The following is a 57,671-nucleotide window of genomic DNA, read 5'->3' on the forward strand; positions in this document are numbered from 1 at the left end:
TTGGGAGCTAAGAGTTTTGTTCGCGTAGCGTTCCTGTAAGGAATATTTTGAGTTTTGAGTTGGGGGCTAGGAGTTGGGATTTAAGAGTTTTGAGTTTTGAGTTTTGAGTTTTGAGTTGGGAGTTGGGAGCTAAGAGTTTTGTTCGCGTAGCGTTCCTGTAAGGAATATTTTGAGTTTTGAGTTGGGGGCTAGGAGTTGGGGGCTAAAAGATAGTTTTTCTTTTCTGGCTCTGTTTTTTCTGTTTCCTTGTTTTCTGGGGGTTCGCTGTTTTCTTCTGGCTGCCAAGTGAATTGGGGGCTTGCCCAAATGAGATCTAAGATGGCGCTGAGCGGGGCAAGGGCGAACAGTGACCAAAAGACAGCAGTGGGCACAAAGTAGACGTTACGAAGAAGGAAGGCAAGTAGGGCGATCGCGGCTGCCCACACGAGCCGCGCCACACGAGCATTGGGAATTGTGCGGGGATCGGTAATCATAAACAGGGAAAACACCAGCAATGAACCGCTAGTGAGACGATGCAGTAACACATCCCCTGTCCAACCCAGCCACAGGTTACGCCCCAGTTCGAGCAGAGCATAGCTACCCAAAAATGCGCCCGTGGTATCCCAGCGCCCGACCCGCTGCACCACGACCCCACCGGTGCCCAAAAACAGCAGAGTATACCAACTTGATTCGCCCCACTGACCGGGTGAAATCCAGGCATCGTGGGTCAGCAGCACCGCCGCCACAATGCCAATATTGGTTGGGTTAAACAAATGTTTGCCATTTACCTTCAGTAGAAATTTGCTAGAAATTGCAATTACGGCAGCCAGCATCATGGTGCTGATGTGTTCGGTTCGGAGCAACATGCTGAGTCCTAATGCGGTGATTAGGGCGGAGGGGAGGGAGGGGTGGAGGGGTGGAGGGGTGGAGCGCAATGACCAGATCCATTGGGTGATTAGACAGGTGGCGATCGCGGTTGCTACTATTTCCGCGTGCAGTGTCCAATCGCGAGTCCCAATGCCTAACAGCAGGAAAAAGGACAAAAATAAAATTTGATAAAGTCGAGCATCACGAAACATCGGCGGTTGGGCTATCTGCATCGGGGAATCTACATTGGGGATCTGCTTTAGTTGTCCGCCAGTATGCCTCGACTAGAAGTTGAATAGGAGAGTTGTTACAGTTCCAGTAACAGAGTGAATATCAGAAAACCTATTTCCTTTTGCCGTATCTGAAGTCTGCTCTACTTGAAACACATGCGATGTGCGACTTTTTTCAAAAGCCCTCACCCTTGTATCTTGAGAACTGAGCGATAGACCGATCTCACCCCAGTTAAGCAAACCGAGATTTAGTCTAGGTCGCCGCTGAGATTGGTGCAAGATCGCAGATAAAACACAAGGGATTTTTACAGCAGCCTCAACTGAGTTTGCTGAGATTCTACTGGCTCTAGTGCTGGTTCATCTCGCTCCTCTAAGTCTGCCCAGTTGACGACTTCCGCAGAAAGTAGCCCCTGTGCTGCTTCGATAACATCGATCGCGATCGGTTGCAAATCATCGCGGCTTGCCAGGTAGGTTTTTAGGGCATCCATTGGATCAAGCGTGTTGCTAGCCCCTAGTTCGGGTAGGCGAGGGCGCGCTAATTGACTAATGACTTCGGGGTGAATGGTGTAGCTGTGAGCGATCGCCAATGCGTTCTGCAATTCATTCGCGTCAATTTGCTCAAGCTGGTCAGCCCGAAACTGATAGACCAAACGCACTACGGCATCTTGAATGCGATCGGGCGGCAAGGCTTTTAATAGCGTCAACTGGGGATCGTCTGACTTCGACACATCCACGGCGATCGTCCGGAAAGAACGCACTGGCACTGGGCAAAACTCAAACTGGGCGCTGCCTTTTTCCAGATGCACCAGCACATAGCCTTTATCCTCTTTTTCCTCACTAAAATCAACTCGTTCGATGCTGCCGGGATAGACAATTGGCGGTTGCTCACACAGCACTTGATGACGATGGACATGTCCAAGCGCCACATAGTCAAAACAGGGACGGGCAATCAGCGACATGGGAATGGTGAAGCCTTTGCCTACTGCCAAAAAGCGTTCGGCTCCAACCATGGCGGTATCGAGCATGGCATGGGCCAGCAGCACGGTGGGAATGGTGGCATCTAATTGGCGGATCTCCCCTTCTAATGCCACCCGCAGGCGATCTCCCAGCAGTTGATTTACGTCTCCCATAGACAATCCTTCGGCATCGGGGCGAGTGAGCAGAGTCGATCGCGTTAGCCAAGGGAGGGTAATCACCTGAATATTGCCATTTTGGGTCGTGATGCGATGGGTTTCCAGGCGATCGCCCACCACAAAACCGGGTACGCCCAAGGTGCGATAAATGCATAAACTCGCGCCCCCTTGTCCTTGAGAATGCTGATCGTGATTGCCAATCAGTAACACCGTTGGAATATTGGCATCGGCAAGACGGCGAAACTGGCTGGCAAAGGCTTGTTGCACATAGGGCGGTGGTGTGGCATCAGGGAAGGCATCCCCGCCAAACAGCACGAGATCGACGGGTTCGGCAAGGGCGCGATCGATGCAGCGTCCCAAAGTCTGGACAAAATCCTCCAAGCGTGTATTCAAGCCTGTTTCAGGATTAACCCGCCCGTGGACAAAACCACTGCCCATATGAATATCGGAAAGATGCAGAATTTTGATCATGGAGCAGGCGCGATCGCGGTTGCAAACAACTTTCTCAATACTACCCGTGCGGGGACTGCGGCGCACTGCTTAACGGTGTTTTGCTAGAGAAGTCCCCAATTTGATAAGGATTTCAGCGATGTTCGTTTCCTCTTTTGAACTGTTAGTTAAACCGATCGCGCCTCCTCCCTTTGACCCAGCCGTTGCTCGCAGAGTAGTGCAGGCTTACTTTTTGACACTCTCGAACCTGAACCCAGTGGGAGATGCGGATGTAGCGCTATCCGTTCAGTTTACTGCCACTCCCGGATTAAACAACGATGAATTGGTTGCCATTGTTGACGTAGGCGCAGGCAACATTTTTAGCGATCTCGTGCCTGACCCAGTGACGGGTAAGCCCAGCCAACAGCTAACGTTGCCCTCTGGCGTGACGGCTCTAGTGATTCTGCAACCGGATTTGAGCCAAGTAGCCCCGAACACAGCCAGTTTAGAGGTGGCAAACCTGGAAGTGCGGGGTTATGTGGAGTTGAGCCTATCGCCCTTTTCTGCCAATAAGACTGCGGAAATTTTGGTCACCCCTCAAATTCGCGGCACCTTCATTCCGGCGGCTCCTCCGTTTGATGATCTTGACCAACAGTCCTACACGCTGCCAACCGCCAATCCTGGCGCAATCATCAAGTTCTAGCCAGTGACTCAAAAGCTAACCCTCACCCTAGCCCTCTCCCACTGGGAGAGGGAACTGGAACTATTTAAAGGCTCTTCTCCTTGAAAGAAGGCTGGGTGGAGACAAATTGACTGTATATCGCATAGCCTATTACCCCAAAAACCATGTCTACTCACTTTCAGCCGATCGCCCATAGTTGGGTTGCCAACCATCCAGACCCGATTGGGGTTGTTGAATTCATTGGCGGGGCACTGTATGGCACGTTGCCCCATCTTACTTATTCCTACTTTTTAAGCTGCTTGCACAATGCTGGATACACCGTGATTGCAGTGCCGTTTCCCATGGGATTGAATCATGCCGCGATCGCGGAGCGCCTGTTGGCAGAACGGGACTTCATTCGCGCAGAGCTTGCCTATCCACCCGAAATTCCTCACCTGTGGGTGGGGCATAGCCTGGGATGCAAATACATCGCTTTGCTGGAAGCCAAAGGTAAGATTATGAATCAGCCCAGTTTATTGATGGCTCCTGATATTTCAGATACCCGCGATGCGTTGCCCATCCCAATGCTTGCCGATTTGCTCGATCGCTATCATCTGGGTGTCACGCCAACCCGCAATGAGACGCAACGATTGATTTGCGACAGTCGCCTGTTTAACTTGACGGCGCTAATTTCCTTTGATCAGGATGATATTGCGGGGAACAAAGATGATGCAGACGATTACAGCGATGTCGCCTGGTTAATTCAGGAATTGCAAAACCGCCAAGGTACTTATTTTCCCTGGGCTGAAATTCCCGGTGGACATCGAGAACCGATTGGCATTCGGCTAGAAGATGTGGTGCTAAACCCAAATTTACATCAATGGCTAGACCCGATCGCCCTGCGGCAGTTAGAACCACTGGCGATCGACTTTCTCTCTAAATTGAGGTGCAGAATGCATGACTAAGGTTTGGCAGCAGGCACCTGATGTGATGTCATCCCTAACGAGGTTAAAGGGAAGGTTTCCGCAAAAAATCTTGCCATCGGATGCGGTATGCCGCTTTTTCGGTTTCACTCAAAAATGTGGCTTCAAGTGTATTCAGATTCAATTGCCACAGTTCTTCCCAGGAAAAGCCCTGAGCCGCCAATGTTAGGTACTCATTCGTCAGATTAGTGTTGAACATGGGTGGATCATCAGAATTGAGCGTGCAATAAAGACCCGCATCGATCATTTGCCGAATGGGATGAGGATGAGATCGTGGCACCACTCCGAGACAGTAGTTGCTTTGAGGAGAAACTTCAAGTGGGATTTGTAAAACACGGAGTTCCTCAACCAGAGCCTCATCATCTAAGCAGCGAATTCCGTGACCAATTCGTTCAGCTTGCAAATTCTTTAATGCACCCCAAACACTTTGTGCGCCGTCTGTTTCACCCGCATGGGCAACCACTCGTAACCCCTGTCGCTTTGCTTCTGTAAACGTTTCGGTAAAATCTTCCGGTGGGTAACCTGTCTCTACTCCGGCAAGCCCTAAGCCAACGATCTCCCCTTTTTCTTTGCCACGCAGGGCACAGTCCAACGCTCGATTTTGCAAATGCGGTTGGTGGCGGGAAATTCCTGCAATAAACTTGACGCGGCTACCATACTTGATTTCACCCGTTCTGGCTCCAGTCTCCAAAGCTTGAAATAATTCATCATCCGAAAATTTATTGAGGTGGAGCAATGTTCCAAAATGGACTTCGCTGTACAAAATATTTTGCGCTGATTGGTGCTTCAGAAATTGCTCGACGATTAGCCCGTAATCTTCCGGCGTTTGAATACATTGACTCGCGATGGCATAAACTTCCACAAAATGCGCCAAATCATGGAATTGATAAAACGACTTCCACTCTTCTAGCGAGTTAACGGGTAATTCAACCCGATTTTTTTGCGCCATTTGATAGACGATTTCAGACGCGATCGCACCAATCAGATGAACATGAATCTCCACTTTGGGCATGGCTTGCAGTCGCTTAGCCAACTTGTGATCCATTATTTAGGAACCTCAGTTTAGTAATTGTTTACTGTAGCAAGCGATCGACATTAATAGACCGAACGCATGACTAAAGTAAAGAGGGCTTTTTGCGGGGTTGGTAGTGAGGACAACGATCGCAGGGACCAGTGGGAGCGATCGCACACCGAAGGATTTCAGAATGAGCATTATACAAACAGGTGCGATCGCCAATCACCCAGCGCCCTTCTATCAAGCTTCGTTCGGTTGGCACCGAAGAGGTTTGCACATAGAGCGCGATTTGATGCAGTTGATAGCGCCCTGATTTAAGCTGGTAGCGATGTCTGCGTTCTAAAACCAAATAAGTTTGTCCTTCAATTTCTAGATAAGCACCCGGTTCAGGTGTCCAATCTAAGTGAAGGCGGCAGAGGGTAGAACAAGACTGATTCAAGATGATTTCTGTAAGCGGAGAATTCAACTCCATAGAAGCGAATGAGAAAGAGGATAGAATTCACGCTGCGCTTGAATCTCGTGATTCAACCAAAATTATAGGGCGAGATAGTTGCCCAAAACACATGCATTTAATTTAGCAGTCTACTCATAAAAAATCAGCGATCGCGGTCAATTCAAAACTGATGCGATCGCTGATATTCATTGAAACTAGACTATGAAGCAGCCTGACGCTCTTTCGCTTCCTTAATCACTTCTTCCGCCACGTTGCTAGGGCAAGGAGCATAGTGAGAGAAGGACATGGAAAACTGCCCCCGTCCAGAGGTCATGGTGCGGAGATCGCCAATGTAGCCAAACATTTCACTCAGAGGCACATCCGCTTTAATCCGGGCACCCATACCACCTGTTTCCTGAGATTTCATCATGCCGCGACGACGGTTAAGATCACCAATGACATCGCCCATGTAGTCATCCGGGGTGAACACATCGACGTTCATGATCGGCTCAAGCAGTTGAGGTCCAGCTTTGGGGATCGTTTGGCGATAGGCAGCTTTTGCTGCAATTTCAAAGGCGATCGCGGACGAGTCAACCGGGTGAAATCCGCCAGCCAGTAAAGTAAACTTCAAGTCTACACAGGGGAACCCAGCCAACACGCCCTTACCAATGCTGCTCTCAAATCCTTTTTCAACCGCGGGCCAATATTCTCTAGGAACACTTCCCCCCACCACTTTTGATTCAAACTGAAAGCCAGTAGTAGGTTCGCCCGGTTCAATCACATAGTCAATTTTGGCATATTGACCAGAACCACCGGATTGCTTCTTGTGGGTATAACTATCTTCCAATCGCTTGGTGATAGATTCACGATACGCCACTTGAGGCTTGCCTACTTCCACTTCAATGCCGTGTGTCCGCTTGAGAATATCGACCTTGATATCTAAGTGCAGTTCGCCCATCCCTTTCAAGATGGTTTCGCCGCTCTCTTCATCGGTGACCATATGGAAAGAAGGATCTTCTTGAACCATTTTGATCAGTGCCATTGCCATCTTTTCGTCGCCCCCTTTGGTTTTCGGCTTGACAGCAATGGAGATCACGGGGTCAGGAAAAACCATCGGCTCCAACGTCGCAGGATTTTTGGGATCGCAGAGGGTGTGTCCCGTTTGCACGTTTTTCATTCCGACGATCGCAATAATATCGCCTGCCTGCGCCGAATCGATTTCTTCGCGGGAGTTGGCGTGCATTTCAACCAATCGGCTAACCCGCTCCGTTTTACCTGTGGCAGTATTGAGAATCGTGTCGCCCTTTGCCAACGTGCCTGAATAGAGACGGGTAAAGGTCAACGCGCCAAAGCGATCGTCCATAATTTTGAACGCAAGTGCCCGCAGTGGTTTTTCTGGATCAACGATCGCAAAAGTGCCTGTTTCCTCGCCTTCCAAATCCACTTCTGGCTGAGGCTTGACTTCCATTGGGTTGGGCAAATAGTCAACCACCGCGTTTAACACCAACTGCACACCCTTGTTTTTAAACGACGAGCCGCAATAAGTGGGGAAGAAGGCAAGATCACGAGTGCCCTTGCGAATGCAATATTGAATTTCTTCAATGGTTAACTCTTCCCCTTCCAGGTATTTCTCCATCAAGGTATCGTCTTGCTCTACCGCTAGCTCGATCAGCTTCTCCCGCCATTCTTCCACATCATCTTTCATGTCAGCGGGAACGTCTTTGATCTCATAGCTCATGGGATCGCCGGAGTTGTCCCACACCCAAGCTTTACGGGTGAGCAGATCAACCACACCAGCAAACTGCTCTTCAACGCCAATGGGCAGCACCATGACTAATGGTTTTGCGGCAAGCACCGTTTCAACTTGCTTCACAACGCGGTAATAATCAGCCCCAGTGCGATCGAGCTTATTGATATAAATAATCCGCGCCACTTCAGAGTCGTTGGCATAACGCCAGTTTGTTTCGGATTGCGGCTCAACCCCACCCGATGCACAAAATACGCCAACACCACCATCGAGTACTTTTAGCGATCGATAGACTTCGATCGTAAAGTCTACGTGTCCTGGGGTATCAATAATATTTAGCTGGTGGTCATTCCAAAAACAGGTCGTCGCCGCCGATTGGATCGTAATCCCGCGCTCCTGCTCTTGCTCCATGAAGTCTGTTGTTGCCGCGCCTTCGTGAACCTCACCAATTTTGTGAATCTTGCCAGTTAACTTCAAGATTCTTTCAGTTGTAGTCGTTTTGCCTGCATCTACGTGGGCGAAGATGCCAATATTGCGATAGCGAGTGAGGTCTTTCATAATTGTTCTCTAGATTGAATGCAACAAACTGTTGATGACCACCTTCAAGCGTTACCCAAGGGGAGTCGTGCTGCTTTCGCCTATTTAAGCGAGGTTTGTCGTGCAGAAGATCAAAAAATCCTTGTGCCGTGTTCTAACAACATTTCTAATTGTAAATTGTTATGATGGCGCAATCAAAGAGATTAAGGTGGATAGCGCAAATCTTCTGCCTATCTTGACAAAAGGCTTCTGTCTTAACCACGCTATCTGCATCCTTTTCATCTTTACAATTCTTATTTCAGTCATTTTTGAAATTTAGTTTGCTTAGTGGACTACTTTTCTAGGCTTAGTAGAAATCCTACTTAAAGACAAACATTGCTATTTTTGCTTGGGTTGCTCTTAACTTTAGGACAGATCCATCAACTTATCCCATCATAGCCAAAATGATGAACCCTGTGCGACGGGTTTCACGGCAAAGTTTGGAGCAGAATAAACATTTTACTTTCACTAAAAAATTGAGTTGCAGTTTGATGAATTGGGCAACTTCTCTAACTTTATGAGCCTTAGAACTATGTGCCGCGCTTAGCACCATTGCAATAACGATCTATCACTAGAGACAGATTTTATCTTTAGCAGCACTGACTAATGTAAATGCATGTTCGTAAAACTTTACTATTCAGGAGATTAATCATGGAAACTCGGACTCCTAACGCTGTACCTCCCGTTGCTAACGCCTATAACGGCAAAGACCGTAATGCTTTCTTGTTTGGTTTTACCCCTCAAGCTGAAATCTGGAATGGTCGGCTTGCCATGCTTGGTTTTGTGGCTTATTTGGGTTGGGACATTGCTGGTTATAGTGTTGTCCGCAATATTTTCCACCTCTTTTCTTAAGGGCAATTGTTGCTCATTCTTCGTAACCCCCATGCTTAATAGCTAACTACTTTAATTGGTCTTCATGTAGATGTAGATGCTTAAAGTAGTTAGCTTTTTTGATGTTTCAACTTGATTTTTGATTTGTTACTGATGTTACTTGAGCTACTAAGACGTTTATTTGAGCGATACAAATGAGTAGTACAAAAACGCAATTATTCGATGTCATCATTATTGGCGCTGGACACAATGGCTTGGTGTGTGCAGCCTATTTGTTGAAGGAAGGCTACAGTGTTTTGCTATTAGAAAAGCGCTCTGTGCCGGGTGGTGGGGCAACCACAGAAGAACTGATGCCGGAGGAAGCACCAGGCTTTAATTTTAATCGGTGTGCGATCGACCATGAGTTTATCCACTTGGGACCGGTTGTTGAAGAACTAGAGCTAACTAAGTACGGTTTGGAGTATCTGTACTGCGATACCACAGTATTTTGTCCTCATCCCGATGGTCGCTACTTTTTAGCTCATCGTTCTATTGACAAAACCTGTGCTGAAATTGCGCGGTTTAGTGAAAGAGACGCTCAAAAATATGCAGAGTTTGTAGATTTTTGGCAGCGGATGTTGAAAGGTATCATTCCTATATTTAATGCGCCACCTAAATCAGTGGTTGATATTGTGGGAAATTATGATGTTCCCAAGCTGAAAGATTTACTTTCTGTGATGGGTTCACCTAATGGAACCTTGGATCTGATTCGCACTATGTTATCGAGTGCCGAGGATAGCTTAAACGAGTATTTTGATTCTGAGTTTCTCAAAGCACCTCTAGCTCGGTTAGCTTCTGAATTAGGTGCGCCGCCCAGCCAAAAAACGTTGGCGATCGGTGCCTTAATGATGGCAATGCGGCATGATCCCGGTATGGCGCGTCCTCGTGGTGGTACGGGTGCTTTAGTACAGGCGTTGCTAAATTTAGTGACTAGCTTGGGTGGAACAGTATTAACTGATCAATCCGTTGAAAAAGTGTTGATTGATAATGGACGTGCGGTAGGCGTGCGAGTTAAAGGAGGAACTGAATATCGTGCAGCTAATGGCGTTATTTCTAATATTGACGCAAAGCGGCTTTTCCTACATTTGATTGATGAAACTGATGTAGATAAAGCGGATGCACAGGTGCGGGAACGTCTGGAGCGACGCATTGTCAACAACAATGAAACAATTCTCAAAATTGATTGTGCGCTGTCAGAACCGCTGCGATTCGAGCATCACAATCATCAAGATGAGTATTTGATTGGCTCCGTATTAATTGCTGACTCTGTGAAGCATGTAGAAATTGCTCATAGCGATCCGAGTATTGGCAGAATTCCAGATGCTGATCCATCAATATATGTAGTAATGCCAACGATGCTTGATCCGTCCATGGCTCCTGAAGGAAAACACACACTTTGGATTGAATTTTTTGCACCCTATCAAATTGAAAATGCTGAAGGCACTGGGTTATATGGCACTGGTTGGACGGATGAATTAAAAAATAAAGTTGCCGATCGCGTTATCGACAAGCTAGCAGACTATGCACCTAATGTTAAAAATGCTGTCATTGCCCGTCAGGTAGAAAGTCCAGCCGAGTTAGGTGAACGACTGGGTGCTTTGAAAGGAAACTACTATCACATCGACATGAGTTTAGAACAGATGGTATTTTTCCGCCCATTGCCTGAATTAGCAAACTATAAAACACCGATTGAAGGTCTATTTTTGACAGGAGCAGGAACTCATCCAGGCGGTTCTATCTCTGGGATGCCGGGTCGTAACTGTGCCCGGGTGTTTCTTCATACTCAACGCCCGATCGCCCAAACTCTTAAAGAAGTTGGAGATTCAATAAAATCAACAGCTTCATCAATATTTGGCAGTTAGATATTGAAAAGCTAGTCCCTATTCAAGTCGTTCAACGATTGAGTTAAAACTATTGGGGCGTAGAAACGCCCCTAGTAGCCGCCTAATCTTCTAGTACCTGGCGAATTCTACGTTCCAACTGCTCTAGATCCAGTCCACCTTCATCTCGGCTAATGCGACGGACAGTAGGATTTACCTTGGTCAAATCTTGTAGCAGATCTTGTAATACATCTTGCTGTTGTCGAGATTGAATTACCTCGCGAGGTTCTTGCACCATGTCTCGAACAATAGTGTCCTCAGTTCTAGCTGCAATTACTGGATCAGACTGTCCGTCCACATACACAAAGGTTCGCCGACCTGGACCTCGTTCTGCTTCAACCGGGATCAATGCGGTAATATGATCTGATCGTACATACTTACCAAATCCTAGATGTACTAACATCGATGATTGTACTTTCATACTGCTTCTACTACTTGCTTTTGCGCTATAGTTCTATTATAAAGTTTGTACAATCCTCTCAACTGCCTTCTCTGACGGGTTTACACCCATTTTTTGTAGAGATATGCTCACTTGGCAAAAGTGGTAACATCTATAAAAATACCTAACTATCTCTTTTATTCTATGTCTTTCGAGAGACTTCCTTTGGAAATAGACTGTTCATATTTAAGCACTACTTTTGATGGCTCATTTCGCCCAATAGCTGGTTCTTCCGAGAGACGCTTTAGAGTTTATTTATTACTACTATTGGGGAAATGAATTCAAGGCTTTAATCATGGCTTACGAAGAGACAACATCCAATCATGAGTTTAAGGAGATTCGACAGCCTTTAACTCCAGAAGAAGTTGATCCTGCTCAAAAGCGCGCCCAAAAAGAAGAAATTCGTCGAGCAGATGCGCCCCTTACTATGAACCCGGGCGATCGCATTGATAATACAAAAACATTGGAGGAAAAAGCCAAGCAAGTTGCTGTCGATGCACCTGATATTACAGGCGATCACATTGTTGTACCGACTTACTTTGTATTCAATATGCCAGATGGAACCCAGCAGGCACTTCACCATGTTAAAGATGCTAAAAAAATATCTGATATGATTCGACTTGCCCGAACTGATGAAAATGGCGATCGAATCTGGTGGTAAGCGCTTAGCCGTGTTTCTACAACCTTTACTGCCTAGTACTTTTTTGCTTAGATATCTTGTCATTAGATATCTTGTCAAAAAACAGAGTTTTATCTCGCTTGACCTAGATTTAGGGTAAGCGAGTTTTTATTTAAATTCTCATTTACTTTGACTAAAAGCTACTTGCCTAGTCGGAATACGTACCTTTCTTAGACAATATTCTATAGATCTATCTCCGGGTGCTGCTTTCTCTAAAAAGGGTTTTGTAGGCTAGTAGAAAGTTTAGTAAAATTACCCGTTATCATGACTACTAACATTTCTTCAAACTCTCCAAAACCTGAGTCTCAATCTACTAGTAATCGTTCTCTTGGTATGGGCATTTTGCTAGTTATATTGGGTGCAATCGCGATCGCTCTTCCTGGTCTTTCCACCATTTTTGCAGAAACATGGATTGCTCTATTTTTAATTACCGCAGGTGGAGCCAAAATAGCTTATGGCTTTCAAAACCGTTCTAGCCAAGGATTTGTCTGGCAGATTTTACTCGGTGTTCTTTACATCGCAACAGGCATAATGCTGTTAGTCACTCCAAGAACAGGCGTTTTATCTTTGACTTTGCTGCTAGGTAGCTTTCTACTAACTGAAGGTGTATTTGAATTGATTATGGCGTTCAAAGTACGTCCTCAAAAAAACTGGTTGTATCTTCTAGGAAATGCCATTATTACACTCGTTTTGGGTGGCATGATTTGGGCGCAGTGGCCCCTCAATGCACCTTGGGTAATTGGCACTTTAGTTGGGGTTAGCATTCTGTTTACAGGCATCTCACGAGTCATGCTGTCTCTAGGAGGACGCTCTATTCTAACTTCTGCTGATGTTGAAGCTTAGAAATATCAAAGGGTAATTCACACTGTAGTTTCAGTTTTTGACAAGGGCATTTCTATAAATGTCCTTGTTTGCTTATAAAAATATAATTTATTCCTTCTATTTTTACTTGCAATAACCTTGAGGTATATAGGTTTAGCTGATTGCTATTGTACATAGGATATCAATCACCTATTTAAATCAACTATGATGGTACTACGAACATTGTGAAAAGTATTCATAATTTGAACTCAAAAGCAGGTCATCTAGTTGACAGGTTTCGACTTGAACACTTTAAACGTTTCCATCCTATAAAAGAAAAGCTCATACTTATGATTATCTGTCACAATCCTTCGCTGAGTGAAGAACCCCGGAATCAACCGATGAAAGTTGCTCCCAAAATAGCCCAGGAAACTCTTCTTGGCTGGTTAGAAAGCACTAATAGATTGAAGCCCTATGAAATTGGTGAATTTCAAGAATATAAGACTTCAGAGGAGCTAGATGATTTTCTAGAACCAGAAATTCCCAGTCTAGAAGATGAGGAAGATAACGAAGAGTAATTGCGGATAGATTTGGTATGTTGACTCTGATTGAAAAACCTAACCAGAATTACTAAATCTAAAAAACTAATTAAGTTGAAAAAATTGAGTGGAGAACTAATGTGTCAAAAGAAAAGAAAAGTAATAAAGAATCCAAAAAGCCAAAAGCGGAATCTGATGGAACTAAAAAACAAAAGAAAGATCCCAAAAGGCATGATGGACCTTCAATCTAGTGATTTAATGGGCTAAAGCTTTCTACTGTAGATATTGAATCCTGCTTGTTTCTACGAAACGCGATCGCTTGTCAGCTTTGAGAAGAGTCCCCAAGAATAGCAACTGCTATTCTTGGGGACTTTGCATTATGCGGGCATTAGCACAGTATCAATAATGTGGATAACACCATTGTCAGCCGCTACATCAGCCGTTGTAACTGTAGAATTATTAATCTTCACGCCATTGGAAGCATCAATCTTGATCTCTGAACCTTCAACGGTTTTAGCCGATTTCAGGCTTGTGACATCAGCCGCCATGACCTTGCCAGATACGACATGATAGGTCAGGATTTTCTTGAGTTGAGGGATGTCTTTGAGTAGTCCATCGACTGTGCCTGCGGGCAATTTAGCAAATGCTTCGTCCGTGGGCGCGAAGACTGTGAATGGACCTGCACCTTTAAGGGTTTCGACCAAACCAGCAGCTTTAACGGCAGCAACTAATGTGCTGAAAGAACCGGCGCTAACAGCAGTATCAACGATATCAGCCATGTGTCTTACCTTGTGTGTGGGTTGTTGTTAACAAAACCATTTATTTATTAATGATCGTTAACATCTATCAGTATGACAGCTTTATGTTTGAGACTCTGTTTCAGTTGATATTTATGTCGAAAGTAGTAGTTTAAACTGTCCAGAAATTTTTTAACTAGCCAAGATATAAACCCAGCGATGGTTGTAGTTGTGATCAGAAATGTGCATTAACTCCGCTTAGCATCTAGCCCGTCAAGGTCTAGCAAAGTTTGCCGGATCTTGATCACGGCGGTGATTTGTGGAGAGGGGAGTGCTTTGGCGATCGCCCACTAGGGCAGCGGTTTTTTCCAGAGATTCTCTTAAATGTTTGGCAGCATAGATCGACATATCGCGAGGAACATTAACGCGATCGCGCAAATATCGCAATGCACTATCTGATCCGGCTGGAGGCATACAGAGTTCACCCGTCATCATTAAGGTCAAGGCACATCGTAACGCTTCATCAAATAGGCGATCGTCCGCAGGATTGACCCGAATAATATTGTTGCGGTGTTTTATCACACGATGAAGAGCCTCAACACGAGCCGTTTCGGGTTCTGGATAAGTGACATCAGGCAACCCAAACCAAGGTCCATTATCCACTCGTTGCTTGTTGATTTGCATTTGAGGTTCGCCGTTTTCAAAACAGCCTCCCATTTGGGGCGGCAAATCATGCACATGAGTATGAAAATCGCTTTGAGTGCCGCGATAGGTTGGTCGGCTTTCCATGGCATCAAACCAATCAGATAAACGCGGGTTTTCCTCTCGCAACGAGTAGCCCTTGTAGTAATAAAGGCTGGCATTCATCCGCTCAACGTAGGGAGTGAAAATGACATCAGCCGTGCCAAACTCCTCCAGAAAATAAGCTCCGGGAGTACGGCTTAGGGCAGTTTCAACCCGTGCCACGATCGCGGTAAATTGAGCGCGGTTCTCTTGCTCTTGTCGAGATGAGCCGGATGGGTAACATAGCCAAGCGCACCAAGCTCGGAATAACAAGCGCTCTAACTGTCTAAGTGGCATCACCTTTGGGTCTGTCATGCCTAAATCAAGAGAACCAAACACCTGTTCCAGCGCGATCAAAATGTCATCGCTTTCTGTAATGATGCGATCGTCTAGCTCAATGGCAGGCAGCATTCCCGATGGCACCTTGCGCTTATACCAACTTTCTTTCTGCCCATAACAGAACATGGTTACTTTCTCAATGCGATAGGGGATTTGCTTTTCCTCCAGCCACAACCAGATTTTTTGACAGTAAGGGCACCAGGCATGGTTATCGCGATACAGCGTCACTCGAATATCGGATTCGGGATGACCAAACAAACGTAACTCAGCTTGAGCATTGGTTGCACCATTGATGGTATCAACTTGGTAGTTTTTTGCCAGAGCTTCTAGTTCTGTCCAGTTTAAAGGGGAAGTGCTCATAGGAGTGGCGTGAGGATTTAAGTGCATGAGGGTCTTCTTTTAGCGTGCATGATTGAGAAATCTATTGAGGCGATCGCGACAACAATTGATTAATGTGATCAATGAATTAATGTGGTCACTGAATCAACTTTCAGGGGGGTTACCGGAGCCGTCCCGATCGCAGGATGCTGACGATCAGCCACAAGCCGAGGAAGCTAGCGGTGATGAACAACGTGCTGCTGAGCCAAAAAAGCCGCCCGGTGCGATCGTTTGCCAGGATGAGTGCTGCACCCATGATCATTGAACCTACGACAATGCTGAAGGAAAGCCGATTCGCGGAATCATCAATGCTGCGGCGGAGCAGGTCTAAATCTCGGATGTCAAGCTTCCACTGGAGGGTTTCGGAGGTCACGCGATCGAGCAGCATTTCAACTTGGCGGGGAGACTGCAACCCCAAACTTTTCAAGTCCAGCGCTGTTCGTAATAACGCTTGCATGGGCGCTTCTCCCACAAGCTGCCGCTGAAACAAATCAGTCATTAGGGGTTTAATTTGTTCCGTCAGGTTAAATTCAGGATCTAACGTGCGGGCAACGCCTTCTAAATTTGCCAGAGTTTTAGCATAAAGCCCCATATTGCCGGGAACTCGCAGATTATTAGACCGGGCGCGCTGGAGGATTTCATAAAATAGCTGGCTGAAGCTAATCTGGTTGAGGTTGAGGTTATAGTAACGACGCAATAGGCGATCGTAGTCTGCTTCTAGCCGCGCCATATTAACGGGTTCGATCGGTTCCGCTAACTGGAGAGTCAGTTGAGCGCAGCGCTGGGCATCTAGATTGACGATCGCCAGCATCATTTCGGTGAGGGCTTGCTGGGTGCGAGGATCAAGCCGTCCTACCATGCCGCTGTCTAATAGCGCCACTCGTCCATCATTGAGATAAAACAGGTTGCCAGGATGCGGATCGGCATGAAAGAAGCCATCAATATAAATCTGCTGAAAAAAGGCGCGAATTAGCAGGGTGACGATCGCCTGTTCTTCTGCTTTGCGATCGCCGTCATAGCCGATGCCTTGAAAATCCCCATTTAGCAGCGGCACACCATCGAGCCATTCCATCACCAGCAGTTTATCGGTGGTCAAATCCCAGTAGATTTCGGGCACCACTAGGCGATCGCTGTCAAACCATCGGCTGCCTGCAAAGTTTCGCCGCAGTTGATCGGTACACTCCGCCTCACGGGAAAAATTGAGTTCCCCTCGGAGCGCGGTAGCAAACTCGTTTGCCAAGGCTTTCAAATCATAGTATTGCCCTACTTTGGTTAGAGAGGCGAGTTCTGCCACACTGCGAATCAGCGTAATATCCTGCTCAATGGTGATATCAATGCCGGGGCGCTGCACCTTGAGGGCAACCTCACGCCCGTCTGCCAGGGTAGCGCGATGGGTTTGGGCGATCGAGCCAGCCGCAACTGCTTCAGGATTGATGGTCGCAAACACCTCTTCTAACGGATCGCGTACTTCCTGCCGCAGCAGTGCTTCTATCTCTTGCCACGCAACGGGAGGGACTTCAGCTTGCAGGGCTGTAAGTTCTTTGAGATATTCGGGGGGCAGCAGATCGGGGCGAGTACTCAGCAATTGTCCTAGTTTGACGTAGACGGGACCTAGTTCCGTCAAAATGTTTCGCAATACAGCAGGGGGAGGCAGTTGGGGTTCTTCGGCTTTGGTGCCAGCGAGCAACCGACGCATGTAGCCCCACCCATTGCGGAAGACAACTTCGGCAATATCTCGCTGGCGGGAACTGGTCTTGGCAAGACGTAAAAACATGAGGAGAGCTAGGTTTAGGAGTCAGGAGCTTTAATGGGCACCCCTCAACACTAGCAAGGATTAATCATTGTTGAACATTCGCCTTCAATACAACGCTAACATCAATTTTTTGCGATATTCCTTGGTTAACGCATGGTCATTGCCTAATAGGTCGAATACTGCCAGCATCGCTTTACGGGCACCATCGTCCCGGTAAGCCCGATCGCGGCTGAGCAGTTCTAATAAAGTATCGAGGGCGGCTTGATGGTCATCGGTTAAGACCTGATTTGCCGCTGTTTGAAACAGGCGATCGCGATCGCCTGCGGTTTCAGGTTCTGTGGCAATTTGCTTAAAAAAGATCAGCGCTTTCAGTAATTTGATTTGAGATGCGTATTCTTTTTCATGTTCAATTATGGCTAAAAGAGTTTGTGCTCGTTCTAGTTGGTTTGTTTCGATGTAAAAATTGATGGCTTCTAAGATCACTCCACGATTGTTAGGATGTTGCTCCAATAAAGCATTCAGCAATGATTCGGCAGTGCTAAGTTGATTGCTTGCGGCTGCGTCATATACTTGCTGCATCAATGCATCTAAAGTAGAAGTGATGTTTAACTGTGCCAATAGTTGCCGCAGTTCAGGTTCGGCTAATGCACCCACAAAGCCTTCGTTTACGGTGCCATCCACCACGATTCGGACATCGGGTACGCCTTGCACACTATAGGTTTGTGCTAAGTCAGGATTTTCATCAATGTCTACTTTTGCCAGCACAAAATCATACTCCTGCACCAGTTTTTCTAGGATAGGCTTGAGGAGTTGGCAAGGACCACACCACTGAGCGAAAAAATCAACAATGACAATCTGTTCGTTGGATTTCTCCAACACTTCGGTTGCAAAGTTTTCGCTATTTACGACAATTGAGGAACCCATAATAATCAACTCTCATGCAAACGTGTTTTGAAGTGGATTATTCATTTTTTGGGATAGCGCGATGATCGGCGATCGCCTGCCGAAAACCCAACACCACCAAAATATTAGACAACGTGAGAAAAAACTCTGCGCCGCCGTGCAACCAATCTACATTTGCCAACTCTTTGCCATAGGCGGCTTTGGCGTAAATTCCAGCCGGAATGGTCACTGCAACAAACACTAACAGCATGTAAAACCCAATCAGTGCTAGGCGTGGAGTTTGGCTGGAACGGGTCATAAACCAAAGAAATCCCAGGTAGGGAAACAGCGACAGGGCAAACAGGGTTTCTTTAGGCGGCATGGGCGATCGCGCAATGAACGATTTTCTTATTGTAATGGGGGAATGAGTGATGGGTGATGGATATAAGGTGATGAAATGTAGTTTTTGCGTGGAAGTTTTGCATGGCAGCGATCGAACTATCAGGTGTCAAGCTAACGCTTTTATCAGACAAAGCGATTTATCTCAGTGATGCCAACAGCTTATTAGTATCGGATGTGCATTTAGGCAAGTCAGAAACGTTTCAGGCTACCGGAATTCCTGTTTCCAATCAAGTGAATCAGGCAACGCTCCAGCGACTCCAAACACTATGCGAAACATTTCAGCCCGAAACACTGTTTATCTTAGGTGATTTATTCCACTCCAAGCTTGCATTAGTAGATGAGGTTTTGGAGTGCTGGTTTCAGTTTTTAGCCGCTACTCAAGTCGATGTAACGTTGATTCTGGGCAACCACGATCGCGCCCTTATTTCAACTCTTCAGCAGCTTTCAATCCAGTGCATCACAACACCCATTCAGGTTGAGAATGTGGTGCTAAGCCATGAACCGAGTCCGCAGTCGGGTTATCTCAATATTTGCGGTCATGTGCATCCTTGTATCCGGATAAAAAGCAAACTCGATAATTTGCGATTGCCCTGCTTTTATGTAGACCAGGCTCAAAATATACTAATTTTGCCCTCGTTTGGAGAGTTCACTGGAGGTTATGAGATGCCATTAACACGCCACTCCAGGGCATATGTAATCGCAGGCGATCGCGTGGTTACCATCCACGGCTAACCTCACCTGATGTGCGGCTAAAGCATCCATCTGTTCAAATGACTCTTGCGTAAGTCCTGGGAGGCATTCCCGCTTGCCTTGGTGGAGTTATGTGCCCTCTATTGGCAGAATCCCATGACAGGGATTTAGGGTGAGGGTCAAAATTGATGGCGTGGCAAGGGTTTTTAGCATTTTTACAAAAACTGTCCGAAATTATTACGGGAATCGGACAGGAATATGGCGTTCCATTAAATAAGACTTAATTTGTTCAACGCTCAGTTGCCCATAATGCAGCAAAGAGGCAAGTAACGCAGCTTCAGCTTTGCCTTCGGTCAGCGCTGCAAAAATATGTTCACAGGTGCCTGCGCCCCCAGAGGCAATCACTGGAATTTCCACCCGGTCTGCAATGGCACGAGTGAGCGCTAAGTCATAGCCAGCTTGGGTTCCATCCGCATCCATGCTAGTCACCAACAGTTCGCCCGCGCCCCGTTTTGCTAATTCCACTGCCCAGGCGATCGCGTCTAGCCCAGTATTTTCTCGTCCGCCTCTCACAAAAACATCCCAGCCTGGATTCGTGGAATCACTGCGACGACGAGCATCGATCGCCACCACAATACATTGATTACCAAAGCGATCGCTAGCCCGGTCAATCAAACTAGGATCTCGCACGGCGGCAGAGTTAATGCTAACTTTATCGGCACCGGCTCTTAACAATTGTTTAATCGTTTCTAAGCTTTGGATGCCACCACCAACCGTTAGCGGAATAAAAACTTGCTCGGCAGTGCGATAGACCACATCAAAAATAATGTTTCGGTCTTCATGGGTGGCGGTAATATCCAGAAAAACTAGCTCATCGGCTCCTGCTTGATTGTAAATTTGGGCAAGTTCCACGGGGTCACCCGCATCCCGCAAATTGACAAAGTTCACTCCTTTAACCACGCGCCCCGCTTTTACATCTAAACAGGGCAGAATTCGTTTTGCCAACATGACGATGAGTGTGCCCCTAGAAATTAAGTCCTTTGAATTTTAACGGTAATTGGTGGGTTGACTGGCTAAATCGATCGCAAGACGCTGATAAACTGGTGTTTGATTTATCCTTCGGAGTTGGCATGGAAGTCGGTCAGAAAGTTCGTGTGCGCCGCTTGCGCGATCGCGTCAGTGGCGAAATTGTGAATAAACTCGGTCAAATTGGCATCATTCAAGATTACAAAATGACAGACGGGAGCGGCGTGGGTTGGCTGGTTCAATTTGATGATAAGTTTTCTACCTGGTTTTTTGAAGATGAAATTGAGCTAGCCTAGGGATTGCTTTGTCTTTTGTGAGCTAAGGAATCGATGGCTTTGATCTTGACGTTTTTAGGAAAAGGCGGCGTAGGGCGAACCACGATCGCGATCGCGGCAGCAAAGCGTTTGGCTGGGCAAGGAAAGCGTGTGCTATTTGCCACCCAAGATGCGGGACCTGCCGCTGCACTATTAATCGGCTCGTCTTTAGACGCAGAACCCACGACGCTAGAACCCAATTTGGACGCAGTGCAGCTTCAAGCCGCAGTTTTGCTGGAGCGCAGTTGGGAAGAACTTAAAAAGCTGGAAGCTCAATATCTGCGAACGCCATTCTTTAAAGAAGTGTATGGGCAAGAACTCAGCGTTTTACCAGGAATGGATGGTGCTTTAGTGCTGAATGCCATCCGAGAATATGAGGAGGGCGGCAAATACGACGTGATTGTGTTTGATGGCGCAGGCGATCAAGCCACGTTACGCCTCTTGGGAATGCCCGAAAGCTTGAGTTGGTATACTCGGCGCTTCCGGCAGGTGTTTGCCAATTCCGATTTGGGTCGCACGGTGTCGCCCTTTTTGCAGCCGATCGCCGCTGCCGTGCTAAATGTGAGTTGGTCGGGCGATGTATTTGATCAACCCGCGACGCAGCAAATGAATCAGTTGTTTGAGCAGGGAAAAGCTGCTCTTGCCGACCCAAACCGTATTGCAGCTTACTTAATCACCACACCGGATGAGGCGGCTGTTGCCACGGCAAAGTATCTTTGGGGTGCGGCGCAGCAAGCCGGAGTAACTGTAGGTGGAGTGATTGTGAATCGGGCGGAAGACACCAGCGCGATCGCCTCTCAGTTTGAGCCGTTGTCCGCCACCTCTGTCTCTAATCAGCCTAGTTCTAGTTGGCAACCCTTGATTGAGGCTCTGCCCAATTTTGACCAGGCAACCCAAGCTCCGCGCCCGATTGCCGTGAATATTGCAGAACGCAAAGTGAGTCTGTTCTTGCCAGGATTCGATCGCAAGCAGGTTAAGCTAACCCAGTATGGACCTGAAATTACGATCGAAGCAGGTGATCAGCGGCGTAATATCTCTTTGCCGCCCGAACTTAGCGGTAAGCCTGTCGCTGGAGCCAAGTTTCAAGATGGCTTTTTAATCATTTCGTTTTAGCCCATCCTTCTGCTTGTTCACCTTCTCACCTATCCTGAATCAGTATGGCTGACTCGAACCCATTCCCATCTCCGCTAGAACCCTCGATTCCGGCGATCGATGAAACGACGCTCGGAAGCAATCGCAATAGTAAAACTCGTCAGCTTTTGGGCATGAAAGGCGCTCAGGCGGGAGAAACCTCTATTTGGAAGATTCGCCTCCAGTTAATGAAGCCGATCACCTGGATTCCGCTCATTTGGGGTGTGGTGTGTGGAGCCGCTTCATCGGGGAACTATACCTGGTCGCTAGAAAATGTCTTGATTGCCGCCGCCTGCATGTTGATGTCAGGTCCGCTACTGGCGGGTTATACCCAAACCATGAACGATTTCTACGATCGCGAGATTGATGCCATTAATGAACCCTATCGCCCCATTCCCTCCGGTGCGATTTCTATTCCCCAAGTCGTCACTCAGATTTTGGTTCTCTTAGTCGCAGGTATTGGGGTTGCCTATGCGCTCGACCGATGGGCGGGGCATTCTTTCCCGATCCTGACGGTGCTGGCGCTGGGAGGCTCTTTCCTGTCCTACATTTATTCTGCGCCCCCGCTGAAGCTAAAAAAGAATGGCTGGTTGGGCAACTATGCCTTGGGTGCTAGCTATATTGCGCTGCCGTGGTGGGCAGGACAAGCGCTATTTGGTCAATTGACCCCCACGATTATGGTGTTAACCTTGTTTTATAGTTTGGCAGGGTTGGGAATTGCCGTCGTCAACGACTTTAAAAGCGTGGAGGGCGATCGCCAACTGGGCTTGCAATCTCTGCCGGTGATGTTTGGTGTTGACACTGCTGCTTGGATTTGTGTCTTAATGATTGACCTATTTCAAGCTGGCGTTGCCGCCTACCTGATTTATATTGATCAGAATTTATATGCTGCTATCCTAATGTTGCTGATCATCCCCCAAATCACATTCCAAGATATGTATTTTCTTCGCAATCCCTTAGAAAACGATGTTAAATATCAAGCTAGCGCTCAACCATTTCTCGTTTTAGGAATGCTGGTAGCAGCGATCGCCCTCGGTCATTCAATTAATTTAATAACCGCTTAATTTTTGGTATCATCAAGTCCGTTGAATCAGCAACATTTGGCAGCCGTTCCGTGGTGGTGAGGTTTTAGTGGGCGATTTCATCTCAAAGCTGAAAAGCTTGTCGGATAAGAATGGTAACGCTCAAGCGCCAGAAAATGGCGGTTCAAAAAACGTGCCGCCAGCCTCCAACGATGCACAGGATCGGGATGCACAGGAGCATGAGCTTGAATCGGCTCCCCCTTCTGGAAACCAGTCTCCTTTACAAAAACTTTCATCGGCGCTCAAACTGCCATTAATTGTTGAAAAGGCAACGGCGGTTACTAAGCTGTCCTACAAAGATCGGTCGATTTATCGCTATAAGCGCCTTTGGTTCGGTCTTTTGGGGTTGGCGGCGGGTGGCGGTTTAGCTTGGGGCTACTGGTCTTTAGACCGCACTTTACCCAGCACGGCAGATATTCCAAAGTTTGTGCGGCGCGGCACGTTGACGATCAAAGCAGCAGACGGGACTATCTTGCAGCAGCAAGGACCTGCAACCCGCCAAAAGCTGACATATCATCAATTACCCGAAATTGTGATCCAGGCATTTGTTGCATCAGAGGATCGTCGTTTTTACCAGCACAGCGGTATTGATCTTCTATCTATTGGACGGGCGATCGCCAAAAATGTAGTGGCGCGAGACGTGGTAGAAGGGGCTAGCACCATTACTCAGCAGTTAGCCCGAATTGTTTACTTAAACCAAGAGCAGAGCTTCAAGCGCAAACTGCAAGAAGCCATGATGGCTCAAAAAATCAATCGAGAACTCTCAAAAGAGATGATCCTAGAGCGCTATTTAAACCTGGTGTATTTAGGCTCAGGTGCCTATGGCGTGGGTGATGCTGCCTGGGTCTTTTTTGGTAAGTCGGTCGATCAATTAACCTTAGCAGAAACCGCCACGATCGCCGGATTGCCCCCTGCGCCGAGTGCCTACTCGCCTTTGGTGAATCTGCAAGCTGCTCAAGAACGCCGCGACATTGTGCTGGAACGTATGGTGGAAGCAGGTTACATTACTGAAGCCGAAGCCAGTGCCGCCAAAGCAGAACAACTGACGATTAAGCCCAGTACGCCGAAAAAAATCTATAGTGATACGCCCTACTTCACAACCTATGTTCAGCAGCAATTGCCCAAGTATGTTTCTAAAGAAGTTTTAGAAGAAGGCGGCTTAACCGTAGACACCACCCTGAAACCACAGTGGCAAAAGAAAGCAGACAGCGTCATCTTAGGTGCAATCAAAAATATTGGACCTTATGAAGGTTTTGGACAAGCGGCAATGGTGGTGATTGACCCCAAGACGGGGGAAATTCGCGCGATGGTGGGCGGCGATGATTATAAAAAAAGTCAGTTTAATCGGGCAACTCAGGCGCAACGTCAACCTGGCTCTTCCTTCAAAACCATTGTTTATACGACAGCTTTAGCCGCAGGTTTTTCGCCTAATGATGGCTATTTGGATGCGACCTATATGGTGGATGGCTATAAGCCGAAAAACGCTAATCGTAAACATGCGGGTTGGATGTCAATGCGAGATGCGATCGCCCAATCCGTTAATGTCATTGCGGTAAAAGTGCTGATTGATGTGGGATTTGAACCCACAATCAAAATGGCAAAAGCCATGGGAATTAAATCTAAGCTGTTGCCTGCATACTCCTTGGCACTCGGATCTTCAGAAGTGAATTTGTTAGAAATAACCAACGCCTATGCAACCTTGGCAAACAAAGGGAAATTTATTGAAGCTCACGCCATTCGCCGGATCTTCGATCGCAAAGGTCGAGTTATTTATGATGCTAAGTTCAAGCCAAAACCAGTCGTTGATCCAGGCAGCGTTGCCATTATTACCTGGATGCTGCGAGGCGTGATTAGCAGTGGCACCGGGCAACCCGCCGCCTTAGATCGTCCCGTTGCCGGAAAAACCGGAACCTCTGAAAATGCTCGCGATCTCTGGTTTATTGGCTATATTCCCCAGTTGGTTGCAGGCGTATGGCTGGGCAACGACGATAACCAGCCGACAGGAAGTGCAAGCGCTACAGCCGCAGAACTTTGGCATAACTTTATGGTGTCTGCAACAAAAGGCATGAAAGTTGAGAAATTTCCAGAGATGCCCAACTTAGAAGGCAGAAAAGGCAGCATTAAAGCGAAGCCAGTTCGCCCCAATTCAGCAAAATCAGGGTTTTATGATCCAGAGGATGGCTCCGGGAGTTCCTCTGGCTACGATGGCTCCAGTCCTAGTAACTCCAATGGTTCTAGTGGCTCTAGCGGTTCATCAGAGTCTTATGGTTCAGGTTCTTCAAGCAGCGGCGAGTCTGAGCCATCCCGTTCTTATGAATCGGCTCCTGCTGAGCCAAGCTATCAGGCTCCTGCTGTCCCTGCCCCCGATCCTCCTGTGACTGAGGCTCCAGCACCGCCACCCGCAGTAGACCCTGCGCCAGTGCCAGCAGAGCCGCCGCCGCCACCAGTCAGCGAACCAGTTGCACCGCCTGCTAACTAGTCTTGCTACTTCTATTCTTGCTATTCTTGCTATTTCAAGTAGGCAATGGTTACGCCTGCTCCGCCATCTTCACGGCTAGCCAGTTCATAGCGATCGACGAGGGGATGCTGCTGTAAAAATGCCTGCACTCCCTGACGCAGTTTGCCAGTGCCGTGACCATGGATAATCCATAGCGCTGTTTGAGATCCAGAGATGGCTCTATCGATCGCGGGTTCAGCATCGGCAACCCGACTACCGCGAATATCCAGCGTGTTATGAGAGGTGCGAATTGCAGGGGCGGGTTGGGGGTTAGGGGTTGGGGGTTGGGGGTCGGGTTTATTTTTAGCGGCTGATTTCTCTGCTTGAATGGGTTTCTCGCCATCTAAAGATTCAATGTCAGCTAGAGCCACCGTCATCTTCATTAGCCCGAAACGAACCGTTAATTCACTGGCATCGTTTGGAGCCGTCAACACTTCAGCAGTTTGATCTAAGCGCGGAATCCGAATGCGATCTCCCACTTTTGGCTGAAACCCTGCTTTTGGCTGAGGTTTTACTTGGCGGGACGGTACATGTTGCTCACCCAATTGATTGAGTGAATCCGTTGCCTGCTGCGCCGCTTGCGCCGTTGGTCCTTTTTGCAGATGACGAATCACCTGGGCAACCTCATGTTTTGCTTCAGAGATCGCCGCCTGCACTGCCTGTTCTTGAGCAACTTGCAGCGATCGCTCCCGATCCTGTAGCGATGCCGCCTTCTGAGAGACTTCTTTGTATAGCCGTTCTGTCTGTTTCAATAACTCTTCAGCTTCATGGGATTTTGTTTCCTGCCGCCGCCGTTGAGCTTCTAAGCCTGCAATCACCTCATTAATTTCTTGAGAAGCTCCGCCCACATAAGTTTTTGCCTGCTCAATAATCTCGCTGTCCAATCCCAACCGTTGGGCGATCGTCAACGCATTCGATCGCCCCGGAATGCCCCAGAGCAGCCGATAGGTAGGCGACAAAGAGACATCATCAAACTCCACCGATGCGTTCTCAAACCGTGCATCCTGATATTTGAGCGCCTTCAACTCCCCAAAATGAGTTGTGGCAATTGTCAACGCTGCATGATCTGCCAAATATTTCAGTAGCGCGATCGCCAACGCGCTTCCCTCAGACGGATCGGTTCCAGCCCCCACTTCATCGAGTAAGACCAAAGAAAGTGGTGAGTGGCGAGTGGCGAGTGGCGAGTGAAGTTGTTGATCACACTCCTGTTCCCTATCCCCTATTCCCTGTTCCCTATTCCCTATTCCCTGCTCCCTGCTCCCTGCTCCCTGTTCTGCCAACGCTGCCAAAATGCGACTGATGCGCCGAATGTGACCTGAAAAAGTGGAGAGGCTTTGCTGCAAGGATTGTTCATCGCCGATATCTGCCAAAATTTGATCAAACCAGGGCAATTCCACCGGTTCACGGGCAGGCACAAATAGCCCAACTTTTGCCATCAGCATTGCCATGCCAATCGTTTTGAGGGTTACGGTTTTGCCACCAGTATTGGGTCCAGTAATCGCAATCACCCGCAAGTGGGGCTGCATGACCAGATCAATGGGCACGACGGGGTTGCCTTGCTCATGTTGCTGTTGCCAAATCAGTAAGGGATGGCGGAGACTCCGAAGCGTGATGGATTCGGATGGGGCAATAAATCGAGGTGGATTGGCACCCAGCCACAGGCTATACCGGGCACGAGCCGCCGCCAGATCAAGCGTCGTTGCGATCGCCAACAGCCTTTCCAAATCTGGCTTCACAGCCGCCACTTTTTCGGTCAGCGATCGCCGTATGGCTTCTTCCTCGGTTTCCTCTTGGCGCTGAAGCTGGCGCAATTGGTTATTTAGATTCACCGTTTGGTGCGGCTCAATATAAAGCGTTGCGCCACTGGTAGACGCATCATGCACAATCCCCGGAATAGCATCCTTTTGAGGGGCTTTCACGGGGATGACAAAACGTCCGGCACGTTGGGTGATTACCGATTCTTGAACCGCTCCGGCTTTCCGCTGCAAAATGCTGTGTAGCAGACTGTAAACGCGATCGCGCACCTGACGTAGCTGTTCGCGAATACCTGCCAGTTTTTGGCTTGCCCGATCCATCACCTCGCCATGATCATCAATGCAGTGATGGATGTCTTGCTCGATTTCAGGGTAGGTTCGCAGGTCTTGCACCAGTGCATTCAAAACCTCAAGTTCGGGATAATGATCAATCACCCGACGCAGGTTGCGCGCGCCCGCTAGAGTCGTGGCGATCGCCAGTAGTTCCTTACCCGCCAAACTTCCTTGCAGGGCTGCTCGTTCCAACGCATCCCCAATGTCTCCAATTCCATCAAAACTTAGCCCACTGGTGCGGCTTTCCAAGTCATAAACTTCTCGTGTTTGGGTCTGTAACGTGAGTGCTTCTTCTAATTGAGCCGGAATTTTTAACTGTCGTGCCGCGATCGCGCCCAGTTTTGTAGCAGCAAACGTTGAAAGGTGCTGGCAAAGCCGCGACCATTCTAACAACTCAAGCGTCTCTGTTTGAATCAATGTCCCAGATGTGGAGTTCTTTTCCATTGTAAAGCCGTAGCGGAAAGAGAGGGGCGGAATGCGTTGCTAGCAGTCAACTTTTGCAATCCTCGCCATTCCTACCCGTCTACTAGCGACAGGTTTAACCACTCTTGAATGTATTGCTGCACCTGTTGAGCAAATTCTGGGCGTTGGCTAAACTTTTCAGTCCGAACAGGCTTCCGTTCGCCATCTAACGCCCAACCGTAATCACTGCTAATGCGTAAGCTACCTTGCCAATCGGCGATCGTCACAATTAAGCCAGAATTTGGGCTATTATCGATGTCCTTCACCTTAAACACGTAGCTGTAGGTATTTTGGGTGGCAGCAGCGATCGTAGACGATTGTCCATATTGTTGTTTTAGACGACTACCAACGATTTCAGCTAAGCCCGGAGTAGGTAACTCTTCTAAGGTTCTGACTGCTAAAGTAAGGGCAAAATAAAACTGCTCAACCGGAACAAACTCAAACTGCATGGGTCTAGGCGTATTTTCAAGCGTATAGACTTAGTATCGGGTGAATTGTCACTTTGCGATCGCCCATTCCTCAATGCTTATCTTCTTTGCCTGTATAAACTGGCTTAAGCCACAACACGATAACTTGATCAGACAACTTGATCAGTAAAATATGCTCCTTCAAAAAGTTTTGTGATGGCGAATCCGTTTCGATGCCAGTATTCTTGGTATCAATATTTTTGGTGCCAGTGCCTTTGTGGAGCGATCGCTTTCATCTTGAGCAATAGCTTCGCTCAACAGGGTATTGCCCAGGGTAAGCCATTGCCCACCGCCCAACCTCACCCTCGAAAAACAGCACCCATTCGTCCACCTGCTGCCTGTCCAACGGAATTAGAACCGCTGACAAACGCACTCCTGCGCGACTTACCCAGCTACATCAACCGTCTCAGCCACCAGCGGAACAACCAGTTTCCCACCTACGCGATCGCCGTTACTCAGCCAAACATCGTCCCGTTACCCGTTGTGTCCAGTAGCGCGATCGATCCAAAACAGGGCGGCTTACATCAAGTATTCTTCACCGTCTTAGAACGGAGCTATGACACTAAAAAGCCTATTACATCCCAGTCCTATCACTGGCTGTTTCTCGCCCATACTGCAACATCAGGCTGGCAAGTCGCCATACTGTATTCCCGTAAAGGCTCCTATCCTACCCAAGAGCAATCTGTCAGCCCCATGCGAGACACCACCCAAGAGCTAACTGCACAGGTGATTCGACGATGGTTACGCGATTGTCAAGCTGGAGCCGTGCAGATTCCTAACTAATGGCTATTTTCTGCCCAATGGCTAAAGTAAAAAAGCGACTTAGACAGACCCATTCGTGCGATCGCCATCTATAGGAGCTTCAAACTTGTATCCAACCCCCCGAACGGTTTGAATGAGTGCCGGTTGACTCGTATCAATTTCAATTTTCTTACGAATCTGCCCAATATGGACATCAACCACCCGCTGATCGCCCACATACTCATAATCCCAAACCTCCTGAATCAGTTCAGCCCGTCGCCATACACGTCCCGGATTTTTTGCCAGAAAATAAAGCAGATCAAACTCCAACGCCGTAAGGGGCACAAACTCTCCAGCCAATTTCACTTCACGCCGCACTGGATCAATCACCAGCTTTTCAAAGGTGAGTAATTGCTGCTCGCCTGTAGTAACCGTGCGTTGTCGTCTTAAAATTGCTCCCACCCGAACGCCTAGTTCACCTAAGCTAAACGGTTTAGTGATGTAATCATCAGCACCTTGATCAAACCCTCGAATGACATCCCCTTCATCCGTTCGACTGGTTAACAACAGTACAAACACGCTGGTTCGCCCTTGCATTTCCTTGCAAAGCGCATAACCGTTTGCATCTGGCAAGTTGATATCTAAAATCACCAGATCTGGATTGAACTGTTCAAACGCAATCATTGCGCTCTTACCGTCTTCGGCAGACTCCATTTGGTAGTCCTGCTTTGTCAAAAAGCGGTGAATCAAATTCCGAATTGCAGGATCATCATCAACTACGAGGATTTTGGCAGGGGCCATATTCATAACCTTGCGTTCGTAAAGACGGGTAAAATAAATTTCAACTTTTGAGGCTGGCGCTAAGGGCAACAGCGCTAGTCTAAGAACTGAATTAAACCAATTGCACTGAAATCATCAGTTTGTAACCAACATTTTAGACAATTGTTGAGCGCTAACCAGTGAACAAAAAAGCGTTTTGGCATTAAGCAACTATTTCTTTAGGTTCAATCCAACACACCGCTGATTTGGATAGGATTTTGGATGAGATTGTTTATTAGAAGCTATTTACTCCAGAATCAGTATGCCCCACCTTTACATAAGGTGCCCAACAATTCTTCTTTTTCCGGAAAATCTGACCACTTTACCCAAATTACTGTTTCAATAAATTATTTACCAATAATGCAGATTTGTAACTATCCTCGTTTTTCGGATAGGCTCTAAGGTAGCCGGAGAAGGATGTGGAGTAATGGTATGACTGAGCAAAACCCGTACGAACAGCTTAGGGTTACGGAAGGCTCTAGCTTTGAAGACATTCAGGCTGCCAAAAGCCGTTTGCGTGCCGAATATGAGGGGAATGAAGAGCAACTTCGGAAAATTGACATCGCTTATGATGCGGTGCTGATGGATCGCCTGCGTTTGCGACAGGAGGGAAAAATCAAGGTGCCCGATCGCATCCGTTTTCCTGAAAAATTGGCTGAGCCGCCTTTTACGCCAAAAGTTGATTTGCCTAAAAATTCGCCAGCATGGATGCAGCGCCTAGTTGACACTCCTTCACGGGCAGATATTTTACGCCCTTTAGGAGTTACGGTTGGGCTAAGTGCGTTAGTGATCTTTGCACCAACCGCCGTTCAAATTGCGCTAATTGGTGGAGTTGGCTCTACCTTTTATTTTCTCTATCGCAAAGAGCGTAAGTTAGGGCGCGCTGTTTTGCTGACTTTTGTTGGGTTACTGCTTGGCTTACTGTTAGGCAGTTTTACTTATGGTTTTGTCGCTGGATTGTTTGTCAATCTACCCATTGGAATTGCGATCGATACCTTTGCAAGTGTGCTGACATTTTTAGGGTTTTGGCTGATTAGCAGTTTCTTGCGCTAAAGTTTCCTGCACTAAGAGGGGCAGATTGCCACGCTTGATTTGCTCTCGTTCAATTGCCTCAAACAATGCCTGAAAGTTGCCTTCTCCAAACCCTTGGGCACGTTGGCTTTGCCCAGAAATTAGGCAAGGTTGTCGCTCGATCAGTTCAAAGAAAAAAGTGGGCTGAGCGAAAATTGGTTGAGTAAAAATTTGCAAAAGGGCGGCTGTTTCTTTAGAGTTGGGCTGCCAATCTACTAAAATTTGCTGGCTGGCAAGCCGATTTAAAGTGGCTTCTGACAAGGGACATTCAGACTGCGCTTGAAGTTGAGTGTAGTAGGTAGGGGGAATTGAAATTAAAGGTAAGCCTGCCTGTCGGAGATGGGCGATCGCATGAATTAAGTCCACCGTTTCAAGGGCAATATGTTGAATGCCAGAGCCGCGATTAATTGTTAAAAACTCCTGAATTTGCGAATTAACAGAAGAGGGTTCGTTAATTGGAATCTGCACATTGCCCAAGGGATGGCGCATCACTTGACTACACAATCCTGAATATTCCGTTTGAATCGCAAATTTTTGATTAGGCTGCAATCCTAATACTTTTTCGTACCACTGAACCGCAGCATCTAGTTCACCTTTGGCAACATTGAGGACGATATGATCAATTCCCAAAAATTGAATTGGGTCGGTTGTATTTTTGATACCCGATGGTTCGTTCGCATCAATTTGAATTGTGTGCAGGTTGGCTGAACTGGTGCATTGTGGCAATAAAGACGTGATTCCCCGGCGTTTGATAAAAGTATGGGTGAGGTTGCCCCACGCTGGAATTTCTGCCCACTTGAGAATACCTGCGGCTTGTTGCTCGGTATGAATCGGCTGAAGGAGGGGAACCCCTTGGCTCACGGCTTGGGCGATCGCAGTTTCAATCACTGGCACGCAAAAGGCAATATTGGAGACACCGGGGGGATGCTGTTGTAAGAAACGAGCAGCCGCACTATCGCGAGTTAAAGGGGAACATATTACAAAATAAATGGAGCCAGAATTTAATACTTCGATCGCGGTTTCTTGCCAAATTCCACTTGCGATCGCCCGAAATTTTAAGTAGTTAACAAACCAATCTGATAACGCCTTAGAATCTTCTACACAAAAACACACATGGTCAACATTCATAACATTCCCGTAACTGGGCAATCAGCCTTTCCAACTGTTCATTTTGCCTTTATATCAGACTTTTTGGGTGTCTCTGCGGACTTAATTTAGGCGGATTTCGAGTTTCAGGTTTCAGGTTTCGGGTACAGAGCGTCGAATGGCGAATGGCGGATGGCGAATGGCGGATGGCGAACAGTATAGGCTTGATAGCGTTTCCCCTTCGCTTTGAATGCTTTATAACTCGCTATTCGTAACTCGCCATTCATAACTCGCCATTCATAACTCGCCATTCATAACTCGCCATTCATAACTCGCCATTCATAACTCGCCATTCGTAATTTCTTCCTGCCTCTGCCTCCTTACTGACTAATCCGGCTCATGTAAGTGCCCCAGAGTTGGGCAGCTTGGGCGCTGCTCCCATTGGTAGGGGTGTTGTCGTCATTGCCGAGCCACACGCCTGTGACTAAGCCTTGGGTGGGCAGAAAGCCGATAAACCACAAATCCACATTGTCGTTGGTGGTGCCTGTTTTTCCGGCGGCTCCCAGCCCAATCGCGGCGTTTCTGCCAGTGCCACTTTGTACCGCGCCTTGCAACAAAGTTGTCATCGTGTCAGCTACTTCGGGCTGAATCACAGGCTGATTTTGCTCCGAATCTTGGTTAAAGGCATAAATCACCCGACAGGTTTTAAGATTTTTGCGATTAGGACAGTCTCCAGCATCCAAAACCCGGCGAATCGTGCGGGGGTAGTTGCGAATACCGCGATCGGCGAAGACACTAAACGCTCCAGTCATCTCAATTACGCTGACTTCACTTTGCCCTAGCACTAAGCCCGGAACTGCCTTCAAATTGGATTGAATGCCCATCCGCTTGGCAGTTTGCACGACTCGATTTAACCCGGTTTCTTGGGCAACTCGGAGGGCGATCGCATTTTCCGATTGGGCAACCCCGCTATACATATCCATACTGCCGCCCCCGGAGCGACAGCCATCAAAATATTGCCCTTCCCAATTCAGCGGCGCACAGGAAAAAGCCGCTCCTGGAGATATACCTTGCTGGAGTGCTGCTGTATAAGCAAATACTTTAAAGGTAGAACCAGGCTGACGGAGTGCTTGGGTAGCGCGATTGAACTGGCTTTTTTTATAATCCACGCCACCTACTAACGCTAGCACTTCCCCCGTCTTAGCATCCAGCGTCACAATTGCTCCCTGGGAAAACCCAGAATTGGCTCCCGTGGAATTTACCGTATTACGTAACGCTGCTTCTGCCTGCTCCTGGATCTCAAAATCCATCCCTGTTTCAACAATAAAATTTCCCTCCTTGGCAACTTCCACCCCCAATAGTTTTTCCAAATCGGCATAGACCTGATCGTGGTAGTAAGGCGCACGGATACTGTCCAGTTCTTCTTTCGCTTTTGGGTTGACTTCAATGCGCGATCGCCTTGCCCGTTGCGCTTCCTCGCTGCTGACCATGCCCAATTCTTGCATTCGTTGCAGCACCCCATTTCGCTGGGCGATCGCCTTTTCGTAATCTCGCACGGGGTTGTAGCGATTGGGTGCAGGCAAAATGCCCACCAGCATCGCCGCTTCTGAAAGGGTCACATCTTTAGCCGATTTACCCAGATAGAACTGTGCCGCATCCTCAAATCCGTAGGCTCCACTGCCCATATACACCCGGTTTAAGTAAGTCAGCAACAAAAAATCTTTGTTATAAAAAGTTTCTAGCTTGAGAGCGACAGCCGCTTCTCGCAACTTCCGTGCAGCCGTATCATCCGTGCCCACATAGCCCCGGAAAATGCTGCGAGCTAACTGCTGCGTGAGGGTGCTGGCTCCTTCTCGAATGGTGCCACCGCGCAGATTTGCCACCAATGCGCGCACTACCCCAACTGGATCAACGCCCATATGCCAATAAAACCGCGAATCCTCTGACGCAATGATCGCTTTAGACAAGTAAGGCGAAAATTCGTTTAACCCTTTCATTTCGCCATGAGTGCGGGTGATCGGCGAACTTAGCGGTGTTTCGCCATCACGGGCGTAGATCATGACTGGACCTTGCACTGAGTTGGGCAACGGCGTAACGTCAAATTTTTGCCATTCGATTAAAACGGCGACAACAGCTACGGCAGAGAATCCCCCCAAAGCATAAACCCCGTAGCGAAAGCCTTTGACAAACCACGGCGGCGGGTCGTTAAATTTTATGCGGACTCCATCCGCCAGTTCCGCTGGTCCTAACGTGTAGGTATCGCCATGACGCAACACCATCGATCGCACTCTTCGTTTACCGCGAAAAATGCCGTTGGTGGAGTTTTCATCCTGCATGACGAAGGGCGATCGCCAAAAATAGCCCAAAAATCCCGGCGGTGGCTTTTCTCGATTCAGGGACAGGTGAACCTGACTGACGACCGGGTTCCGAATGACAATATCGCAGAATTTGGAACTGCGCCCTAACAGATGGCGATCGCCCAGCAGCGGAAATACTTCAGCATTAACTGCATCCGCTTCCTGAATCCAAAGCTCCGGCACTCTTGCATTCGGGCTGAGTTTTAGTTTAGTGAAAAGTACCTGAGTTCGAGCTTGTACCGCTTGCGTCAGGTTTCCCAGAAAGGTTTTGGGTGGGCGAGTGGGCGGAGTTGAAGACATGGAAGTGGGGATAAAGGGAAATGACGAATAACGAGTGACGTTCGCGTAGCATCTCCTACGGAGATGTGGCGACGGTGAAGGAAAGGTGTTGCGATCGCACGAGTATTTTATAAGGAAGAATCAATTCTATAGGCACAGATTTCGGTAATTTTCTGATTTATTTTAACGGCTGCACCACAAGGCGCGATGCCTGTGACTGGTGTTTAACCGAGCGAATCAAGACATTCATGGCAATGCGGTGGCGATTACTTTCCAACGGCTCTCCATCATCAAAAATCAAGTCTGTAGGCGGCGCTAGAGGTGCCCAATCCTCACCATCTGCTGCCATCTCTACTGATTGAGACACTGCCTGTAGCTCGGTGGAATCCATTCTGCCTCCCCAAGAATGTTAGGTCCTCTCGTATAACTATAGTTAAGCTTCGCCAAACCTGGGGGAGGCGTCAGTCCTAATCATAGGGAACATTTGAGCGAATGAACCTCTGCAAATATGCAAATAAGTGTGATCAGTTGATATACATCTGAATAGAACTCGTAGGATTTAAATTTCAATAGGGAACAACCATGGTCACTAGCTCACTAAAAGATTCAAGTTTAACGACCAAATTATTAGCAGGAATTATTTTAATTTTGGTTCTAGCGGTCTTGTGGCTATTTTCCCAGTTGGTTCGTGGAGTGCCTCTAGCGGCTGACACCAGTTCGCTGATTGTTCGTCAGGTCAAAGATGTGAGTGAATTGACTACGGCGCTATTTGAAATGGATGCGGTAGTCCCAGTGAGTGATAAAGGCTTTTTGGGTGAGAGCAAACTGCTTTACATTGCCCATGGAAATGTGCGGGTTGGCATCGATTTGAGTGAGTTTCACGCAGACGATGTGCAGGTTGAAGGTAAAAAAATTGTCGTGACTTTACCTCCGCTTAAAATTCTGGGTAGCACTCTTGATTTAGATCATTCCAGCGTCTATTCATACGACGGAAGTTTTCTGAGCAGGCAGGGCAATGAAGCCGTCAAGCTACAATCTCAGGCTCAACGAGAAGCGCTCAAAAAAGTTGAAGCCGCCGCGTGTCGAAACTGGTTAATGCAGACTGCGGGCGATCGCGTTCAAAAAACAGTTGAACAGATGCTCAGCCAAGTTCTCATGGATAGAGGCTACACAGAAATTATTGTGAAGGCTCAGTTGCCATCCGAAGGCAATTGTTCAAGTCATCCTGCCAATAGCACCATTTCCACAGACGGTTGAAAGGTTCACAATTTACTCTTGATCCCGATTGGATAGGGGATTGATCAAGTCGCTTAAGCCTTCGCCCAAGAGAGATAGCCCGATGACCATGAGCGTCATGGCTAAACCGGGAAACAGCGTTGTCCACCAAATGCCACCCGTGGACAGTCCATCTAACGCCTGCTTTAGGTCATAGCCCCACTCTGGCGTTTCTTCTGGCAACCCCAAACCGAGGAAGCCTAAGCCGCCTAAGATTAAGATGGCATCTGCCGCGTTGAGCGTAAACAGCACTGGAACACTTTGGACGACATTAAGAAATAGGTAGCGAGTCAAGATGTGCCCCGTGGACGCGCCCATTGCCTGCGCTGCTTCTATAAACAGTTCGTTTTTGACGGCAACCGTTTGATTGCGAACCAGCCGATAGTACTGGGGAATGTAGGCGATACTGAGGGCGATCGCGGCATTCAACACCCCGCGCCCCACCACAAACGCCAGCGTCACCGACAGTAGCAATCCGGGCAGCGTGTAGATTGTGTCCATGAGAAACAGCAGCAGCCGATCTAGGTTGCCGCCCAAGTAGCCGCTGACCATCCCTAGGGGAATGCCAATTACTAATCCCAGCAGCGTTGCCAAAATCAACACTTGCCATGCTGCCTGAGTGCCAAACACGGTTCGCGAAAAAACGTCGTAGCCAAGTTGCGTGGTGCCAAACCAATGCTGCCAAGATGGCGCTTGCTGGGGCGCATTATCTAAAAACTCGGTGGGATCTTGTAGCCAGCCAATCCCTTGCAGCAGTGGAGCCAGCAGTGCCAGCGCCAGAAAAAACAAGGTCATTAGCAAGCCAATCTGAGTCAGCCGCAACGATAGACTTGCTGGATTGACTGGTTTGAAGAAACGAGCGATCGCTGAATTCAGAGCCATGAAAAACTGAAAATAAGAAGGAATGAAGGTAAACCGTCGCTTAAAGTGCTGAAGCCAGAAAACACCGTCAAGCCAAGCTTATACCAAGTCGTTTTCTAAAGCGTAATTATCAAGAGTTGGAAGGACTCAGCCTTATCTGAGCAAGAGGTCTAGTCACTCAATTAGGTTAGTTTATTCTTTCGATCCAGGAAATTGTCCACTTCGCTACACTAGGGTACTTGTATTTTTATTTTTCCTAGTTGAAGCCTCCGCGATCGCAAGCTCTATTTTTATACCCTTGTTTTGTAAATGACACCCTTGATACCTGTGGCGGGTTTTCACCCAGAAGATTGGATGGAATTCACCTTGAGATTGACGATCTCACTGGTGTCAGGGGGCGCGATCGGCTGGGAGCGACAAAGCTCTGGAAAAGCCGCAGGACTAAGAACTCATGCTTTAGTTAGCTTAGGAACGGCTCTCTTTATCATGGTGCCACTCTCACTTTCATCCTCAGCAACCCCCGATAGCATCAGTCGGGCAATTCAAGGGATTGCTACAGGCATTGGCTTTTTAGGGGCTGGCGAAATTGTGCAGCAGCATCGCGACTCTGGAAAGCCCCACGTCTATGGATTGACCTCAGCCGCTTCCATTTGGGTAACGGCAGCATTGGGAGCTTTAGCCGCGTGTGGGTTGTGGCAGATTTGCTTAATCGGAACGAGTATGACCTTAGCGGTGTTGCTTGGAGAAAAGCGAGGAGAGGGTGGGTTAACGCTGCGTCAAAGAATAAAGAAGAGTAAAGAGTAACTAATGGGTTTGGCATAAGGTGGAACGTTTATTAGCAAAGCATCGAATCGATTGGGGATGGGCGATCGCGCTTTGGCTGGCAGCCGTACTGCTCTTTATGGTGGGCTTGGGTGGTGTGCCGTTGCGCGACTGGGATGAGGGCATTGTGGCGCAGGTGGCAAAAGATATCTGGTGGGCGCAAACAAACCCCACCGAGGCAACATCTTTCACTTGGCTTTATCCCACCCTTGGCAATCTGCCTTACCAAAACAAACCGACCTTGATCCATTGGTTGATTGCTCAGTGCTATGCGATCTCGGGGGTGAATGAGTGGACGGCGCGGTTTCCAGGTGCCTTCCTTACCTCTTTCTCTATTCCACTCTTGTATTTCATTGGACGAGAACTCTTCCCAAAGCGCACTCCAGCGATTTTCTCGGCGCTGATTTTGCTGGTGCTGCTCCCGTTTGTGCGCCATGGACGGCTTGCCATGCTGGATGGAGCGCTCGTTAGCTTTTCCCTGGTTATGTTTTATTCGCTGCTGCGGATGCGGCGCGATTTGCGCTGGGGGTTGGGAGTAGGCGCTGGGATTGGGCTGATGTGCCTAACCAAAGGTCTGATTGGTGTGTTGATGGGCGCGATCGCCTTACTCTTCATCCTGTGGGATACCCCTCGCCTGCTCACCTCTGGCTATTTGTGGGGCGGTCTTGCATTGGGCATTGCGCCTTTCATCCTCTGGTATTGGGCACAGGTGCAGCGGTATGGAACAGTCTTTTTAGATACGCATTTGGTCAATCAATCCCTTAGCCGTGCCTGGAATGCAGTCGAAAATAACAGCGGTCCTCCCTGGTATTACCTTCTAGAACTGTTGAAATACACGCTACCTTGGTTGATTTTTTTGCCTCAAGGCTTTCGATTAGCCTGGGAACATCGCGGGTTAGGTTGGGCAAAGCTGGTGTTGGCGTGGGCAGGTGGCTATCTGCTGACAATCTCGCTGATGCAAACCAAGTTACCTTGGTATATTTTGCCGCTATATCCGGCTGTGGCGTTGGTTGGCGGTGTTGTGCTTGCCACCATTTGGGAACCAGCAGATGTGTTTGGCTTTCGGTGGTTGACCAATCGCCCCTATCCTAAAGTTTGGAAAATCCTGCTGGGCATTTTGGCGATCGCGGCAGCCGGATTCAGCATTTACTTTAGCCCCATTGGATTAGATCCCACTCCCACTCTCACCATTCTTAGCATGATGCTAACCATTACACTCACTTCTGCGACCGTGCTGGCAATGCGTCAAGATTCCCAATTTGTCTTAGTGCTGATTTGGGGGAGCTATATTTCCCTGTTGATGCTGATGGTGTCGCCCTATTGGGTCTGGGAACTCCAAGAGCAATATCCGGTGAAACCCGTAGCTGCAATGCTGAAACAGCATACTCCCGCAGGTGAATCCATCCTCACCTCCCATCCTTATGGTCGTCCTTCGCTCAACTTCTATAGCGATCGCTGGGTCAGTCCCATTGCTCCAGACGCGATCGCCCAACGCTGGCAGCAAGATCCACCACCCTATTTGCTAACTGATCAACCCACTTTGGACAAGTTGAACCTAAAATCGCTTCAACAAATTGCCGCGATCGACTACTGGATTTTAGTTAAACGCAGGGGGAAGAGTTGAGTTTTGAGTTTTGAGTTTTGAGTTTTGAGTTTTGAGTTTTGAGTTTTGAGTTTTGAGTTTTTAATTCGCCACTCGTCATTTTCCTTTGAAGTTATAGCCTTTAATCAGGTAGTAGGTTTTGAGCGATCGCCCAAATCGAGTAATGGGAATGGCGATCGGCTCTGACGTGTGTTCAAACTGCGCCAATAGTTTTGAGTTAGCAGGATGCCAATCATCCGTTAGAATCACTGCATTCTTGCCGATAAGTGAGTCTGGCTTGTACCAAATGTCGAATTGATCACGGCGATCGGAAATCGCGATTACCGTTGGATCGTTTAACTCGTAGGCTAATGCGGATGCTGACCGATAATCAGTGGTGACTAAAAAGGATTCTCCGAGTTGTCGCTGCTGACTTTGTACAGCTTTACCGACTGCATCCCAGCCAAATAGCATTTGCGAATCAGGATCGCCGCTTGGGTCTGCAAAGGCGGATAGGGGAATCACGCTGTAGTGAACCACAAGTAGGGTGGCGAAGAGTAAGCCGTAAAATTGTCCAAGGGTAAATAGTTTAGGCAATGGAGGAAAAGAGTTTTGAGTTTTGAGTTTTGAGTTTTGAGTTTGGGATGTGTGGTGTTTTAGAAAAATGGGGGGTAGGAGGGGAAACAGCAGCAGATAGGCGGTGATGTTCCAGTAGTAAAGGGCGGTGGAAAAAAGGGCGATCGCGGTTAAAGAAACAGTCGAAATCCCAAAGATCCATAGGGCAACGGTACGGTAAATTGTGTCCGGGCGGATCTGCGGGCTTGGCTGACCAATGGCTTTCACCATTGCCCAAGCATTAATTGGGGAAACCATCAGAATTGAGAACAACAGAAATCTTAAGGTTTCAGCCCATTTCAGATAAAAAATGCCTGAATCTACACTGCGATCAACGTAGTAGCGAAAAGACTGAAAATCATTGCTGAAATTCCATAGCACAATCGGCAAAAGAACGCTGAGAGTAATCAGAATGGCGACATAAAAACGGCGATCGCGCAACAGCGATCGTAAGGTTGGCAGTGACAGAATGGTTGCAATAAATCCAGCACCTACAAACACCGCATTATACTTGCATAAAAACGCTAAGCCTAGCAAAAAAGCTGAGCTATAAAGCAGTAAAGTATCTCCCTTTTTAGTAACAAGATAGCTATCTAAAAATCGAATAAAAAGATAAGCAGAAATTAAGCAAAATGTGATTAACCAATGATCTTGCCAAGCTAGACTAAAGAATAAAAAATATAGTGGCGATGCAAAAATTAAAGCTGTTATCAACCAAAAATAATCATTTGCCCACTTGCCATAGAGATACTTTGAAATTTGATAATAATAATAAAAAAAAGCAATATTGCTGAGTAAATTAGGTAATCGTAAAACAAAAAAAGAGCGATCTGAAAGAGACGTAAAGATGCCCTGAATCCAAGCATGAAAGGGCGGATGATCATAATAAGACAGGGCTGGATGCTTTCCCCACAGCCAGTAGTAGGCTTCATCTGGGTTAGGAAAGGTCGCAAGCCAAAAAATGATACGTAACGTGAGGAAGGCAATAAGAAAAGGGAAAACTCGCTTGAGCATGGGGCAGGAAGGGAATAGGGAATAGGATTTCGATCTCTTGCTCCGTAGTCCAAGGTTTCAGTCAAAACTGCTTGATTGGTTTCTGGAACTGTAACAGAACCTTGCCATCAGGTTGAATATGGCAGGCTAGATGAGTAAAAAGTGAAAGATAGGCTGTGAAGTGAGGATCAAAGTATGGGGTTACGAATGAACCATAATCTAGGCGCGGTGGTAGTTGGCAGTTTGCTAATGGTGGGCTTAGTGAGTTTGGTGAAAGTGATGCCGTTGCAGATAGTCTCAGCGATCGCGGCACCGATCGCGCCCCAACCTCAGTCCATCCAACCCAAATCACCCATGGTTTCACAAAATATGACTGTCAGTCCCAAGTTTAGCAATGCCAACACTCGCTTTGGCTTCAAGCTGTTTTCTGCTGTGGCAAAGCAAGATACTGGCAAGAATGTATTCATTTCACCATCAAGTGTGGCGATCGCGTTGGCAATGGCATACAACGGCGCGAATGGGGAAACTCAGAACGCTATGGCGCGAGCAATGGAACTCCAAGGCATGAGCTTACAGGAGCTAAATCAAGCAAATGCCACCTTAAAAACGCTGCTGGAAAACCCTGATCCTGCTGTGCAATTGGCGATCGCCAACTCCCTTTGGACGCGGCAAGGCATTTCTTTTAAGCCAGAATTCCTTCAGCGAAATCGCCAGTTTTATCAGGCAAAGGTGAGCGAACTGGATTTTGGCAATCCGCGATCGGTGGCAACCATCAACACCTGGGTCAGCCAAAATACGCGCGGTAAAATCGATAGCATTATTGACAGCATTGATCCAAACGATGTCATGTTTTTGATCAACGCTATCTATTTCAAAGGCAACTGGTCACGCAAATTTGATCCGCAGAACACCGCCCTCCAACCGTTTCATCTGCTTAACAATCAGCCCAAAAACCATCCCATGATGGCTCAGAACGGGGAATATCGCTATTATGAAACCAGCCAGTTTCAAGCAGTGAGGCTGCCCTATGGCACGAAGCAGCGGGTTAGTTTTTATGTGTTCTTGCCTCAATCTTCCTCTAGCCTTACCGAGTTTCAAAAGAATTTAACGGCTGAAAACTGGGAGCAATGGATGGCTAAGTTCCGCCAGCGCCAAGGCTCAATTCAGATACCGCGTTTCAAGCTAGAGTATGATGTGCAGTTGAAAAATGTCCTTTCTCAATTGGGCATGGCAGAAGCGTTTAGCAGTCGCGCTAACTTTTCGGGATTAAGTTCAGTGCCGACTAAAATTGATCAAGTGAAACATAAAACTTTTGTGGAAGTAAACGAGGAGGGCACCGAAGCCGCTGCCGTAACTTCCATTGGCATTCGGGCAACCTCTGCAAGACCGATGGAGGAGCCTTTTCGGATGGTGGTCGATCGCCCTTTCTTTTGCGCTATTCAGGACGATCAAACTGGAACGATATTGTTTATGGGTGCCCTCTCAAATCCAAACATCTAACAGTAGTCTACTCGCCCTTGTTAATCCACATACTGGCGCAACACGCTATGCCATACCAAAAAACAATCAGGTCATGCTTCCTTGCTTCACACAAAAAGCGATCGCGGTGTTCAACGTCTACAGCGATCGCCTTTTTAAATTAATTTATTGCGCTTTTAATGCTTAAGCGCTAACAGCAGTCAGTTCAGCTTTTTTAGCCGATTGCTTGGCGAGATGTAAATAAAGTTGACTGAGTTGATTAGCCACGCCATCCCAGCTAAATTTCTCCTCTACATGAAGCCGCGCTTGTTGCCCTAGTTGAGATTGCCATGCAGGATTGGTGAGGATTTGATCAATTGCCTCTGCAAATGCCACATCATCCTTTGGCGGTGCCAATAGTCCGGTTTCTTGCGATCGCACTGTAAACTGCAATCCGCCCACATCGCTCGCCACCACCGGAATCCGACACGCCATCGCCTCGATCGCCACTAGACCAAACGGCTCATAGTGACTAGGAACCACACTCACATCTGCTGCGCCATAATAAATCGGCAAAATAGATGGATTGAGCCGACCCGGAAATTCTGTGACATCAGCCAGCCCCAACTCCGCCACAATGCCTTCAATCCGTTCTCGTTCATAGCCATCACTTTGCCCCGGACGACTGCCACCGCCAATAATCAATCGCAGCTTGCCACTATCGCGCAAACTAGAGCGCCCCATGGCTCGAACAAGGGTTTCAATCCCTTTACGCGGATCAAAGCGACCTACATAAAGCACCACTTTTTCATCAGGGGCAATGCCTAAAGTCTGTCGTCCCTCTTGACGTGAAATGGAACCAAAATGGCTAATATCAGTTCCACAAGGAATAACATCAATTTTGCCTTTGCTAGAAACGAGCGATCGCATATGCTCTTGCTCTTGTGGACTGGTTGCCACGACACGTTCTGCTGTTTCCAAAAGCAGTTTCTCTACCTCTAGTCGCGTGGTAGCCACCAGAGGAATGGTTGGGATAGATTGATATTTGACGGCGCCCAACGAATGGTAAGTATGAACTTGAGGAACTCCTAAAACCTTTTTCAGTTGCATTCCGACCCAAGAAGATAGCCAATAATTAGTGTGTAAAACACAATATTGCTTCCCAGACTGACGCTTAAACTTCAGAAATCCTTGTACAAAAGTTGGCAAATACTCAAACAATTCATCGCGTGGAATAAAGGTTTGTGGACCAGCTGTAATGCGAATGGTGCGACAGCGATCGCTATGGTGAACAATGGCAGCTTGGTTTGGATCAGCCCGCCGCGTAAACATATCAACCTGCCAACCTTGCCGCGATAAAGCCTCACCCACCTGACGGACATAGACATTTTGACCGCCCGCTTCTTCCTTACCAATCTCAGCGGAGGGGTCACCATGAACTGAGATTAGAGCAATGCATTTTTGGTTTTGGAAAAACATAGTTGTATCGATTTAGAGCAACACTGAATGGATTGAAAGTAGCTGTTTTTTCTACAAAGAGTAGTGATTCCTCTCACACCTGCCAATGTTTCTTGGGTTAGATCGAAGCTAGTTATGCTTCGTTTGTCGTTTAGAAAATCTGAATAAAGGCGTGTCCTTAACGATAAAGCTCATACTTGATTGACTCATCATCCTGGAGAAATAAACTGAAAAATTTTAAAAATATTTTATAGGAAACGACTTTTTAACAGGTCAAAGCATACAAATTTCACACAGGAAAAAGGAGCTAAAAATACCTATCTTGCTATAGCTTTGCCTTAGCTCAGAGACAAGAAATACCTGTTTTCATGAGGACGGATCGAGATACTTTAAAACTTCAAACAACCCTGTTTGGCTCTATTAAAGAGACGAATTAGGTAGAAGAATGACTGTAATTGCTTGGCGAACATTAGTATCTGAAGGTCGAGATTCTAGCTCGACATCAGCAATACGGTAGGAAATGTATGAACAGCAACAGCTTTAATAAAACAGAGGGGATGAGCTTAAGGAAACTAAATTACAATGCAAAAACTTTAACACAACTTATTGAAAAGAGAGAATGTTAAGAGGTGTATCAAGATTATTAAGCTGCTGTTTTTGATATAGCAAGTGTATCTTTTAGTTTTTTATTTAGAAAGTTATTGATTTTTTGATTTGTAAAAAAACCTTGATAAGAAAGGCGATCGCTCGTCTTGTCTCTATTTTTCTGCACGGGGTTTCACTGAGAAGAATTTGAGTTAGGTAAATAAAAGAACACCTAAAAAAGGATTTATATATAAATAAAAAGTATCTGTTTTTAAATAGAAATAGATATTTTTTATCTCATACCAAGTTGGCTGGTTCACTTATTTAGGGTTAGTTTCGTCCCTGCCTCTAACTCACTGCTGTTTGGCTGAGCAAATTCACTGCAATTCTAAGCACCATCTAACCGCCCAGAGAAGATCGTGAGGGTTAAGCACAGGTGAAACCAATAGCTCTTAAAAACTAATGGCTTATGAAATTAGCTTATGAGATTATTAACCTCGGCTTAATACAGGCGGCTTAAAACATAGTCCGCAAGTTTTACTAAGACTTGGCGAGAGGCGGAGGGCGGTAATTCTTGCAGGCATTCGATCGCGCTTTTGGAATGTTGTTTAGCAAGGGCACGCGATCGCTCAATGCCTTGACTCTCTTTCACAAACGCGATCGCTTGCTCCAAATCTCCGGGCTGGGCAAACTCTCGTTCAATCAACACCTCTAACGATGGCTTTTCTTCCAATGCATATAGCACTGGAGCCGTTAAGTTGCCATCCTTCAAATCTGAGCCAGCCGGTTTTCCTAACTCTTCCGTTGAGCCTGTGAAATCTAAAATGTCATCCACAATTTGAAAAGCTAGACCAATATGGCGACCATAGCTATAGAGAGACTCGGTTAAATCTAGGGAAACCTCGCTTAATACGGCTGCCGCCTTGGAACTGTTGGCAAGCAAACTCGCTGTTTTGTAATAGCTTTTCTCTAGGTAAGCTTCGATCGACAGATTAGTAGAAAACCGATTTAAGCCCTGCTGAATTTCGCCTTCTGCCAAATCCATAATCACTTGAGAGAGCAGCTTGACCACTTCCAAATTGTCTAGATTTGCCAAATACCAGGACGATTGGGCAAACAAGAAATCTCCAGCGAGTACTGCAATTCGGTTGCCAAAGCTGCTGTGAACCGTGGGCACTCCCCGACGCAGATCGGATTCATCCACCACGTCATCATGAACCAAGCTGGCAGTATGAATCATTTCGGTGATTTCAGCCAACCGACGATGGCGAGGAGTTAGCTCGTGTCCCGGCATGGTTGCCTTCGACACTAACAGAACGATCGCGGGTCTAACGCGCTTTCCCTTTGCGCCAAAGAGGTGTTCAGCAGCAGCATACAAGATGGGGTGACGGGCACCAATCAGGTTTTTAAGATTTTCCGTGAGTAAATCAAGGTCATCTTCAACGGGAGAAAAAAGAGAAGTGGCTGGAGTCATGAATGTCCGACTCTGAGGATAAGTTACGAAACTTTAAGTAATCTGTCCTTATTTTACTCACAACACCCTCTTATTTACGCAGTCCTGTTCCGAAAGATTCAAAACTGATCGCTTGCGACTGGGTCAAAAGGCATTGTCCAATAGTAAAGAGTAGCGATTTCATCTGCTTCGATCGCGATTTTAATTACTTTTTCTGGAGTCCAGTCGCCCATATCAAAGTCGTGAGACACAATCTGCGTCCCTGGTTTAAGCTGGCGGAATAGGTGGGGTTTGAGTTTTAAGTTGAGATGAGTCAACAGATAAAGAATGACAATCGTGGCAGGGCTGAAGTCACTTTCATATAAGTTTTGGTGATGGAAAGTGACGCGATCGCCCATGCCAGCAGTTTTAACATTAGCAGTGGCTTCCTGAATGCGATCGCCGTCCACATCAATGCCAACTCCTTTCGCGCCAAACCGCTGAGCCGCCGCAATCAGAATGCGCCCATCCCCACAGCCTAAATCGTAAATTACATCTTGGGGAGTCACCTGGAGCAGGTCAAGCATTCCCTCTAATACTGCGGGAGGCGTGGGAATGAAGCCAATATCGGGTTTATCTTGCGTCATAACTATCTAGAAAAAAGCGAAAGGTTTTCACAGTAGATCGGGTTTCATCCGGACTATTTCCAAAAAACCAGATAAATGAAACATCCTTTGCACTGAATTTAGATACTGCCATGAAGCCTGAGTCGATTTCCCCCATTTTCTCAGCAACCGCGATCGCGTTAGGAGTAACCGCTGTTTTCAGCCAACCTAGCCAAGCTGCCAATTATGATGCCGATTATGATTATGGCTCTTCTTGGTCTTATAACTACGATGACTCGTCCTATAGCGATCGCCGTTTGCAACTTCCCGATCTCGATCGCGCCTATCGCAGCGATGCCCCCACCTACCACTACGCCTACTACTCCATCGCCCGACCAGAATATTTGCTCTAGAGTGCGAAGTGCGGAGTGCGAAGTGCGGAGTGCGAAGAACGTCATCAACTCAAAGCATTTCGCACAGAAACATTAAGCAAACAAAGCTTAAAACTCTCTATTCCTAACTCAAAACTCAAAACTCAAAACTCAAAACTCAAAACTCAAAACTTCGTATCCCTAACCCCTGACCCCTAATGATGAGGAATGCCACCCAAAGCAGAACTCCAGACCCATCTGACGGTCGATCAGCTAAAAATCCGCTATCGTCAGGCAGATGACACTTCGGAAGCGCGTCGATGGCAACTGTTGCACTTGGTTGCCCAAGATTGGACAATCAAACGGGCGGCTCAAGCCGTAGATTTAAATTATGACTATGCCAAAGACATTATCCGGCGATATAACCACGCTGGTCCAGATGCCATCAAAAATCGCCAGCAGCGACAGTACTCTTCCACGCGATCGCTGTTGACCGAGGAACAGCAGCAAGAACTCCAGCAACTGCTGCGAGAACCTGCGCCGGATGGTGGCACTTGGTCGGGACCGAAGGTAGCCCAGTGGATTGCTGAAAGAACCGGGCGATCGCATGTGTGGCCCCAGCGCGGTTGGGATTACCTGAAGCGACTAGGTAAGGATTGAAGGAAAAAGGAAAAATGGAGAGAGCCGATTGGCAGACTGTCTAAATTAAACTTGACTAGGGTACAAGAACCAGTAGTGTAGACGGTATATTTTTAGCAAACCCGTCTTCTAAGCCCTAGGAAATGACTAATTCGCCAAATTCAGGGAACGACCCTACCCCCTCATCGCCGCCACCTGCTCCCCTGTCTCGTTTTCGCCGTTTTCGTCGCATTGCTTTACCTGTCGGAATTGGGCTGGCAGCGGGATTGGGTGGGGCTGCTTGGTGGGGCTGGAGGTTTTTGCATGAAGAACTTTCGCCGCTGGTTGCTAAAAATTTGAGCGAAGCGCTGAATCGTCCGGTGAAAGTGGGCGAGTTGGAGGGGATTAGTTTTAATGGCATTCGGTTTGGGGAGTCTAGCGTTCCGGCAACGGCGACTGATCGCGATACTGCTGAAATGAAAGCGGTGGACGTGAAGTTCAATCTGTGGCAATCCCTGTGGAGCCGCAAACTAGAACTGGATGTGACGTTGGAGCAGCCCACGGTTTTCTTGGAGCAGGAAAAGCAAGGGTGGATTGGCACCCAACTCGCCAGTGAGCAAGAAGAGGGCATGATTACTCTGGGCACCATCCGAGTTCGAGATGGGGATATTGAATTGCTGCCGCTTAAGCCTGTTAAGAATAAGCGCGTTCCTGTTTTTCTGACGGATGTGAACGGTGAGGCTAGTATTTTCGATCAGAATAAGCGATTCGTCTATGAGTTAGAGGGGCGATCGCGAACAGAAGGCACCGTGGCGATCGCGGGTGAAACGATCCTGCCGTCTCAAAATACGAAGCTCAACGTCCGCGCCAAAAATTTTGAGCTAGCCGAAGTCGATCGCTTGATTGGGCTACCCTTCAACTTATACACAGGTCGCGGCGGCGGCAATCTCACCGTTGAACTTCGCCCCAACACAACCCAAACGCCGATTAATGGGGTCGCCGATTTTGCAGCAGCGACCCTAGCAGTTCCGGGTGTGCCACGCCCGATCACCAATGCCAGTGGACGGTTGCAATTTCGCGATACTCAAATTCGCTTAGATGGGGTCAAAGGCACTTACGGAAAGGCGACAGGATTTGCTAGCGGCACGTTGGATGTGGAGAAAGGCTTTGACCTCGCGATCAAAGTGCCTTCTACGAGCCTGCCCGATCTGCTACAAACCTTAAACTTAACGGCTCCTGTGCCTGTCTTGGGGAAGGTCGAAACCAATTTGAAGCTCACAGGCGCAATTGAAGAACCTGTTTTAACTGGAACTGCGCGCAGCACTGCCCCTGGGAAAGTCGATCGCATTTCCTTAAGCCAGTACTCTGCTGCCTTTAAGCTGGATACGGCGACCGAAGAACTGGTGATTCAAGATGTGCAGGCAACGCCCGTTGGTGGCGGACAAATCATCGGTTCTGGGCGAGTGAATCTGGCAGCCAAAGATAGCGCTGGCAATGCGAATCCCACTGTGGCGATTCGCGCACAGGCGGTGAATGTCTCTGGAGATGCGATCGCCCAAGCCTACAGCGATCGCCCATTGCCAGTGGAGATCGGACGCATGGATGCTCAGGTGCAAGTCTCAGGACCCGCGAATCAGATCAAAACCGTGGCGCAGTTTCAGGCACCCAATGGCACCTATCCCGGCTTTGGAGAGGTAGTGATTGCAAATAACATCATCACACTGCAAGATAGTTCTTTCAAGGTCGGAGGCGGCACTGTCGCCCCTCAAGCTGTCGTTGCAAATGGTCTGTGGCGCGGCTCAGCCATTCTCGCAGGCATCGGATTAGCTCAATTCTCGCCTGATTTACGAGGGTTGCTCAGCGGTAAATTTAACGCATCTGGCACCTTAGACTCATTTCAGCCTTCAGACATTCGCGTTCAGGGAACTGCCCTGCTATCGGAAGGGCTATCTGTCATTCAAGCGCCATTGACGGCTCAAGTGCAGTGGAACGGCAGGCAAATTGTGCTGCAACAGGCGACGGCAACTGGATTTAGCGCCAATGGTGTGATTGCCGTCCGCACAGACACTCCGGCGATCACGGGGTTTGATCTCAATGTCAGCCTGAGCGATTTTAATCTGAAAGATGCCGCAGCGCCCGTTCCCGCAGCAGTTCAATATGCAGGGCGCGCAGACTTTACCGGGCGGATTACCGGAACGCCGACGGCTCCTGTGGTGGACGGGACGGCGGTACTGAAGCAGTTTGTGCTGAATGGCGTTGCCTTTGAACCCTATTTGCGAGGTCCGGTGCGGGTGTCGCAAGGAGTGGCGCTGGATTTGCGGGGCGATCGCGATCGCATTGCCCTTGCCCTCGATCCTCGCTTTCGTCCCACTGGCTTCTACATTCAGCGAGATCAGGCGATCGCACGGGGTCGCACCCAGGGCGGTCTATTGCTCACCGAATTACGAAACGTGCCCCTGGCTCTAATTCAAATCCCCGGTGTGCAGTCAGCGTTCTCTCCTAGCGGTATTCTGGATGGCGATATTGCCGTCAACTTAGATCGCCAAACTGCCAATGGCACCGTAGCGATCGCCCAACCTGGTTTAGGCGACTACCGCGCCGAGCAGTTTACCGGACGGATCAACTATGCCAATAGCATCGCCACGCTCACCGAAGGGCAACTGCGCCGAGGCGATACTCTGGTGCAAATTGGCGCAACGGTGAAACCTTTTGCTGCTGATCCCCAAGCCACAGCCAAGATCGCGATTCAGCAGGGCAACATTCAAGATGTTTTGACCGCGCTTCAACTTTTTGAGTTGCAAGACTTCCAGCGGGACAGCCGCACCCCAATCTCTGGCACTGCGGCGGATTTAAAGACAGTTCCCTTTGACACGACTCTGATTCCGGTTCAAACCCAGCTACGACGGTTGGCAGAACTCCAAACCCTAGAAGCCCAGAATCAAGCGATCGCCGCTGCGGCTCCCTTACCAGAACTGCGCGATTTGAAGGGGACGTTCACAGGCACGATCGACGTAGCGGCTTCGCTCAATACCGGAGTGAATGCCAAGTTTAATATTCAAGGCGACCAGTTTAAGTGGGGACGATTTAACGCGGACAAAATCGTGGCGATCGGCAGTTTTGAGAATGGTGCCCTAAACCTAGTGCCGCTGCGATTGCAATCAGGAAATGCCACGATCGCCTTTTCTGGGCGGGTTTTGGGCGATGAACAATCGGGACAACTACGAGTCGAAAATCTGCCCTTAGATACGTTAACTGGATTTGTCAACCTGCCTATCGCCTCAGAAGGGCTGCTAAACGGCTCTGCGACCATTTCTGGGAAGTTTACCAATCCTCAAGCGCTGGGTTCCTTTAGTCTGGCAAACGGGGTGCTGAATGGAACTCCCGTGCAAGAAGCGCGGGGCAATTTTACTTACGATAATGCGCGGCTTGACTTTACTACCACTGTGGCGATCGTTAAAACAGAGCCTTTAAGCGTAACGGGTAGCTTGCCGTTTCAGTTGCCTTTTGCCACAGTTGCCCCCGCCAGCGATCAAATTAGCCTTGATCTGAATGTGAAAGATGAAGGATTAGCGCTATTAAATGTGCTGACTAATCAAGTGAGTTGGGTCAGCGGCAAGGGTGAAGTCAAGGTGAAAGTTCGGGGCACCCTCGATAACCCGATCGCAACGGGCACAATCAGCGTGAACAATGCAACTTTGAAAGCACGCGCTCTGCCCGATCCCCTCACCAACGTGACCGGAGTTGCCCGGTTTGACAGCGATCGCATTCGGGTTGAGAAAATTGTCGGCACCTTTAGTGAAGGCAGCATCATCGCCCAAGGCGTGATTCCCATCTCAAGACGACTCACACCTGTAGACCCAGATTGGAATACGCCCTTAACCGTATCGATGAAAAAAATTGACCTCAACCTCAAAGGAATTTATCAAGGTGGGGTTGATGGGGAAGTGATTGTGGGAAGAACAGCGCTGAACCCCACGATCGGCGGTACTATTTTGCTCAGTAATGGTCAAGTAGCCCTCTCTGATCCAGCAGCAGTCACCGCTCAAACAGGAGGCGATGCGGCTGGTAGTGCCCCTGGCGTAGAATTTGCTGGCTTGCAGTTGACTCTGGGCGATCGCGTTGCCATTGTCCAACCGCCCCTGCTTAACTTCATTGCCAAAGGAGATCTGACCGTAAATGGCAATTTTAACGAAATTCGTCCTGAAGGCGTAATCCGTCTCACTGCCGGACAACTCTACTTGTTCACAACCCAATTTTCCTTGGAGCGCGGCTTTGCCCAAACTGCAACCTTTACTCCCGCTCGCCAACTTGACCCCGAACTCAATATTCGCTTAGTGGCGCTAGTGGCTCAAGTCAACAATCGCCGTCAGCCATTGGTCTTAGCTCCCTCCGAAATATTAGATGTCCCCGTTCCAGCATCCAGTTTTGGGTCATTGCAAACCATTCGGGTTCGGGCAGAGGTGAATGGACCCGCTAGCCAATTGGCAGATATTCTGGAACTAACCAGTAGCCCACCCCGCAGCGAAGAAGAAATCGTGTCCCTGATTGGCGGCGGCTTTGTCGATACCTTTGGGCGCGGCGATACGCTGCTCGGCATTGCGAACTTAGCGGGGTCTACGCCTCTGTTCACCAATGTTCAAACGGCGATCGGCAATGCTCTGGGACTCAGCGAGTTTCGCCTGTTCCCCACTAGCACAACTGATGTCTCGCGCGGATCAGGCAAAACCAGCACATTGGGACTAGGCGCAGAAGCCTCGCTGGATATTACCCCGACCATTTCAGTCAGTGTGCTAAAAGTGTTGACTAATGATCAATCGCCCCAATTTGGGTTGCGCTACCGGATTAACGATCGCCTTCTATTCCGTGGCTCCACCGATTTTTCAGGCGATACCCGTGCCCAGCTTGAATACGAAGCAAGATTTTGAAGAACGGCGAGGGGCGAGAGGCAAGAGGCGAACTTAAAACTCAAAACTCAAAACTCACTCCTCTATCTCTCCTCAAAACTCATCCATAGCCATGGTGAGTTGCAGTGTGCCTAGTCCCAGGTTATTTGTTGTAATGGCACTCGCCTCAAATAATGCCATCATGTCGCTAAATTGTGGGTTACCTCGTGCAGCACCTGTTAATCCTTTGGCAATAATTAGCCCACAAACTCCTTTGGTTTTTTTGCAGCGCTGATCCCATTTTTTACGGGCGGCGGCGTGGGTTGGGTCGGTTTCGCCAAACTCACCAAACAGATGTAAATCACCGTTGCCCGTTTGCAGTAGACCAATATCGTAGCGATCGCCGATCAAAGGATTTTCGCCCGGATTAAAACAGATGCCCTGCAAACCACCCGCCGCTTGTAGCGCTTCAATCAGCGTTTTTGCCTTGGGACGCGATGTTTGAATCATCACAATTGGCAAGCCATCCCCACCCTGAGTCAGCGCTTCTTTCGGTTGATAGTATGCCCCACCAATTCGCAGCATTTCTAGAACTTCCCAGGGCATCATCCCCAAGCTCAAGAAGGAATTTTCAGGGACGAGATCGTCTCGCACGACTGGAAAAGACAATTCAGATTCCTCGTCTCCTTCCTCCATATCCAAGAGTTCGTTTGCCAAATCGGGCAGTGTTGTGACCTTGACCGAAATTTGGGTGGTTTTGGCAGCATCGGTTTCATCGGGCAGTGGAATTTTATAGCGACTGCTTAGAGGGGGGAAGGCATCATTTTTGAATTTTTGGCGATGCTGCCCCAGAAAACGATGTAGCGCTTCTAAGCCCAATAAAAGGGTTGCAGCTTCTTCGTTATATAAGAACGATCGCAAGCCTTCTAAGGGATGCAAGTTACCAAATACTGGCTCAACCTCATCGGCTGATCGCTCCCGAAAATCTAGCGGGATGTCTTCCAAATCATCCTCGTCAGTTTCATAGGTAATGAATAAACAATCTTGACCCAGGAAGGCTGCCTGCATTTCTTCGATCGAGCTTTGATCAATCGCCCGCTGCCGAAATTGCCTGAGTGAATCGAGCGATCGATAAAATAAAGCGCCAAATTCCATCCCCAACATGCCCATGATGGAAACATAGAGCGTTCCTACATCGCCATAATTCAATTCAACCGCCAGAATTTGATGGTCGGCAAGCACTTCCCAGGGGGCATCATGCCAAATTTCATCGACTTTGGCGAGTAAAGCTTCTTCATATTGGGGCGGCAGTTGGGGCTGACGGGCGCTGACGGTTTCTTGAAATCCTCGAAAAATTTCATCGATCAGCGGCAGTTCAGGCATGTAATCCAGGGTGATGTCGAGATCCTGTAGCACACCCCGTAAAAAAAACTGTAGTTCGCGATCGCGAACCACAATCTTCTTAGGTCGAGCAGGCGTTCCTGGATTATGGGGATGCTCCATCGCTCGAATCAGGGTTCGCACGACCGCTTCGGAACCGATATCTGGTGTAACAATATCCATCGCTCTCACCATTCCTTGAGAGCCATCGACCCAAAGAATGCAGTCGCCATCAGTGGAGTTACTACCGGATTCCAGCCAATCTGAGCTTTGAGATCCAACCAACTGGCGACGATCGCCTTCCCATACGCTACTAGGGGTTTGTTTAAGCTGCTGTAGGCGACGACGGGTAGAACGATTGAGTGCATTCATAGACATTCATAAAGCGGTAAGAGCGGCGCTACCCAAATTCAAAAGCAACTATCAAAATTATGCGTGATCATCGGGTAGATATTCATCTTACTGCGTAGAGTTTTTGCCACTACAGCGGATTTTGCCACCGTTCAACAATTGCTGCCTAGAAAGCATCGGCTTTCCCGACCTGATCTATCCTTGGTAGTATGGAAGATGAACCGAAAAAATACTTGTGATTTACGGCGAGTAATTGCAAAGGAGTTTGAAAGCCAATGACCCAAGCTACACAATCTCAGCAACGCGGAATTTTGATGAGTGACTCTGCCCTGAGCCATGTTTTGGCGCTTCGTGAGAAGCAAGGAGTTGACCTGTGTTTGCGGGTTGGCGTGAGAGGCGGCGGATGCTCTGGGATGTCTTACATGATGGATTTTGAAGATCCAGCAAATATTCAAGCAACGGATGAAGTGTATGACTACGAAGGCTTTAAGGTGGTGTGTGATCCAAAAAGCTTGCTGTATTTATATGGGATGCAGCTTGATTACAGCGATGCGTTGATTGGGGGAGGATTTCAGTTCACCAATCCTAACGCGAACCAAACTTGTGGCTGTGGCAAGTCGTTTTCAGCTTAAAGTTAAAAGGCTGACGATCGCGTTGGGCGATCGCCTATTTTTGATGATTTTTGCACTTTTCACCTATGACTCAGACTGTTGAAACTCTCTTTGATGAAGGACTGGAGCGGTATAAAGCGGGAGAATCTCCCGAAGTACTGATTCCAGTATTCAAAGAGGTCTGCGATCGCGCTCCTAAAACAAGTTCCGCTTGGACGTGTTTATCGTGGCTCTATCTATTGACCGAAAAACCCAGCAAAGCCTACGAGGCGGCTCAAAAAGCAGTCAAGCTCAATCCTCAAGATCCTCAAGCGCGGGTCAATCTATCGCTGGCAATGTTAGAAGGGGGCAAGAAGGGAGTCCGGGAACATATCGAACTGACTCAGCAAATCCTCATGGTTGCGGATGAACTGCGAGAAGAAGTGGAACACAATATTCAGGATGGGTTAGTCCGCAAGCCCGACTGGAAAAACTTGGAGCGGGTGAAAGCTTGGTTGTTTGACTAAGGTTTGATCAGCTTGACCGCGATCGCTCTGCTGCGTCGGTAATGATTCAATATCAGATTTTTAGATTTTTGTGATTGCACTATGGCACTAACGGCTCAAATTACCGCGATCGCTCAGTGGGTTGGATATTTCACCCTGTTTTGTGCCGTCTTGATGGTTCTCGGTTTGCTGTTCAAATGGGGCATCCGCTTCCGTTTGGTCGGCATCACCAGTTTCATGGCAGTATTAACGGGCGGTTTATATGCCCTGAGTTTGGGCTTTTATATCCGCCCCTCCATTCCCGACGCAATGCAGTTTTCTCGCGTGTTTGATAATGGGGGACCCAATGTGGTAATTGCGGTATCCCCCGACCTAACCCGCACTCAGCTAGAAGCCACGTTGCGACAGGCTGCCGCCGATTTATATTCTTCAGGGCGACTGGCTCAGGGGACTGATAAAATGACGATCCGGATGCGAACGATTTTGCATCCAGAACCGGGAGTTTCGGTGCCGCTCTATCTGGGTGAAGTGAAGCGATCGCTTGCCTCTCGCTATGACGACCAAATGGAACTCTATCTTGATCCAGCGAAGCTTGCCCAACTGCCTAAAGCGGCTAACTCATAAGCAACTTTTTTCTATCGTTTTTCCTTAAAAACTTTACTTGCCATGTCTAATCATTCCGCCATTCTGCCGACCTTGTGCGTCTCGCCTGCTCAAGTTATTCGTGGACAGGGAGTGCTGGCAACGGTAGGGAGCGCGATCGCTCACCTAGGACAGCGTCCCTTATTGGTCGGGGGCGATCGCACACTAGCCAAGGTTTATCCACTGCTTCAACCTGCTTTCAAACAGCATCGCCTTAATGCCACTCAAGCGAGCTATCATCCCGATTGCAGCGAGGCAACTCTGGCAATTTTACGGCAGGCAGTGCAGTCCCATCAGGCAGATGTGATTATTGGCGTTGGCGGCGGTAAAGCTCTGGATACCGCTAAACTATTGGCGCATCAGTGCGGGTTGCCCAGTGTGACGGTGCCGACTTCAGCGGCAACTTGTGCAGCTTGGACGGCATTGTCTAATGTTTATTCTGAGGACGGTGCCTTCCTCTATGATGTGCCCCTATCTCATTGCCCCCAGCTACTTGTACTGGACTATGACCTGATTGCGACGGCTCCTCAACGAACACTGGTGGCGGGGATTGGAGACGCGATCGCCAAGTGGTATGAAGCCTCTGTGAGCAGTGGACATTCCCAACGAACCCTTTTGATTGGAGCCGTCCAGCAAGCCAGAGTCTTACGCGATATTCTGCTGCAAAAATCCCTCAGCGCTTTGCAAAACCCTGGAAGTGAAGACTGGCAGGATGTCGTCGATGCCTCGGTGCTGCTGGCAGGCGTGATTGGCGGATTAGGTGGTGCCCAATGTCGCACGGTTGCTGCCCATGCAGTTCACAACGGGTTAACGCATTTATTGGCAAGCCACGGCACTCTTCACGGCGAAAAGGTGGCATATGGCATCTTGGTGCAACTCCGGTTAGAGGAACTGGTGCAGGGGAGCCAGTTGGCAACCACTGCACGGCAACAATTGCTGAAATTTTATGCCAATATTGGACTACCTCGAAGCCTGACGGAGCTAGGTATGGCAACGATTTCGATCGCCGATTTGCACCACGCGGCAGAAGTTGCCTGTGCCGAATCCTCCGATATTCATCGCCTGCCGTTTCAGGTAGAATCGGCTCAGTTGATGGCGGCGATGGTGTCTACTACAGCCGTCTGTCGAGGGAGCGGGCGATCGGGAGAGGAGGACAGTATGGCTCCCCAGGACGGCAAAAGTGATACTGCTCTTTTCTCATTGCTTTCCTCTAAGTTTTCTATTGATGAGGTGTCGGAATGACTTTAGATTGGCTGACTCCCGCAGATCGGCTCAAAACGCTACCTCCCTATGTGTTTGCGCGGCTGGATGAATTGAAGGTGAATGCTCGTCAGCAAGGGCTGGATCTGATTGATCTAGGGATGGGGAATCCCGATGGTGCTACGCCTCAGCCTGTGGTCGATGCCGCGATCGCCGCTCTGCAAGATCCCGCCAATCACGGCTATCCCCCATTTGAAGGGACTGCCAGTTTTCGCCGCACGATTACCAATTGGTATCAGCGGCGCTATGGAGTCGATCTCGATCCTGAAGGAGAAGCACTGCCACTATTGGGTTCCAAAGAAGGTTTAACCCATCTTGCATTGGCATATGTTAACCCTGGCGATTTGGTGCTGGTGCCTAGTCCAGCGTATCCGGCTCACTTTCGCGGTCCCTTGATTGCTGGAGCCGAAATTTATGACGTGATGCTCAAGCCCGAAAATGACTGGGTAATTGATTTTTCGACCATTCCTGAGCCAGTCGCACAACGGGCAAAAATTCTTTATTTCAACTATCCTAGCAACCCCACTGCTGCTACCGCACCCCGTGAGTTTTTTGAAGAAGCCGTTGCCTTTGCCCGTCATTACGAAATTCTGTTGGTGCATGACCTGTGCTATGCAGAACTAGCGTTTGATGGCTATCAGCCGACCAGTCTGCTCGAAATTCCTGGAGCGATGGATATTGGCGTAGAGTTTCATACCTTGTCTAAAACCTACAATATGGCAGGATGGCGAGTTGGGTTT

Annotated in this window: 50 protein-coding genes (1 of these 50 running past the window's edge); 26 read left to right on the forward strand and 24 right to left on the reverse strand. The window is 48.1% G+C overall.

Annotated elements, in window-relative coordinates; all coding sequences use genetic code 11:
* Positions 1 to 188: 188 nt before the first annotated feature.
* Both AB3R30_RS01905 and sbcD read right to left on the reverse strand, forming a co-directional pair.
* Complete coding sequence (locus AB3R30_RS01905; protein WP_458647445.1) at positions 189 to 1,079, reverse strand: RnfABCDGE type electron transport complex subunit D; 891 nt, start codon at positions 1,077 to 1,079, stop codon at positions 189 to 191.
* Positions 1,080 to 1,381: 302 nt separating this feature from the next.
* Complete coding sequence (gene sbcD / locus AB3R30_RS01910) at positions 1,382 to 2,746, reverse strand: exonuclease subunit SbcD (RefSeq protein WP_458647446.1); 1,365 nt, start codon at positions 2,744 to 2,746, stop codon at positions 1,382 to 1,384.
* A gap of 52 nt (positions 2,747 to 2,798) precedes the next feature.
* Between sbcD and AB3R30_RS01915 the strand changes: the two genes are divergently transcribed.
* Together AB3R30_RS01915 and AB3R30_RS01920 are read left to right on the forward strand one after the other, a co-directional pair.
* Positions 2,799 to 3,341 carry a hypothetical protein gene (locus tag AB3R30_RS01915; RefSeq protein WP_458647447.1) on the forward strand — a complete coding sequence of 181 codons (543 nt, stop codon included), beginning with the start codon at positions 2,799 to 2,801 and terminating at the stop codon, positions 3,339 to 3,341.
* Positions 3,342 to 3,484: 143 nt separating this feature from the next.
* Entirely contained in the window at positions 3,485 to 4,264 is a 780-nt protein-coding gene (locus tag AB3R30_RS01920; RefSeq protein ID WP_458647448.1) for a DUF1350 family protein, read from the forward strand.
* A 43-nt stretch (positions 4,265 to 4,307) separates the two neighbouring features.
* On the opposite strand, the gene add is transcribed toward AB3R30_RS01920, so the two are convergent.
* The 3 genes from add to fusA form a co-directional block, all read right to left on the reverse strand.
* Positions 4,308 to 5,327: an adenosine deaminase gene (add, locus tag AB3R30_RS01925; protein ID WP_458647449.1), complete on the reverse strand. Its 1,020-nt coding sequence runs from the start codon at positions 5,325 to 5,327 to the stop codon at positions 4,308 to 4,310.
* A gap of 70 nt (positions 5,328 to 5,397) precedes the next feature.
* Positions 5,398 to 5,769, reverse strand: coding sequence for a DUF6464 family protein (locus AB3R30_RS01930; RefSeq protein WP_458647450.1), 372 nt, complete (start codon positions 5,767 to 5,769; stop codon positions 5,398 to 5,400).
* A 181-nt stretch (positions 5,770 to 5,950) separates the two neighbouring features.
* On the reverse strand, positions 5,951 to 8,035 hold the full coding sequence (fusA, locus tag AB3R30_RS01935) for an elongation factor G (protein ID WP_458647451.1): 2,085 nt from the start codon (positions 8,033 to 8,035) through the stop codon (positions 5,951 to 5,953).
* Between the two features lie 669 nt (positions 8,036 to 8,704).
* On the opposite strand from fusA, the gene AB3R30_RS01940 reads away from it, so the two are divergent.
* Positions 8,705 to 8,905, forward strand: a complete 201-nt coding sequence (locus tag AB3R30_RS01940) for a chlorophyll a/b-binding protein (protein WP_458647452.1) — start codon at positions 8,705 to 8,707, stop codon at positions 8,903 to 8,905.
* A 173-nt stretch (positions 8,906 to 9,078) separates the two neighbouring features.
* Positions 9,079 to 10,785, forward strand: coding sequence for a beta-carotene ketolase CrtO (crtO, locus tag AB3R30_RS01945; RefSeq protein WP_458647453.1), 1,707 nt, complete (start codon positions 9,079 to 9,081; stop codon positions 10,783 to 10,785).
* A gap of 82 nt (positions 10,786 to 10,867) precedes the next feature.
* Here crtO and AB3R30_RS01950 read toward each other — a convergent pair whose 3' ends face one another.
* Positions 10,868 to 11,224 carry a hypothetical protein gene (locus tag AB3R30_RS01950; RefSeq protein WP_458647454.1) on the reverse strand — a complete coding sequence of 119 codons (357 nt, stop codon included), beginning with the start codon at positions 11,222 to 11,224 and terminating at the stop codon, positions 10,868 to 10,870.
* A 313-nt stretch (positions 11,225 to 11,537) separates the two neighbouring features.
* Between AB3R30_RS01950 and AB3R30_RS01955 the strand changes: the two genes are divergently transcribed.
* From AB3R30_RS01955 to AB3R30_RS01965, 3 genes are all read left to right on the forward strand, one after another.
* The gene (locus AB3R30_RS01955) at positions 11,538 to 11,903 is read left to right on the forward strand and encodes a hypothetical protein (protein WP_458647455.1); all 366 of its coding nucleotides are present in this window, start codon (positions 11,538 to 11,540) and stop codon (positions 11,901 to 11,903) included.
* A 282-nt stretch (positions 11,904 to 12,185) separates the two neighbouring features.
* Entirely contained in the window at positions 12,186 to 12,764 is a 579-nt protein-coding gene (locus tag AB3R30_RS01960) for an HdeD family acid-resistance protein (RefSeq protein ID WP_458647456.1), read from the forward strand.
* A 308-nt stretch (positions 12,765 to 13,072) separates the two neighbouring features.
* Entirely contained in the window at positions 13,073 to 13,300 is a 228-nt protein-coding gene (locus AB3R30_RS01965; protein WP_458647457.1) for a DUF3134 family protein, read from the forward strand.
* Positions 13,301 to 13,638: 338 nt separating this feature from the next.
* Here the strand turns inward: AB3R30_RS01965 and AB3R30_RS01970 are convergent, their stop codons facing one another.
* The 5 genes from AB3R30_RS01970 to AB3R30_RS01990 form a co-directional block, all read right to left on the reverse strand.
* Positions 13,639 to 14,040 (reverse strand): fasciclin domain-containing protein, encoded by a 402-nt coding sequence (locus AB3R30_RS01970; RefSeq protein ID WP_458647458.1) that lies wholly within the window; start codon positions 14,038 to 14,040, stop codon positions 13,639 to 13,641.
* A 231-nt stretch (positions 14,041 to 14,271) separates the two neighbouring features.
* Positions 14,272 to 15,480 carry a glutathione S-transferase family protein gene (locus AB3R30_RS01975; RefSeq protein ID WP_458647459.1) on the reverse strand — a complete coding sequence of 403 codons (1,209 nt, stop codon included), beginning with the start codon at positions 15,478 to 15,480 and terminating at the stop codon, positions 14,272 to 14,274.
* A 139-nt stretch (positions 15,481 to 15,619) separates the two neighbouring features.
* On the reverse strand, positions 15,620 to 17,272 hold the full coding sequence (locus tag AB3R30_RS01980; protein WP_458647460.1) for an ABC1 kinase family protein: 1,653 nt from the start codon (positions 17,270 to 17,272) through the stop codon (positions 15,620 to 15,622).
* 84 nt (positions 17,273 to 17,356) lie between these two features.
* Complete coding sequence (locus AB3R30_RS01985) at positions 17,357 to 18,175, reverse strand: tetratricopeptide repeat protein (protein WP_458647461.1); 819 nt, start codon at positions 18,173 to 18,175, stop codon at positions 17,357 to 17,359.
* Positions 18,176 to 18,212: 37 nt separating this feature from the next.
* Positions 18,213 to 18,515, reverse strand: a complete 303-nt coding sequence (locus AB3R30_RS01990; RefSeq protein WP_458647462.1) for a DUF3593 domain-containing protein — start codon at positions 18,513 to 18,515, stop codon at positions 18,213 to 18,215.
* 101 nt (positions 18,516 to 18,616) lie between these two features.
* On the opposite strand from AB3R30_RS01990, the gene pdeM reads away from it, so the two are divergent.
* Positions 18,617 to 19,267 carry a ligase-associated DNA damage response endonuclease PdeM gene (gene pdeM / locus AB3R30_RS01995; protein WP_458647463.1) on the forward strand — a complete coding sequence of 217 codons (651 nt, stop codon included), beginning with the start codon at positions 18,617 to 18,619 and terminating at the stop codon, positions 19,265 to 19,267.
* Between the two features lie 195 nt (positions 19,268 to 19,462).
* Here pdeM and hisF read toward each other — a convergent pair whose 3' ends face one another.
* A complete protein-coding gene (hisF, locus tag AB3R30_RS02000) occupies positions 19,463 to 20,233 on the reverse strand; it encodes an imidazole glycerol phosphate synthase subunit HisF (protein WP_458647464.1) in 771 nt (256 codons plus the stop codon).
* Positions 20,234 to 20,265: 32 nt separating this feature from the next.
* Between hisF and petP the strand changes: the two genes are divergently transcribed.
* The 4 genes from petP (at position 20,266) to AB3R30_RS02020 (ending at position 25,257) form a co-directional block, all read left to right on the forward strand.
* The gene (gene petP / locus AB3R30_RS02005; RefSeq protein ID WP_458647465.1) at positions 20,266 to 20,547 is read left to right on the forward strand and encodes a cytochrome b6f subunit PetP; all 282 of its coding nucleotides are present in this window, start codon (positions 20,266 to 20,268) and stop codon (positions 20,545 to 20,547) included.
* 33 nt (positions 20,548 to 20,580) lie between these two features.
* Positions 20,581 to 21,678, forward strand: a complete 1,098-nt coding sequence (locus AB3R30_RS02010; RefSeq protein ID WP_458647466.1) for a Get3/ArsA fold putative tail anchor-mediating ATPase NosAFP — start codon at positions 20,581 to 20,583, stop codon at positions 21,676 to 21,678.
* 44 nt (positions 21,679 to 21,722) lie between these two features.
* Positions 21,723 to 22,760: a chlorophyll synthase ChlG gene (chlG, locus tag AB3R30_RS02015; protein ID WP_458647467.1), complete on the forward strand. Its 1,038-nt coding sequence runs from the start codon at positions 21,723 to 21,725 to the stop codon at positions 22,758 to 22,760.
* A gap of 67 nt (positions 22,761 to 22,827) precedes the next feature.
* Positions 22,828 to 25,257 (forward strand): transglycosylase domain-containing protein, encoded by a 2,430-nt coding sequence (locus AB3R30_RS02020; protein WP_458647468.1) that lies wholly within the window; start codon positions 22,828 to 22,830, stop codon positions 25,255 to 25,257.
* Positions 25,258 to 25,286: 29 nt separating this feature from the next.
* Here AB3R30_RS02020 and AB3R30_RS02025 read toward each other — a convergent pair whose 3' ends face one another.
* Entirely contained in the window at positions 25,287 to 27,779 is a 2,493-nt protein-coding gene (locus AB3R30_RS02025; RefSeq protein ID WP_458647596.1) for an endonuclease MutS2, read from the reverse strand.
* Between the two features lie 98 nt (positions 27,780 to 27,877).
* Positions 27,878 to 28,273 carry a hypothetical protein gene (locus tag AB3R30_RS02030; RefSeq protein ID WP_458647469.1) on the reverse strand — a complete coding sequence of 132 codons (396 nt, stop codon included), beginning with the start codon at positions 28,271 to 28,273 and terminating at the stop codon, positions 27,878 to 27,880.
* A gap of 174 nt (positions 28,274 to 28,447) precedes the next feature.
* On the opposite strand from AB3R30_RS02030, the gene AB3R30_RS02035 reads away from it, so the two are divergent.
* On the forward strand, positions 28,448 to 29,074 hold the full coding sequence (locus AB3R30_RS02035; RefSeq protein WP_458647470.1) for a hypothetical protein: 627 nt from the start codon (positions 28,448 to 28,450) through the stop codon (positions 29,072 to 29,074).
* Between the two features lie 39 nt (positions 29,075 to 29,113).
* Here AB3R30_RS02035 and AB3R30_RS02040 read toward each other — a convergent pair whose 3' ends face one another.
* Positions 29,114 to 29,839 carry a response regulator transcription factor gene (locus AB3R30_RS02040; protein WP_458647471.1) on the reverse strand — a complete coding sequence of 242 codons (726 nt, stop codon included), beginning with the start codon at positions 29,837 to 29,839 and terminating at the stop codon, positions 29,114 to 29,116.
* Positions 29,840 to 30,283: 444 nt separating this feature from the next.
* On the opposite strand from AB3R30_RS02040, the gene AB3R30_RS02045 reads away from it, so the two are divergent.
* The gene (locus tag AB3R30_RS02045) at positions 30,284 to 30,904 is read left to right on the forward strand and encodes a CPP1-like family protein (RefSeq protein ID WP_458647472.1); all 621 of its coding nucleotides are present in this window, start codon (positions 30,284 to 30,286) and stop codon (positions 30,902 to 30,904) included.
* On the opposite strand, the gene hppD is transcribed toward AB3R30_RS02045, so the two are convergent.
* The 3 genes from hppD to AB3R30_RS02060 all read right to left on the reverse strand — a co-directional run bounded on the left by hppD (position 30,869) and on the right by AB3R30_RS02060 (position 35,035).
* Positions 30,869 to 32,050 carry a 4-hydroxyphenylpyruvate dioxygenase gene (gene hppD / locus AB3R30_RS02050; protein WP_458647473.1) on the reverse strand — a complete coding sequence of 394 codons (1,182 nt, stop codon included), beginning with the start codon at positions 32,048 to 32,050 and terminating at the stop codon, positions 30,869 to 30,871. The two genes, AB3R30_RS02045 and hppD, sit on opposite strands and share 36 nt — an antisense overlap.
* Before the next feature lie 338 nt (positions 32,051 to 32,388).
* On the reverse strand, positions 32,389 to 34,665 hold the full coding sequence (locus tag AB3R30_RS02055) for a PBP1A family penicillin-binding protein (RefSeq protein WP_458647474.1): 2,277 nt from the start codon (positions 34,663 to 34,665) through the stop codon (positions 32,389 to 32,391).
* 157 nt (positions 34,666 to 34,822) lie between these two features.
* Entirely contained in the window at positions 34,823 to 35,035 is a 213-nt protein-coding gene (locus AB3R30_RS02060; protein ID WP_458647475.1) for a hypothetical protein, read from the reverse strand.
* Between the two features lie 191 nt (positions 35,036 to 35,226).
* On the opposite strand from AB3R30_RS02060, the gene AB3R30_RS02065 reads away from it, so the two are divergent.
* Positions 35,227 to 35,901 (forward strand): DUF4230 domain-containing protein, encoded by a 675-nt coding sequence (locus AB3R30_RS02065; protein ID WP_458647476.1) that lies wholly within the window; start codon positions 35,227 to 35,229, stop codon positions 35,899 to 35,901.
* A 12-nt stretch (positions 35,902 to 35,913) separates the two neighbouring features.
* Here AB3R30_RS02065 and AB3R30_RS02070 read toward each other — a convergent pair whose 3' ends face one another.
* Positions 35,914 to 36,801 carry an ABC transporter permease gene (locus AB3R30_RS02070; protein WP_458647477.1) on the reverse strand — a complete coding sequence of 296 codons (888 nt, stop codon included), beginning with the start codon at positions 36,799 to 36,801 and terminating at the stop codon, positions 35,914 to 35,916.
* Between the two features lie 288 nt (positions 36,802 to 37,089).
* Between AB3R30_RS02070 and AB3R30_RS02075 the strand changes: the two genes are divergently transcribed.
* Together AB3R30_RS02075 and AB3R30_RS02080 are read left to right on the forward strand one after the other, a co-directional pair.
* Positions 37,090 to 37,584: an MgtC/SapB family protein gene (locus tag AB3R30_RS02075; protein WP_458647478.1), complete on the forward strand. Its 495-nt coding sequence runs from the start codon at positions 37,090 to 37,092 to the stop codon at positions 37,582 to 37,584.
* 19 nt (positions 37,585 to 37,603) lie between these two features.
* Entirely contained in the window at positions 37,604 to 39,226 is a 1,623-nt protein-coding gene (locus AB3R30_RS02080) for an ArnT family glycosyltransferase (protein WP_458647479.1), read from the forward strand.
* A 75-nt stretch (positions 39,227 to 39,301) separates the two neighbouring features.
* Here the strand turns inward: AB3R30_RS02080 and AB3R30_RS02085 are convergent, their stop codons facing one another.
* Positions 39,302 to 40,813, reverse strand: coding sequence for an ArnT family glycosyltransferase (locus AB3R30_RS02085; RefSeq protein ID WP_458647480.1), 1,512 nt, complete (start codon positions 40,811 to 40,813; stop codon positions 39,302 to 39,304).
* 186 nt (positions 40,814 to 40,999) lie between these two features.
* Between AB3R30_RS02085 and AB3R30_RS02090 the strand changes: the two genes are divergently transcribed.
* Complete coding sequence (locus tag AB3R30_RS02090) at positions 41,000 to 42,292, forward strand: serpin family protein (protein ID WP_458647481.1); 1,293 nt, start codon at positions 41,000 to 41,002, stop codon at positions 42,290 to 42,292.
* 162 nt (positions 42,293 to 42,454) lie between these two features.
* Here AB3R30_RS02090 and AB3R30_RS02095 read toward each other — a convergent pair whose 3' ends face one another.
* The 3 genes from AB3R30_RS02095 to AB3R30_RS02105 all read right to left on the reverse strand — a co-directional run bounded on the left by AB3R30_RS02095 (position 42,455) and on the right by AB3R30_RS02105 (position 46,372).
* Positions 42,455 to 43,729, reverse strand: coding sequence for a glycosyltransferase family 4 protein (locus AB3R30_RS02095; RefSeq protein WP_458647482.1), 1,275 nt, complete (start codon positions 43,727 to 43,729; stop codon positions 42,455 to 42,457).
* A gap of 1,066 nt (positions 43,730 to 44,795) precedes the next feature.
* On the reverse strand, positions 44,796 to 45,767 hold the full coding sequence (sds, locus tag AB3R30_RS02100) for a solanesyl diphosphate synthase (RefSeq protein WP_458647483.1): 972 nt from the start codon (positions 45,765 to 45,767) through the stop codon (positions 44,796 to 44,798).
* Positions 45,768 to 45,865: 98 nt separating this feature from the next.
* A complete protein-coding gene (locus AB3R30_RS02105) occupies positions 45,866 to 46,372 on the reverse strand; it encodes an SAM-dependent methyltransferase (RefSeq protein ID WP_458647484.1) in 507 nt (168 codons plus the stop codon).
* 110 nt (positions 46,373 to 46,482) lie between these two features.
* On the opposite strand from AB3R30_RS02105, the gene AB3R30_RS02110 reads away from it, so the two are divergent.
* The 3 genes from AB3R30_RS02110 to AB3R30_RS02120 all read left to right on the forward strand — a co-directional run bounded on the left by AB3R30_RS02110 (position 46,483) and on the right by AB3R30_RS02120 (position 52,244).
* The gene (locus AB3R30_RS02110) at positions 46,483 to 46,743 is read left to right on the forward strand and encodes a hypothetical protein (protein WP_458647485.1); all 261 of its coding nucleotides are present in this window, start codon (positions 46,483 to 46,485) and stop codon (positions 46,741 to 46,743) included.
* 186 nt (positions 46,744 to 46,929) lie between these two features.
* Positions 46,930 to 47,361, forward strand: a complete 432-nt coding sequence (locus AB3R30_RS02115) for a helix-turn-helix domain-containing protein (protein ID WP_458647486.1) — start codon at positions 46,930 to 46,932, stop codon at positions 47,359 to 47,361.
* A 122-nt stretch (positions 47,362 to 47,483) separates the two neighbouring features.
* A complete protein-coding gene (locus tag AB3R30_RS02120) occupies positions 47,484 to 52,244 on the forward strand; it encodes a translocation/assembly module TamB domain-containing protein (protein ID WP_458647487.1) in 4,761 nt (1,586 codons plus the stop codon).
* 72 nt (positions 52,245 to 52,316) lie between these two features.
* Here AB3R30_RS02120 and AB3R30_RS02125 read toward each other — a convergent pair whose 3' ends face one another.
* Positions 52,317 to 53,954 (reverse strand): DUF6930 domain-containing protein, encoded by a 1,638-nt coding sequence (locus tag AB3R30_RS02125; RefSeq protein WP_458647488.1) that lies wholly within the window; start codon positions 53,952 to 53,954, stop codon positions 52,317 to 52,319.
* 254 nt (positions 53,955 to 54,208) lie between these two features.
* Here AB3R30_RS02125 and AB3R30_RS02130 point away from each other — a divergent pair, with 254 nt between their 5' ends.
* From AB3R30_RS02130 to AB3R30_RS02150, 5 genes are all read left to right on the forward strand, one after another.
* Positions 54,209 to 54,565, forward strand: a complete 357-nt coding sequence (locus tag AB3R30_RS02130) for a HesB/IscA family protein (protein ID WP_458647489.1) — start codon at positions 54,209 to 54,211, stop codon at positions 54,563 to 54,565.
* Positions 54,566 to 54,630: 65 nt separating this feature from the next.
* Positions 54,631 to 55,050, forward strand: a complete 420-nt coding sequence (locus AB3R30_RS02135) for a tetratricopeptide repeat protein (protein WP_458647490.1) — start codon at positions 54,631 to 54,633, stop codon at positions 55,048 to 55,050.
* An 81-nt stretch (positions 55,051 to 55,131) separates the two neighbouring features.
* Positions 55,132 to 55,653: a DUF2518 family protein gene (locus tag AB3R30_RS02140; protein WP_458647491.1), complete on the forward strand. Its 522-nt coding sequence runs from the start codon at positions 55,132 to 55,134 to the stop codon at positions 55,651 to 55,653.
* A 42-nt stretch (positions 55,654 to 55,695) separates the two neighbouring features.
* Entirely contained in the window at positions 55,696 to 56,913 is a 1,218-nt protein-coding gene (locus AB3R30_RS02145) for an iron-containing alcohol dehydrogenase (protein WP_458647492.1), read from the forward strand.
* On the forward strand, positions 56,910 to 57,671 hold the 5' portion of the coding sequence (locus AB3R30_RS02150; protein WP_458647493.1) for an aspartate aminotransferase. It continues 462 nt past the right edge of the window; only the first 762 of its 1,224 coding nucleotides appear in the window; it begins with the start codon at positions 56,910 to 56,912; the stop codon falls past the right edge of the window. Before AB3R30_RS02145 ends, AB3R30_RS02150 begins: the two co-directional genes overlap by 4 nt.

Source organism: Sivoneniella epilithica UHCC 1019 (genome assembly GCF_040830845.1).
Taxonomy (GTDB): Bacteria; Cyanobacteriota; Cyanobacteriia; order Leptolyngbyales; family Leptolyngbyaceae; genus ULC077BIN1.

Excerpts from the sequence above, each read along its gene's own strand:
- AB3R30_RS01905 (WP_458647445.1), bottom strand. The coding sequence starts at position 1,079 with ATGCAGATAGCCCAACCGCCGATGTTTCGTGATGCTCGACTTTATCAA.
- AB3R30_RS01915 (WP_458647447.1), top strand. The coding sequence starts at position 2,799 with ATGTTCGTTTCCTCTTTTGAACTGTTAGTTAAACCGATCGCGCCTCCT.
- AB3R30_RS01920 (WP_458647448.1), top strand. The coding sequence starts at position 3,485 with ATGTCTACTCACTTTCAGCCGATCGCCCATAGTTGGGTTGCCAACCAT.
- add (WP_458647449.1), bottom strand. The coding sequence starts at position 5,327 with ATGGATCACAAGTTGGCTAAGCGACTGCAAGCCATGCCCAAAGTGGAG.
- AB3R30_RS01930 (WP_458647450.1), bottom strand. The coding sequence starts at position 5,769 with ATGGAGTTGAATTCTCCGCTTACAGAAATCATCTTGAATCAGTCTTGT.
- fusA (WP_458647451.1), bottom strand. The coding sequence starts at position 8,035 with ATGAAAGACCTCACTCGCTATCGCAATATTGGCATCTTCGCCCACGTA.
- AB3R30_RS01940 (WP_458647452.1), top strand. The coding sequence starts at position 8,705 with ATGGAAACTCGGACTCCTAACGCTGTACCTCCCGTTGCTAACGCCTAT.
- crtO (WP_458647453.1), top strand. The coding sequence starts at position 9,079 with ATGAGTAGTACAAAAACGCAATTATTCGATGTCATCATTATTGGCGCT.
- AB3R30_RS01950 (WP_458647454.1), bottom strand. The coding sequence starts at position 11,224 with ATGAAAGTACAATCATCGATGTTAGTACATCTAGGATTTGGTAAGTAT.
- AB3R30_RS01955 (WP_458647455.1), top strand. The coding sequence starts at position 11,538 with ATGGCTTACGAAGAGACAACATCCAATCATGAGTTTAAGGAGATTCGA.
- AB3R30_RS01960 (WP_458647456.1), top strand. The coding sequence starts at position 12,186 with ATGACTACTAACATTTCTTCAAACTCTCCAAAACCTGAGTCTCAATCT.
- AB3R30_RS01965 (WP_458647457.1), top strand. The coding sequence starts at position 13,073 with ATGATTATCTGTCACAATCCTTCGCTGAGTGAAGAACCCCGGAATCAA.
- AB3R30_RS01970 (WP_458647458.1), bottom strand. The coding sequence starts at position 14,040 with ATGGCTGATATCGTTGATACTGCTGTTAGCGCCGGTTCTTTCAGCACA.
- AB3R30_RS01975 (WP_458647459.1), bottom strand. The coding sequence starts at position 15,480 with ATGAGCACTTCCCCTTTAAACTGGACAGAACTAGAAGCTCTGGCAAAA.
- AB3R30_RS01980 (WP_458647460.1), bottom strand. The coding sequence starts at position 17,272 with ATGTTTTTACGTCTTGCCAAGACCAGTTCCCGCCAGCGAGATATTGCC.
- AB3R30_RS01985 (WP_458647461.1), bottom strand. The coding sequence starts at position 18,175 with ATGGGTTCCTCAATTGTCGTAAATAGCGAAAACTTTGCAACCGAAGTG.
- AB3R30_RS01990 (WP_458647462.1), bottom strand. The coding sequence starts at position 18,515 with ATGCCGCCTAAAGAAACCCTGTTTGCCCTGTCGCTGTTTCCCTACCTG.
- pdeM (WP_458647463.1), top strand. The coding sequence starts at position 18,617 with ATGGCAGCGATCGAACTATCAGGTGTCAAGCTAACGCTTTTATCAGAC.
- hisF (WP_458647464.1), bottom strand. The coding sequence starts at position 20,233 with ATGTTGGCAAAACGAATTCTGCCCTGTTTAGATGTAAAAGCGGGGCGC.
- AB3R30_RS02010 (WP_458647466.1), top strand. The coding sequence starts at position 20,581 with ATGGCTTTGATCTTGACGTTTTTAGGAAAAGGCGGCGTAGGGCGAACC.
- chlG (WP_458647467.1), top strand. The coding sequence starts at position 21,723 with ATGGCTGACTCGAACCCATTCCCATCTCCGCTAGAACCCTCGATTCCG.
- AB3R30_RS02030 (WP_458647469.1), bottom strand. The coding sequence starts at position 28,273 with ATGCAGTTTGAGTTTGTTCCGGTTGAGCAGTTTTATTTTGCCCTTACT.
- AB3R30_RS02035 (WP_458647470.1), top strand. The coding sequence starts at position 28,448 with ATGGCGAATCCGTTTCGATGCCAGTATTCTTGGTATCAATATTTTTGG.
- AB3R30_RS02040 (WP_458647471.1), bottom strand. The coding sequence starts at position 29,839 with ATGAATATGGCCCCTGCCAAAATCCTCGTAGTTGATGATGATCCTGCA.
- AB3R30_RS02045 (WP_458647472.1), top strand. The coding sequence starts at position 30,284 with ATGACTGAGCAAAACCCGTACGAACAGCTTAGGGTTACGGAAGGCTCT.
- hppD (WP_458647473.1), bottom strand. The coding sequence starts at position 32,050 with ATGAATGTTGACCATGTGTGTTTTTGTGTAGAAGATTCTAAGGCGTTA.
- AB3R30_RS02055 (WP_458647474.1), bottom strand. The coding sequence starts at position 34,665 with ATGTCTTCAACTCCGCCCACTCGCCCACCCAAAACCTTTCTGGGAAAC.
- AB3R30_RS02060 (WP_458647475.1), bottom strand. The coding sequence starts at position 35,035 with ATGGATTCCACCGAGCTACAGGCAGTGTCTCAATCAGTAGAGATGGCA.
- AB3R30_RS02065 (WP_458647476.1), top strand. The coding sequence starts at position 35,227 with ATGGTCACTAGCTCACTAAAAGATTCAAGTTTAACGACCAAATTATTA.
- AB3R30_RS02070 (WP_458647477.1), bottom strand. The coding sequence starts at position 36,801 with ATGGCTCTGAATTCAGCGATCGCTCGTTTCTTCAAACCAGTCAATCCA.
- AB3R30_RS02075 (WP_458647478.1), top strand. The coding sequence starts at position 37,090 with ATGACACCCTTGATACCTGTGGCGGGTTTTCACCCAGAAGATTGGATG.
- AB3R30_RS02085 (WP_458647480.1), bottom strand. The coding sequence starts at position 40,813 with ATGCTCAAGCGAGTTTTCCCTTTTCTTATTGCCTTCCTCACGTTACGT.
- AB3R30_RS02090 (WP_458647481.1), top strand. The coding sequence starts at position 41,000 with ATGAACCATAATCTAGGCGCGGTGGTAGTTGGCAGTTTGCTAATGGTG.
- AB3R30_RS02095 (WP_458647482.1), bottom strand. The coding sequence starts at position 43,729 with ATGTTTTTCCAAAACCAAAAATGCATTGCTCTAATCTCAGTTCATGGT.
- sds (WP_458647483.1), bottom strand. The coding sequence starts at position 45,767 with ATGACTCCAGCCACTTCTCTTTTTTCTCCCGTTGAAGATGACCTTGAT.
- AB3R30_RS02105 (WP_458647484.1), bottom strand. The coding sequence starts at position 46,372 with ATGACGCAAGATAAACCCGATATTGGCTTCATTCCCACGCCTCCCGCA.
- AB3R30_RS02110 (WP_458647485.1), top strand. The coding sequence starts at position 46,483 with ATGAAGCCTGAGTCGATTTCCCCCATTTTCTCAGCAACCGCGATCGCG.
- AB3R30_RS02115 (WP_458647486.1), top strand. The coding sequence starts at position 46,930 with ATGCCACCCAAAGCAGAACTCCAGACCCATCTGACGGTCGATCAGCTA.
- AB3R30_RS02120 (WP_458647487.1), top strand. The coding sequence starts at position 47,484 with ATGACTAATTCGCCAAATTCAGGGAACGACCCTACCCCCTCATCGCCG.
- AB3R30_RS02125 (WP_458647488.1), bottom strand. The coding sequence starts at position 53,954 with ATGAATGCACTCAATCGTTCTACCCGTCGTCGCCTACAGCAGCTTAAA.
- AB3R30_RS02130 (WP_458647489.1), top strand. The coding sequence starts at position 54,209 with ATGACCCAAGCTACACAATCTCAGCAACGCGGAATTTTGATGAGTGAC.
- AB3R30_RS02135 (WP_458647490.1), top strand. The coding sequence starts at position 54,631 with ATGACTCAGACTGTTGAAACTCTCTTTGATGAAGGACTGGAGCGGTAT.
- AB3R30_RS02140 (WP_458647491.1), top strand. The coding sequence starts at position 55,132 with ATGGCACTAACGGCTCAAATTACCGCGATCGCTCAGTGGGTTGGATAT.
- AB3R30_RS02145 (WP_458647492.1), top strand. The coding sequence starts at position 55,696 with ATGTCTAATCATTCCGCCATTCTGCCGACCTTGTGCGTCTCGCCTGCT.